The organism is Pyxidicoccus sp. MSG2 (assembly GCF_026626705.1).
Taxonomy (GTDB): domain Bacteria; phylum Myxococcota; class Myxococcia; order Myxococcales; family Myxococcaceae; genus Myxococcus.
Window position 1 is genome coordinate 8,636,938 of the sequence record NZ_JAPNKC010000001.1, and the last position, 56,857, is coordinate 8,693,794.

51 protein-coding genes (1 of these 51 cut by a window edge) are annotated in these 56,857 nt (G+C 71.2%); 28 read left to right on the forward strand and 23 right to left on the reverse strand.

Going from position 1 to position 56,857, the window contains the following annotated elements; translation table 11 throughout:
- Positions 1-145 precede the first annotated feature (145 nt).
- The 4 genes from OV427_RS33760 to OV427_RS33775 all read right to left on the reverse strand — a co-directional run bounded on the left by OV427_RS33760 (position 146) and on the right by OV427_RS33775 (position 5,153).
- Entirely contained in the window at positions 146-1,075 is a 930-nt protein-coding gene (locus tag OV427_RS33760; RefSeq protein WP_267860326.1) for an ABC transporter permease, read from the reverse strand.
- Entirely contained in the window at positions 1,068-2,195 is a 1,128-nt protein-coding gene (locus OV427_RS33765; RefSeq protein ID WP_267860327.1) for an ABC transporter permease, read from the reverse strand. The genes OV427_RS33760 and OV427_RS33765 overlap by 8 nt, the downstream gene beginning before the upstream one ends.
- Complete coding sequence (locus OV427_RS33770) at positions 2,188-3,897, reverse strand: ATP-binding cassette domain-containing protein (protein ID WP_420718376.1); 1,710 nt, start codon at positions 3,895-3,897, stop codon at positions 2,188-2,190. Before OV427_RS33770 ends, OV427_RS33765 begins: the two co-directional genes overlap by 8 nt.
- Positions 3,898-3,962: 65 nt before the next feature.
- Positions 3,963-5,153: a BMP family lipoprotein gene (locus OV427_RS33775; protein ID WP_267860329.1), complete on the reverse strand. Its 1,191-nt coding sequence runs from the start codon at positions 5,151-5,153 to the stop codon at positions 3,963-3,965.
- Positions 5,154-5,231: 78 nt separating this feature from the next.
- On the opposite strand from OV427_RS33775, the gene OV427_RS33780 reads away from it, so the two are divergent.
- The 6 genes from OV427_RS33780 (at position 5,232) to OV427_RS33805 (ending at position 10,085) form a co-directional block, all read left to right on the forward strand.
- Complete coding sequence (locus tag OV427_RS33780) at positions 5,232-6,536, forward strand: thymidine phosphorylase (RefSeq protein WP_267860330.1); 1,305 nt, start codon at positions 5,232-5,234, stop codon at positions 6,534-6,536.
- A gap of 36 nt (positions 6,537-6,572) precedes the next feature.
- Positions 6,573-6,932 (forward strand): VOC family protein, encoded by a 360-nt coding sequence (locus tag OV427_RS33785; RefSeq protein WP_267860331.1) that lies wholly within the window; start codon positions 6,573-6,575, stop codon positions 6,930-6,932.
- A 177-nt stretch (positions 6,933-7,109) separates the two neighbouring features.
- Positions 7,110-7,523: an SET domain-containing protein-lysine N-methyltransferase gene (locus OV427_RS33790; protein WP_267860332.1), complete on the forward strand. Its 414-nt coding sequence runs from the start codon at positions 7,110-7,112 to the stop codon at positions 7,521-7,523.
- A 391-nt stretch (positions 7,524-7,914) separates the two neighbouring features.
- Positions 7,915-8,283: a PilZ domain-containing protein gene (locus tag OV427_RS33795; protein WP_267860333.1), complete on the forward strand. Its 369-nt coding sequence runs from the start codon at positions 7,915-7,917 to the stop codon at positions 8,281-8,283.
- 36 nt (positions 8,284-8,319) lie between these two features.
- Positions 8,320-8,724, forward strand: a complete 405-nt coding sequence (locus tag OV427_RS33800; protein WP_267860334.1) for a cytidine deaminase — start codon at positions 8,320-8,322, stop codon at positions 8,722-8,724.
- Positions 8,725-8,744: 20 nt separating this feature from the next.
- A complete protein-coding gene (locus OV427_RS33805; protein ID WP_267860335.1) occupies positions 8,745-10,085 on the forward strand; it encodes a 5'-deoxyadenosine deaminase in 1,341 nt (446 codons plus the stop codon).
- A 4-nt stretch (positions 10,086-10,089) separates the two neighbouring features.
- On the opposite strand, the gene OV427_RS33810 is transcribed toward OV427_RS33805, so the two are convergent.
- On the reverse strand, positions 10,090-11,457 hold the full coding sequence (locus tag OV427_RS33810) for an ATP-binding protein (protein ID WP_267860336.1): 1,368 nt from the start codon (positions 11,455-11,457) through the stop codon (positions 10,090-10,092).
- A 253-nt stretch (positions 11,458-11,710) separates the two neighbouring features.
- Here OV427_RS33810 and OV427_RS33815 point away from each other — a divergent pair, with 253 nt between their 5' ends.
- Genes OV427_RS33815 through OV427_RS33825 form a run of 3 tightly spaced genes read left to right on the forward strand, consistent with a single transcriptional unit; the run spans position 11,711 to position 14,512 of the window.
- On the forward strand, positions 11,711-12,448 hold the full coding sequence (locus OV427_RS33815) for a PspA/IM30 family protein (protein WP_267860337.1): 738 nt from the start codon (positions 11,711-11,713) through the stop codon (positions 12,446-12,448).
- 36 nt (positions 12,449-12,484) lie between these two features.
- Positions 12,485-13,672 carry an ABC transporter substrate-binding protein gene (locus tag OV427_RS33820; protein WP_267860338.1) on the forward strand — a complete coding sequence of 396 codons (1,188 nt, stop codon included), beginning with the start codon at positions 12,485-12,487 and terminating at the stop codon, positions 13,670-13,672.
- 36 nt (positions 13,673-13,708) lie between these two features.
- Positions 13,709-14,512: a hypothetical protein gene (locus OV427_RS33825; RefSeq protein WP_267860339.1), complete on the forward strand. Its 804-nt coding sequence runs from the start codon at positions 13,709-13,711 to the stop codon at positions 14,510-14,512.
- Here OV427_RS33825 and OV427_RS33830 read toward each other — a convergent pair.
- On the reverse strand, positions 14,394-15,488 hold the full coding sequence (locus OV427_RS33830; protein ID WP_267860340.1) for an AraC family transcriptional regulator: 1,095 nt from the start codon (positions 15,486-15,488) through the stop codon (positions 14,394-14,396). The genes OV427_RS33825 and OV427_RS33830 overlap by 119 nt on opposite strands.
- 162 nt (positions 15,489-15,650) lie before the next feature.
- On the opposite strand from OV427_RS33830, the gene OV427_RS33835 reads away from it, so the two are divergent.
- A complete protein-coding gene (locus OV427_RS33835; RefSeq protein WP_267860341.1) occupies positions 15,651-16,559 on the forward strand; it encodes an NAD-dependent epimerase/dehydratase family protein in 909 nt (302 codons plus the stop codon).
- A gap of 7 nt (positions 16,560-16,566) precedes the next feature.
- On the opposite strand, the gene OV427_RS33840 is transcribed toward OV427_RS33835, so the two are convergent.
- Complete coding sequence (locus OV427_RS33840) at positions 16,567-17,670, reverse strand: alpha/beta hydrolase (protein WP_267860342.1); 1,104 nt, start codon at positions 17,668-17,670, stop codon at positions 16,567-16,569.
- A gap of 220 nt (positions 17,671-17,890) precedes the next feature.
- Between OV427_RS33840 and OV427_RS33845 the strand changes: the two genes are divergently transcribed.
- The 6 genes from OV427_RS33845 to OV427_RS33870 all read left to right on the forward strand — a co-directional run bounded on the left by OV427_RS33845 (position 17,891) and on the right by OV427_RS33870 (position 26,928).
- The gene (locus tag OV427_RS33845; protein WP_267860343.1) at positions 17,891-19,552 is read left to right on the forward strand and encodes a hypothetical protein; all 1,662 of its coding nucleotides are present in this window, start codon (positions 17,891-17,893) and stop codon (positions 19,550-19,552) included.
- Positions 19,549-20,250 (forward strand): ABC transporter ATP-binding protein, encoded by a 702-nt coding sequence (locus OV427_RS33850; RefSeq protein ID WP_267860344.1) that lies wholly within the window; start codon positions 19,549-19,551, stop codon positions 20,248-20,250. The genes OV427_RS33845 and OV427_RS33850 overlap by 4 nt, the downstream gene beginning before the upstream one ends.
- On the forward strand, positions 20,247-21,527 hold the full coding sequence (locus tag OV427_RS33855; RefSeq protein ID WP_267860345.1) for an ABC transporter permease: 1,281 nt from the start codon (positions 20,247-20,249) through the stop codon (positions 21,525-21,527). Before OV427_RS33850 ends, OV427_RS33855 begins: the two co-directional genes overlap by 4 nt.
- On the forward strand, positions 21,524-22,294 hold the full coding sequence (locus tag OV427_RS33860) for a hypothetical protein (RefSeq protein WP_267860346.1): 771 nt from the start codon (positions 21,524-21,526) through the stop codon (positions 22,292-22,294). Before OV427_RS33855 ends, OV427_RS33860 begins: the two co-directional genes overlap by 4 nt.
- Before the next feature lie 121 nt (positions 22,295-22,415).
- The gene (locus OV427_RS33865; protein WP_267860347.1) at positions 22,416-25,103 is read left to right on the forward strand and encodes a serine/threonine protein kinase; all 2,688 of its coding nucleotides are present in this window, start codon (positions 22,416-22,418) and stop codon (positions 25,101-25,103) included.
- A gap of 70 nt (positions 25,104-25,173) precedes the next feature.
- Entirely contained in the window at positions 25,174-26,928 is a 1,755-nt protein-coding gene (locus OV427_RS33870) for an ATP-binding protein (protein WP_267860348.1), read from the forward strand.
- Between the two features lie 12 nt (positions 26,929-26,940).
- Here OV427_RS33870 and OV427_RS33875 read toward each other — a convergent pair whose 3' ends face one another.
- The 4 genes from OV427_RS33875 to OV427_RS33890 form a co-directional block, all read right to left on the reverse strand.
- Entirely contained in the window at positions 26,941-27,930 is a 990-nt protein-coding gene (locus OV427_RS33875) for a L,D-transpeptidase family protein (RefSeq protein WP_267860349.1), read from the reverse strand.
- A gap of 32 nt (positions 27,931-27,962) precedes the next feature.
- Positions 27,963-29,912, reverse strand: a complete 1,950-nt coding sequence (locus tag OV427_RS33880) for a LysM peptidoglycan-binding domain-containing protein (RefSeq protein ID WP_267860350.1) — start codon at positions 29,910-29,912, stop codon at positions 27,963-27,965.
- Positions 29,913-30,051: 139 nt separating this feature from the next.
- On the reverse strand, positions 30,052-31,629 hold the full coding sequence (locus tag OV427_RS33885) for a cytochrome c family protein (protein WP_267860351.1): 1,578 nt from the start codon (positions 31,627-31,629) through the stop codon (positions 30,052-30,054).
- Between the two features lie 5 nt (positions 31,630-31,634).
- Positions 31,635-32,018 carry a response regulator gene (locus OV427_RS33890; RefSeq protein ID WP_120202605.1) on the reverse strand — a complete coding sequence of 128 codons (384 nt, stop codon included), beginning with the start codon at positions 32,016-32,018 and terminating at the stop codon, positions 31,635-31,637.
- A 181-nt stretch (positions 32,019-32,199) separates the two neighbouring features.
- On the opposite strand from OV427_RS33890, the gene OV427_RS33895 reads away from it, so the two are divergent.
- The 6 genes from OV427_RS33895 to OV427_RS33920 all read left to right on the forward strand — a co-directional run bounded on the left by OV427_RS33895 (position 32,200) and on the right by OV427_RS33920 (position 38,117).
- Positions 32,200-33,840: a mechanosensitive ion channel family protein gene (locus OV427_RS33895; RefSeq protein ID WP_267860352.1), complete on the forward strand. Its 1,641-nt coding sequence runs from the start codon at positions 32,200-32,202 to the stop codon at positions 33,838-33,840.
- A 125-nt stretch (positions 33,841-33,965) separates the two neighbouring features.
- A complete protein-coding gene (locus OV427_RS33900; protein ID WP_267860353.1) occupies positions 33,966-34,532 on the forward strand; it encodes a hypothetical protein in 567 nt (188 codons plus the stop codon).
- Positions 34,533-34,544: 12 nt separating this feature from the next.
- A complete protein-coding gene (locus OV427_RS33905) occupies positions 34,545-35,375 on the forward strand; it encodes a hypothetical protein (RefSeq protein WP_267860354.1) in 831 nt (276 codons plus the stop codon).
- A 13-nt stretch (positions 35,376-35,388) separates the two neighbouring features.
- A complete protein-coding gene (gene lpoB / locus OV427_RS33910) occupies positions 35,389-35,997 on the forward strand; it encodes a penicillin-binding protein activator LpoB (protein WP_267860355.1) in 609 nt (202 codons plus the stop codon).
- A 4-nt stretch (positions 35,998-36,001) separates the two neighbouring features.
- Positions 36,002-37,255 carry a COG3014 family protein gene (locus OV427_RS33915; protein WP_267860356.1) on the forward strand — a complete coding sequence of 418 codons (1,254 nt, stop codon included), beginning with the start codon at positions 36,002-36,004 and terminating at the stop codon, positions 37,253-37,255.
- Between the two features lie 82 nt (positions 37,256-37,337).
- A complete protein-coding gene (locus OV427_RS33920) occupies positions 37,338-38,117 on the forward strand; it encodes a ZIP family metal transporter (RefSeq protein WP_267860357.1) in 780 nt (259 codons plus the stop codon).
- Between the two features lie 97 nt (positions 38,118-38,214).
- On the opposite strand, the gene OV427_RS33925 is transcribed toward OV427_RS33920, so the two are convergent.
- Positions 38,215-38,598, reverse strand: coding sequence for a response regulator (locus OV427_RS33925; RefSeq protein WP_267860358.1), 384 nt, complete (start codon positions 38,596-38,598; stop codon positions 38,215-38,217).
- Positions 38,599-38,847: 249 nt separating this feature from the next.
- On the opposite strand from OV427_RS33925, the gene OV427_RS33930 reads away from it, so the two are divergent.
- Together OV427_RS33930 and OV427_RS33935 are read left to right on the forward strand one after the other, a co-directional pair.
- Positions 38,848-39,288 (forward strand): CBS domain-containing protein, encoded by a 441-nt coding sequence (locus OV427_RS33930; RefSeq protein ID WP_267860359.1) that lies wholly within the window; start codon positions 38,848-38,850, stop codon positions 39,286-39,288.
- Positions 39,289-39,344: 56 nt separating this feature from the next.
- Entirely contained in the window at positions 39,345-40,127 is a 783-nt protein-coding gene (locus OV427_RS33935; RefSeq protein WP_267860360.1) for a class I SAM-dependent methyltransferase, read from the forward strand.
- Positions 40,128-40,161: 34 nt separating this feature from the next.
- Here OV427_RS33935 and OV427_RS33940 read toward each other — a convergent pair whose 3' ends face one another.
- From OV427_RS33940 to OV427_RS33955, 4 genes are read right to left on the reverse strand one after another with little or no spacing between them, the layout of a single operon-like run.
- Complete coding sequence (locus OV427_RS33940; protein ID WP_267860361.1) at positions 40,162-41,517, reverse strand: TfuA-like protein; 1,356 nt, start codon at positions 41,515-41,517, stop codon at positions 40,162-40,164.
- The gene (locus tag OV427_RS33945) at positions 41,514-42,782 is read right to left on the reverse strand and encodes a YcaO-like family protein (RefSeq protein WP_267860362.1); all 1,269 of its coding nucleotides are present in this window, start codon (positions 42,780-42,782) and stop codon (positions 41,514-41,516) included. The genes OV427_RS33940 and OV427_RS33945 overlap by 4 nt, the downstream gene beginning before the upstream one ends.
- Entirely contained in the window at positions 42,782-43,480 is a 699-nt protein-coding gene (locus OV427_RS33950; RefSeq protein ID WP_267860363.1) for a hypothetical protein, read from the reverse strand. The genes OV427_RS33945 and OV427_RS33950 overlap by 1 nt, the downstream gene beginning before the upstream one ends.
- Positions 43,481-43,522: 42 nt before the next feature.
- Positions 43,523-46,993: a serine/threonine-protein kinase PknK gene (locus tag OV427_RS33955; RefSeq protein WP_267860364.1), complete on the reverse strand. Its 3,471-nt coding sequence runs from the start codon at positions 46,991-46,993 to the stop codon at positions 43,523-43,525.
- A gap of 336 nt (positions 46,994-47,329) precedes the next feature.
- Here OV427_RS33955 and OV427_RS33960 point away from each other — a divergent pair, with 336 nt between their 5' ends.
- Positions 47,330-49,054 (forward strand): sigma-54-dependent transcriptional regulator, encoded by a 1,725-nt coding sequence (locus OV427_RS33960; RefSeq protein ID WP_267860365.1) that lies wholly within the window; start codon positions 47,330-47,332, stop codon positions 49,052-49,054.
- A gap of 44 nt (positions 49,055-49,098) precedes the next feature.
- Here the strand turns inward: OV427_RS33960 and OV427_RS33965 are convergent, their stop codons facing one another.
- The 5 genes from OV427_RS33965 to OV427_RS33985 form a co-directional block, all read right to left on the reverse strand.
- On the reverse strand, positions 49,099-49,905 hold the full coding sequence (locus OV427_RS33965; RefSeq protein ID WP_267860366.1) for a heme oxygenase (biliverdin-producing): 807 nt from the start codon (positions 49,903-49,905) through the stop codon (positions 49,099-49,101).
- Positions 49,902-50,141 (reverse strand): hypothetical protein, encoded by a 240-nt coding sequence (locus OV427_RS33970; RefSeq protein WP_267860367.1) that lies wholly within the window; start codon positions 50,139-50,141, stop codon positions 49,902-49,904. The genes OV427_RS33965 and OV427_RS33970 overlap by 4 nt, the downstream gene beginning before the upstream one ends.
- Positions 50,142-50,244: 103 nt before the next feature.
- The gene (locus OV427_RS33975; RefSeq protein WP_267860368.1) at positions 50,245-50,742 is read right to left on the reverse strand and encodes a GDYXXLXY domain-containing protein; all 498 of its coding nucleotides are present in this window, start codon (positions 50,740-50,742) and stop codon (positions 50,245-50,247) included.
- The gene (locus OV427_RS33980; protein ID WP_267860369.1) at positions 50,739-51,836 is read right to left on the reverse strand and encodes a DUF4401 domain-containing protein; all 1,098 of its coding nucleotides are present in this window, start codon (positions 51,834-51,836) and stop codon (positions 50,739-50,741) included. The genes OV427_RS33975 and OV427_RS33980 overlap by 4 nt, the downstream gene beginning before the upstream one ends.
- 1 nt (position 51,837) lies before the next feature.
- The gene (locus tag OV427_RS33985; protein ID WP_267860370.1) at positions 51,838-52,848 is read right to left on the reverse strand and encodes a DUF2157 domain-containing protein; all 1,011 of its coding nucleotides are present in this window, start codon (positions 52,846-52,848) and stop codon (positions 51,838-51,840) included.
- Positions 52,849-52,916: 68 nt separating this feature from the next.
- On the opposite strand from OV427_RS33985, the gene OV427_RS33990 reads away from it, so the two are divergent.
- Together OV427_RS33990 and OV427_RS33995 are read left to right on the forward strand one after the other, a co-directional pair.
- Positions 52,917-53,600, forward strand: a complete 684-nt coding sequence (locus OV427_RS33990; protein WP_267860371.1) for a fimbrial protein — start codon at positions 52,917-52,919, stop codon at positions 53,598-53,600.
- Between the two features lie 14 nt (positions 53,601-53,614).
- On the forward strand, positions 53,615-54,298 hold the full coding sequence (locus tag OV427_RS33995; protein ID WP_267860372.1) for a Type 1 glutamine amidotransferase-like domain-containing protein: 684 nt from the start codon (positions 53,615-53,617) through the stop codon (positions 54,296-54,298).
- On the opposite strand, the gene OV427_RS34000 is transcribed toward OV427_RS33995, so the two are convergent.
- On the reverse strand, positions 54,277-54,783 hold the full coding sequence (locus OV427_RS34000) for an ureidoglycolate lyase (RefSeq protein ID WP_267860373.1): 507 nt from the start codon (positions 54,781-54,783) through the stop codon (positions 54,277-54,279). The genes OV427_RS33995 and OV427_RS34000 overlap by 22 nt on opposite strands.
- Before the next feature lie 15 nt (positions 54,784-54,798).
- Entirely contained in the window at positions 54,799-55,503 is a 705-nt protein-coding gene (locus tag OV427_RS34005) for a hypothetical protein (RefSeq protein ID WP_267860374.1), read from the reverse strand.
- Between the two features lie 159 nt (positions 55,504-55,662).
- On the opposite strand from OV427_RS34005, the gene OV427_RS34010 reads away from it, so the two are divergent.
- Positions 55,663-56,857 carry the 5' portion of a M14 family metallopeptidase gene (locus OV427_RS34010; RefSeq protein WP_267860375.1) on the forward strand. 113 nt of this gene lie beyond the right edge of the window, so only the first 1,195 of its 1,308 coding nucleotides appear in the window; its start codon is at positions 55,663-55,665; the stop codon falls past the right edge of the window.

The window sequence follows — 56,857 nt, forward strand, 5'->3', positions numbered from 1 at the left end:
ATCCCAGTAACGGCGGGGGGTTGGACTGTCTGCTCCCGGGCTGAACCCGCACCGGGGGTGTTGATCAAGTGACGGGTGGGGGTCACTCCTGACCAGGAATCAATATTGACCCGGGTGTTTTAGTACCCGGTGCCTGGGGAGGGCCTCAGCGCGACTCCTGCTCATAGGGCACGCCGAGTGCGGCGGGGGCGCTGCTGCGCTGCCCCTGGAGTGTGAGGAGGGCCAAGGTGAGCACGTAGGGGAGGGCCTGCAACATGCCCTGGGGTACGACCTCCAGCAAGCCGGGAGCGCTGGAGGCGAGGCCGATTCTCAGTGCGTCGCCGAAGGCGAAGAAGAGGGCGGCGAGGAAGGCGCCCACGGGCGTCCAGCGGCCGAACACCATGGCGGCCAGGGCGATGAAGCCCAGGCCCGCGGGGGTGTGCTGCTCGAAGCGGCGCAGCACGTACGTGGACAGCACGGCGCCGCCCAGGCCCGCCAGCAGGCCGCCGCCCAGCACCGCGCCCCAGCGCAGCCCGGCGACGCTCAGGCCCAGCGTGGCCACGGCGTGGGGCTTGTCGCCCACCGCGCGCAGGCGCAGGCCCAGCGGCGTGCGCGCCAGCAGGAAGTGGAGGGCGAAGGGCAGCACCAGCGCGAGGTAGGTGGGGGCGAAGTGGCCGGACAGCGCGCTCAGCACCGGCACGGACTCGAGGCCGGGGATGGACCAGCGCGTGGCGATTCCCAGGTCCGGCGTGCCGTTGGCTCCGTACTGGGACTCCACCAGGAAGGTGCCGCCGGCCAGGGCCACCAGGTTGAGGGCGATGCCGGACACCACCTGGTCCGAGCGCCAGCGGATGCTGAGGAAGCCGTGCACCGCGGCGAACGCCGCGCCCGCCAGCATGCCCACGCCGACGGCCAGGGGCACGGGCATCTTCAGCGCCGCCACCGCCGCGCAGAAGGCGCCCACGCGCATCATCCCCTCCACGCCCACGGACACCACGCCGGCGCGCTCGGAGAGCACCGCGCCCAGTGCCGCGAAGACGAGCGGAGGCATCGCGTCCAGCGTGGAGAAGAGCACTTCGCGGATGACGTCAAGCACGGGGCACCTCCGCGGTGGTGGAGGCGGCGGCCGGAGCAGCGGCCTCGCGGCGGCGCAGCATGGCGAGCCACACCATGCGGCCGGCGACGAAGAGCAGCGCGAGGCCCTGGATGAGCTCGGGGAAGCTCTTGTGCACGTCCAGCAACTGCATGCGGGTGCCGCCCGCGCGCAGCACGCCGAAGAAGAGCGCGGCCACCATGGCGCCCAGCGGGTGGTTGTTGCCGATGAGGGCGATGGCGATGCCGTCGAAGCCGTAGGGCGCGCCCAGCGAGCCGGGGTAGCGCCCCTCGGTGCCCAGCACCAGCACCGCGCCCGCCAGCCCCGCCATGGCCCCGGCCAGCGCCATGGCCAGGCCGGTGCGCCGCGCCACCGGGACTCCGGCGGCGCGCGCGGCCTCGGCGCCCAGGCCCACCGCGCGCGTTTCGAAGCCGGAGCGGGTGCGCGCAAGCCAGACCCACACGCCCACCGCCAGCAGCAGCGCCAGCGGGAAGCCCAGGTTGAGGCGGGAGAGCTCCCCCAGGAGCCGGGGCAGCGTCGCGGTGGCCTGGATTTCGGCGGTGCCGGTGATGGACTGGCCGCCCTCGGCCACGCCCCGCAGCGGGCCGATGACGAGCCAGTTGTCCACGAGGCGCAGCGCCACCCAGTTGAGCATGATGGTGGAGATGACCTCGTGCACGCCCCGGTAGAGCTTGAGGAGCGCGGCGAGGCCCGCCCACACGGCCCCCGCGAGCGCCGCGGCCACGAGCGCCGCGGGGATGTGCAGCACCGCGGGCAGGGACACGTGGGCGCCCACCACCGCGGCGGCCAGCGCGCCCAGAATCATCTGACCCTGCGCGCCGATGTTGAAGAGGCCCACCTTGAAGGCCACGGCCACGGACAGGCCGGTGAGGGTGAGCAGCGCGGCCTTCATCGCGGCCTCGCCCAGGGGCCGGGTGAGGACGGTGGTGGCGGCCCCGTCCAGCCAGGCCGGCCAGTTGCCGATGCCTCCCCACAACATCTCCACATAGGCGGCCGTGGCGGTGCCGGGCGTCATCGTCAGGGCGATGAGCCCCCAGCACACCGCGAGCGCCAGCAGCACGGAGAGCACCGACGGCAGGGCTTGTCTCAGGCGCTCAGGCATGGCCCACCCCCGCTCCCAGCATGCGCCGTCCCAATTCGCGCTCGTCGTAGTCGGGCCGGGTGAAGTGGCCCGTCACGCGCCCCTCGAAGAGGACGTAGACGCGGTCGGAGAGCGCGAGCACCTCCTCCAGGTCCAGGGAGACCAGCAGCACTCCAGCCCCATGGGCGCGCGCCTCGCGCAGCTTCGCCTGCACGTGGGCCACCGCGCCGATGTCCAGGCCGCGCGTGGGCTGCACCACGACGAGCAGGCGGGGCTTCGCGTCCAGCTCTCGCGCCACCACCACCTTCTGCTGGTTGCCGCCGGACAGCCTCGCCAGGGTCAGCGTCGGGTCCGGAGGGCGCACGTCGTACGCCTCGAGCAGGGCGAGTGTGCGCTCGCGGCGCCCGGCGAAGTCGAGCCATGGGCCCCTGGCGAAGGGCGGCCGCGTGTGCCGGCCGAGGGCCACGTTCTCCTCCACGCTGAGGGCCTTCACCACGGCGCGGCGCAGCCGGTCCTCGGGCACGTGGCCCACGCCGCGCTCGCGCGCCCGGGCAGGGGTGAGGCCCGCCAGCGGCCCTCCGAGCAGCGTGCCGCTTCCCGACGTGAGCGGGCGCAGGCCGGTGAGGACCTCGGCCAGTTCGCGCTGCCCGTTGCCGTCCACGCCCGCGATGCCGACGATTTCGCCCGCGCGCACGGTGAGGTCCACGCCGCGCAGCGCCGGGCGGCCGTTGTCTCCCACGGCCTGGAGCCCGCTCGCTTCCAGCAGCACCTCGCCCACGGACGTCGCCGGAGCCTGCTCGTGGGCTGCTTCCTCGGGGGCCGTGCTCGTGAGCGCGAGCGCCACCGTTCCCTGGCCCTCCCGGGAAGGGACGTGCCGCTCGGCGGCGAGTCCCGGCGGGACTCCTCCCATGAGCGCGAGCGCCGACATGGCGGGCGTGACCGGGTCCCCGGGTGGGGCGACGGCTGCCTCCGGCAACACGGCGCCCAGGGATTCGACCTGGCCTCGTGGGGGGACCCGTGCCGGCGACACCCCGGCCTGGGACGCCGGAGCCTGCGCCCGGGCATCCGCTCCGGGCCGTGGGCCTTCACCCACCATGAGGTTGGCCAGCTGCCCGACGGTGGTCTCCGCCGCGCGCACCTCGGCCACGACGCGTCCCCGGCGCATCACGGCGACGCGGTCCGCCACGCCCAGCACCTCCTTCAGCTTGTGGCTGATGAGCACCACGGTGCGCCCCTGCGCGACGAGGCCGCGCATCACCTGGGCCAGCTCGTCCGACTCCTGCGGCGTGAGCACGGCGGTGGGCTCGTCGAGCACCAGCACCTGGGCCCCCCGGTGCAGCGCCTTGACGATTTCCACCTTCTGCTGCGAGCCCACGGTGAGGGTGTCCACGCGTGCGCGCGGCTCCAACTGGAAGCCGAAGCGGGCGCAGGTGGCGGCCACCTCGCTGACGGCGCGCTCCAAATCGAAGAGGCCACGGCGCGTGGGCTCGCGGCCGAGCACCACGTTCTCCGCCACCGTCAGCGTGGGCACGAGCATGAAGTGCTGGTGCACCATGCCGATGCCCCGGGCAATCGCGTCACGGGGGCTCTTGAAGCGCACGGGCCGCCCGCCCACGGACAGCTCGCCCCCGTCCGGCTGGTAGAGGCCGTAGAGGACGTTCATCAGGCTCGTCTTGCCCGCGCCGTTCTCTCCCACCACGGCGAGCAGTTCGCCCTCGCGCACGTCGAGCGACGCGTCCTCCAGCGACACGCAGTTGCCGAAGGCCTTGCGGATGTGCCGGAGGGAAATCAGGGCGCGGCAGCCTGGAAGGTGGCGAGGTCACCCGGCACGGCCGGCACCTGGAGCTGCCCGGAGACGATGCGCTGGCGCAGGCCGTCCACCTTCTGCAGCGCCTCCGCCTTGTTGGGGAAGTCCACCCGCACCTCGGCCATGCCCACGCCGTTCTCCTTGAGGCCGAGCACCTGCTCGCCCGCGGAGAACTTCCCGTCCACCAGGTCCTTCGTCGCCTGGTAGATGGCCAGGTCGGTGTACTTCATCATCGACGTGAGGATGGCGTCCGGCGCCACGTGCGACTGGTCCGAGTCCACGCCAATCGCATACACGCTCTTGCCCGCGGCGCGCGCCTCCTTCACCGCCTGGATGACGCCGATGCCGTCCGCGCCCGCGGCGTGGAAGAGGATGTCCGCGCCCTTGGCGATGAGGTCCTGCGCCACCTGCTTGCCCGCGGCCATGTTGTTGAAGCTGCCCGTGTAGACGGCCATCAGCGCCTGGGCGGCCTGGGGGTTGGTCGTCTTCACGCCCGCGCGGTAGCCCACCTCGAAGCGCTGGATGAGGGGCACCTCGATGCCGCCCACGAAGCCCACCTTGTTCGTCTTCGTCACCAGGCCCGCCAGCGCGCCCACGAGGAAGCTGCCCTCCTGCTCCTTGAACAGGACGGTGCGCACGTTGGGCAGCTTCAGCACCTTGCCCTGCGCGTCCAGCACCTGGCTGTCGATGAGCAGGAACTGGGACTTGGGGTTCTCCTGCGCGGCGGTGCGCACGGCGTTGGCGAGCATGTAGCCATTGCCGATGGTGAGCTGGGCGCCCTGGTCCACGAGGAGCTGGAGGTTGGGGGCGTAGTCCTCCTGGGCCTTGCTCTGGAGCACCATGGGCTTCACGGGCAGGGGCTGAATCGTGGAGGCGATGGCCGTCAGGTGGGCCGGGAGGGACTGGCGGACCTCATCGGGGGTGGCGTCCACGTACTTGCCGCCCTCGTAGCGCTTGCCGGCGGCGTACAACTCCAGGCCGCGCAGGGCGGCGTCGTTGAAGGAGTGGTCGCCGCGCCCGCCCACGTCGATGACGAGCCCCACGGGGATGGGGGCCTTGGCCGGCTGCTGGGCGGTGGCGGTGCCCTGGGCACCGGCGGGGGGCGCTTCTTCCTTCTTGGAGCACGCACACAGGAGGGCGGCGAGGGCCAGGACGTGGAGGCGGAGCATCATGGCCCGCTTATCTACCAGATGAAGCCCGGCCTTTCCCGGAGTGCATGGGGGGCCGTGTTCCTGGTATGGGCTCACCCCGTGCAACCCTACGAGCTCATCAAGGCAAAGCGGGATGGTGGCCGGCTGGACCCGGCGGACATCCGCGCGTTCATCCAGGCGTATACGGCGGGGACGGTGGCGGACTACCAGATGGCGGCCATGTGCATGGCCATCTTCTTCAAGGGACTCGACTCCCGGGAGCTGGGGGCCTGGGCCCGCGCCATGCTCGAGTCCGGCGAGGTGCTGGACTTGTCGGACACGCCCGCCGTGAAGGTGGACAAACACTCGACGGGTGGGGTGGGGGACAAGGTGTCGCTCAGCCTGGCGCCCCTGGCCGCCGCCTGCGGGGTTCCGGTGCCGATGATTTCGGGCCGGGGTCTGGGCCACACGGGCGGGACGCTGGACAAGCTGGAGTCCATCCCCGGCTTCAACGTCAACCTGCCCACGTCCGAGTACCGGAGGCTGGTGCGCGAGGTGGGCTGCTGCCTGATTGGCCAGACGGCGCAGGTGGCCCCGGCGGACAAGAAGCTCTACGCGCTGCGCGACGTGACGGCGACGGTGGACTGCATCCCGCTGATTGCGTCGTCCATCATGAGCAAGAAGCTGGCGGAGGGCATCGACGCGCTGGTGCTGGACGTGAAGGTGGGCAGTGGCGCCTTCATGAAGCGCGACGAGGATGCTCGCACGCTGGCTCGGACGATGATCGGGCTGGGCGCGGAGATGGGGAAGAAGGTGGTGGCGCTCCTCACGGACATGGACCAGCCGCTGGGCCGCAAGGTGGGCAACGCGCTGGAGGTGATGGAAGCGGTGGACATGCTCCGCGGCGAGGCTCCGGACGACTACACGGAGATTACCTACGCGCTGACGGCGGAGATGCTGGTGCTGGGCAAGGCGGCGGCGACGGTGGACGAGGCGCGCGAGAAGCTGCGCAAGGTGGTGGAGGACGGCAGCGCGGTGCGCAAGCTGAAGGAAATCGTCCAGGTGCAGGGTGGGGACCCGCGCGCGATTGACGACTACTCGCTGCTGCCGCAGGCGAAGTCCACGGTGGACGTGGTGGCGCCGCGCGACGGGTGGGTGACGGCGATTGATACGGAGGGCGTGGGCCTGGCGGGCGTGGCGCTGGGAGCGGGGCGGCAGCGGGTGGACAGCAAGATCGACCCTGCCGTGGGCTTCACGCTGCTGAAGAAGACGGGTGAGTCCGTGACGAAGGGCGAGTCGGTGGTGCGCGTGCACTACAACGACGCGGGCCCGGTGGCGGACGTGAAGGCGCGCCTGCTGGCGGCGTACAGGTTTGGCGACGCGGCGCCCGTGGCCCGGCCGCTGGTGCGGGAGCGGGTGGAGTAGTTTCCGCCAGTCCGCCTCATGGTAGATGCGCGGGGCATGATCGACCACGTCATGCTCCGAGTGAGGGACTTCGCCGCGTCCAAGCGTTTCTACGACGCGGTGCTGGAGACGCTGGGCTACCGGATGTTGATGGACTTCGGTGACCGTGGTGGCTACGGCGACCGAAAGCCCTACTTCTGGATTGGCACGTCGCAGGAGCCGCACCCGCGCACGCATCTCGCCTTCATGGCGAAGGACCGCGCGGCAGTGGATGCGTTCCACGCGAAGGCGCTGGAGCTGGGTGCGAAGAGCGACGGCGCGCCGGGCCTGCGTCCGCACTACCACCCGAACTACTACGGGGCCTTCGTCATCGACCCCGATGGGCACAACATCGAGGCGGTGTGCCACACGGCATAGTCGGCCATCGCATGGTCGTCCGCCGCCTGTCCCCCGGCTGCGGCCGGCATCCCCGGCGCCTGCCTGCACGCGGACCAGGAGTCGGCGCGCGGCCTCGTGGGATTGCCAACGCATCCAGCGCTTCACCCCGCGCACCGAACGCGCCATCCTCCCAGTCCGGAGGAACAGGCAGGGGCCATGAACCAGGGCGCAGCGCTGTACATCCATCCGGGCGTGAAGGTCCGGCCGTGCGAGTGGGGCTACGGCGTCTTCACCGACGAGCCCATCCCCGCCGGAGAGCTCATCGAGGAGTGTCACTACCTTAAGGTGCTGCACAAGCACGCGCGGATGCCGCCGCTCGACGACTACGTCTTTCAAATCAAGTGGGGCGAGAACGAAGAGCGCCGCGAGGGAGACTGGGTCGCCCTCGTGATGGGCTACGGGATGATCTACAACCACTCCCAGGAGCCCAACGCCGCGTACTACCGCCTCGTGGACCGCGACCTCTTCTGCTTCCACGCGCTGCGCGACATCCACCCCGGCGAGCAGATCTGCATCAGCTACGGCGAGGAGTGGTGGAAGTCCCGGGGCCAGAACGTGCCGGAAACCTGAGCGGGGCCCTCGGGCCGAGGTTCATCCCGGCTGCATTGCACCGCTCCAACTGTGCCTTCGTCTCAGAAGACGGGTATTACGCGGGGCGTGGCCCCGTGGCACCGCCGGTGGAACGCCCTCGCCACCAGCTCCCCGTGCATTTCGGGGCCTCCTGTCGGGAAAGGTCCGCGTATGATGCCCCGACGATGCACTGTGACGAACGGGCGGAGGCCACGGCAGGGGCCTGCGCACACAACTTCCAGCACGAGGCCGGTCTCCCTGTCGGCGAGCAGCCGGTGTCCCCCGCGGACGTGGCCAGGACGGCCAGCCGCGTGGCGGCTGTGTTTCGCCAGCCCCCGGGGCACATTCTTCGGGCGGTGGCGCGAGCATGAGCGGCAGGGAGGCAACGGCGATGGCCGAGAGGAACGACTCGATGAGCGACAAGGCCGAGGACCGGCGCGACTCTCCCCGGGTGCCCATGCGCTTGAAGGTGCGCCGGGCGGGCAGCTCGGGTGACTTCGAAGCGCAGGACGGCGACCTGTCCCTGGGCGGCTGCGCCTGGCATGGCACCGGGCTGGAGGCGGGGGCGAAGGTGGAGGTGCGCTTCCTGCTCCCCATCCTCCCCGACGAGGTCGAGGCGACGGGCGAGGTGCTCCAGGTGACGAACGGCCCGCAGGGCCCGGCCGCGCACGTGCGCTTCGCGGACCTGCCGGTGGAGGCGGAGCTGGCCATTGCCCGCCACCTGGACGACGTGTTGGCGAAGGGCGGCGGTACCCGCTAGGTCCGCTGTCGGACCGGCGATTCACGAAAGGGCGTCATGGCGGACGACATTCCCTGGGAGCGCCTGTTCGAGGAGGCCGCGCGGGTGCGCTCGCGCGCGCACGTGCCGTACTCGCACTTCCCCGTGGGCGCCGCCGTCCTCTACGCCGACGGCGCGGTGGTGGCCGGCTGCAACGTGGAGAACGCCACCTACGGCCTCACCGTCTGCGCCGAGCGCAACGCCTTCGCCGCTGGCGTGGCCCAGGGCCACTCCAAGCCCGTGGCCGTCGCCATCGTCGTGGACACCCCCGAGCCGTGCCCGCCGTGTGGAATGTGCCGGCAGGTGATGGCCGAGTTCGGCCCGCCGGACATGCCCGTGCGCAGCCGCACCCCGAAGGGCGGCGAGGCGCGCTACACCCTGGGCGAGCTGCTGCCGCACGCCTTCACGAAGGACTTTTTCTAGAAAGCGACTCGAGCACCCCCGTGGACCTGCTCCTGACTGGCGGCACCGTGGTGACGATGAACCGCGAGCGAGAGGTGCTCGTGGCGGCGGACGTGCTCGTCCAGGACGGGCGCATCGCGAAGGTGGGCCGGGGCCTCAAGTCCCGGAGCACGCGGCGCGTGGTGGACGTGGCGGGGAAGGTGGTGCTGCCCGGCCTCATCCACGGCCACCTGCACGCCTGCCAGACGCTCTTCCGCGGCCGCGCGGACGGCCTGGAGCTGCTGGACTGGCTGCGCGAGCGCATCTGGCCCTTCGAGGCCTCGCACGACGCGGCGTCCATGCGCGCGTCTGCGGACCTCACCTTCGCCGAGCTCATCCGCTCGGGCGCCACGGCGGCGCTCGACATGGGCAGCGTGCACCACTACGACGCCGTCTTCGAGTCCGCGCGCGACTCCGGCTTCCGGCTGGTGGGCGGCAAGGCGATGATGGACGCGGGCGCCGCCGTGCCCGAAGGGCTGCGCGAGAGCACCACCGAGTCGCTCGCCCACAGCCTCGCGCTGATGGAGCGCTGGCACGGCACGCACGACGGGCGGCTGCGCTACGCCTTCGCCCCGCGCTTCGTCCTCTCCTGCACGCCGGAGCTCCTGCGCGAGGTGGCGAAGCTCGCCCGCGAACACGGCGTGCGCATCCACACCCATGCCAGCGAGAATGCGAAGGAGACGGAAGCGGTGCGCCAGTACACCGGCGGCCAGGACAACGTCGCCTTCTTCCACAAGGTGGGCCTGTCCGGACCGCACGTGACGCTGGCCCACTGCGTGTGGCTGTCCCAGGAGGAGCAGGACATCCTCCGCGAGACGCGCACCGTGGTGTGCCACTGCCCCGGCTCCAACCTCAAGCTCGCCTCCGGCATCGCCAAGGTGCCCGAGCTGCTGGAGGACGGCGTGGCGGTGGCGCTCGGCGCGGACGGCGCGCCCTGCAACAACACGCTCGACATCTTCCACGAGATGCGGCTCGCGTCCGTGCTGCACAACCCGCGCGTGGGGCCTCGCGCCATGACGCCCATGCGCGTGCTGGAGATGGCCACGCTGCACGGCGCTCGGGCGCTCGGGCTGGAGTCCGAGGTGGGCTCCATCGAGGTCGGCAAGCGCGCCGACCTCACCGTGGTGGACGTGAGCGGCCTGCACGCGGGCCCCACGGCCGAGGACGTGCTGGCCCCGCTGGTCCACTCCGCGCGCGGCAGCGACGTGGTGCACGTCTTCATCGACGGCAAGCCCGTGCTGAAGGACGGCGTGCTCACCACGCTGGACGCACCGGCGGTGCTCTCCAGCGCGAATGCCCACGTGGAGCGCATCCTCCGGCGCCGCAAGCGCGCCCGGGGCTGACGCTTCAGCCCGGCAGGCGCACCACGAAGGACGTGGACCAGCCGGGCGTGTCCTCCACCGCGAGCTGGCCGCCGTGTGCCTCGGCGGCCAGCCGGGAGAAGTAGAGCCCCAGCCCATAGCCCCGGCGGCTGTCCTTTTCCGCCTCGCCCTGCATGTACTTGTCGAAGATGCGGGCGCGCGTCTCCGGCGGAATCGGCGGGCCGTCGTTGCGCACGGCCAGCCAGCGGCAGTCCGGGGCGGTGCCCGCCTCCAGCCGCACCCGGCCTCCGGTGGGCGCGTACCGCAGCGCATTGCTGGCCAGGTTCTCCACCACGCGCACGAGCAGCTCCGAGTCGCCCAGCATCTCGAGCTCCGGGGGGGCCGCCACGTCCAGCGTCAGCCGCCGCGCGCGGGCCACGCCGTCGAGCGAGCGGCGTACCTCCTCCAACAGAATCGCCGCGGTGAAGGGCACCTTGCGCGGCTCCAGCCGGCCCTGCTCCAGGCGGGGCACGTCCATCAGGTCCGAAATCATCCGGTCCAGGCGCGCCGTGACGGCCAGGCCCGTGCGCACCGACTCCATCAGCACGCCCTTTCCGCCCGGCACCTCCTGCTCCATCCACGACAGCGTCATCGTCAGCGCGGACAGGGGCGAGCGCAGGTCGTGCACCAGGAACTGCGTGAGCTGCTCCTTGTCTCGCTGCAGGGCGTGGAGCTGGTCGTTGCGCGCCTGTGCGTCACCCAGCATCCGCTCGATGGTCTTCCGCGCCTCCTCCACCTCCTGGAAGCGCCGGGCCTCCAGCGCTCGTTCCACCTCCACGCGGGAGAAGGCCACCGCGAGCTGCCGCAGTCGGCCGGTGCCGTAGTGGCTCACCGCCGCCACCATGATGAGCGCCACCAGGGCAATCGCCACCGCGCCCCAGCCCACGCCCGCCTGCCGCATCAGCGCGGCCTGGGCCACCCAGGCCAGCAGCGCCGTGCCATAGACGACGCTGCGCCGCAGCGTCAGTCCGCTCAGCGCCACCACCAGCGCGAACAGCCCCAGGCTGAAGCCCGCCACCCCGGACGGGAAGGGCGAGCGGGGCAGGGCCATGTGTTGGAGCCAGTACACGAGCCCCACGTCCACCGGCGCCTGCACCACGCCCAGCCATCGCGCCACGGGCCGCCGCCGCATCACGAACAGCGCCCCCGCGATGAGCAGGTACGCCGCCAGCACGGGCGGGTACGTCGCCCAGTCCTCGCCGCCCGAAAGCCACAGGCCGGTGCTGAGGGCCAGGAAGACGGCCGTGCCCACCAGGCGCACCGCCGCGCCCGCGCCGAGCACGCTGCGCCGCTGGGAGTCCACCGCCCGCGTCAGCGCGTCATCGAAGAAACTGGGGGCCAGGGAGGTCGACACGCGAGCCTGGGTTTTCCCCGACTCCTCTCCGACGGGCAAGCTTCATGCTCTCGCGCCGGGCAGCCGGGCGGCGCTGCGCCCGGGCGCCGGGGGCCTCCGCGCCGTCCGTCCAGGTGTGACTTTCACGCGTCAGGCAATGATTTTAGGTAGGAGCGCGTAGCAGTTGTCAGAGTGTTGGGACTGTGGCTGCTTGCTCCCCAGGGAATCGTATAAGGTGGATGCAAGTAGGGCTGGATGGAGGTAGACCGCCGACATGTGGGAACGATTCAAGAGGGCAATGCGCAGCTTCGCCGGCTTCTTTGTCTCCTCCATCGAGGACCCGGAACTCATCCTCGAGCAGAACGTTCGAGACCTGAACGACCAGGTCCCGAAGATGAACGAGTCCATCGCCATGGTTCGGGCGAACGTGACGCTGCTCGAGAAGGAGAACGCCAAGTACGCCGAGGACGTGCGCTCGCTGACGGCCAAGGTGAAGGCCGCCATCCAGGCCGGGCGTGACGACCTGGCCGCGCAGTACGCCGGCAAGCTCCAGATTGAGAAGGACGCGCTGGGCCGCAACGAGCAGCAGCTCGCTACGGCCCGTTCGGCCTACGAGAAGGCGCTGACGGTGAAGAAGGCGTTCATGCGCGAGAAGGAGCGCAAGACGCAGGAGGCCATGAACGCCATCCGCGAGGCGCGCCGCGCCAAGTGGCAGGCCAAGGTGGCCGACACCATGGAGTCCTTCACCGTCGCGGGCATCGACTCGACGCACGACGAGATGCTGCGCAAGGTGCAGGAGAAGTCCGCCGTCAACGAGGCCCGGATGCAGATGGCCCTCGAGGGCGTGGACCACATGGCGGTCAACATCGAGGAAGAGGCCGAGAAGATTCAGGCCAACGAGCTCGTGAAGCAGATGAAGATGGAGATGGGTCTGCTCGAGAGCCCGGCGCCGGTGTCGGATGTCAGCGGCGGCGCCGAGAAGACCATCGGCAAGAAGGTCGGGGTGGAGTAGTCCTCCCCCCAGGGGAAGAGGTCGACGGAACTCGGGATGAAGCTCCACCGCGGGCCAGGCCTCTTCCTCTTCTTCATGCTCTGCGCGCTCGGCGCGGGCTACGTGCTCGCGTCGCGCCTGGGCTACCTGGACCGGCTCCAGGAGCGTTTCTTCCCCGCCGCGCGCGAAGCGGTGCGGCTGTCTCCGGGTGACTTCCCCGCCGGAGTGGCCGCCCCCGTGGCGGACGTCGCGTCGGTGCCGCTGCGGCCCGTGCTCATCGGCTTCACCCCGCGCGGCTCGGCCTCGGCGCTGCTGGTGGCCACCGGCGGCGCGACGACGCTGGACAACCCGGTGCCTCCGACGGGCGCCGCGCAGGGCTTCCTGAAGACGGCCTATGCGCTGGACGCGCGCGCGGTGCTCTTCGCGCGCGAGGAGGAACTGCGGCAGGCGCTGGCCATTGGCGCGGAGAACGGCGGCGTGGACATGGCCGCGCTGTCCGTGGACCGGCTGGCGGCGTGGGCTCCGGCGCTGCGGGACGCGGCGCCGCGCACGCTGCTGCTGGTGGGGCGCAGCCGGGGGCAGGAGGCGCTGGCGGCGGTGGGCGTGACGGACCTCGCCGCGCTGCGGGGCAAGCGGGTGGGCGTGTACCCGTACAGCTCCTCGCACTACTTCGCGCTGTGGGTGCTGGCGCGCGCGGGGCTGCGGACGACGGACGTGCGCTGGGTGGACCTGCCCTCCACGCTGGACGCGGGCCGCGCGCTGCGCGAGGGCCGGGCGGACGCGGTGGTGGGGCTGTGGGGTGACGTGGAATTGGCGGCGAGGGACAGGGGTGGGGCGGTGCTGGCCACGACTGCGGACGCGCCGCACCTGGTGGCGACGGTGCTGGTGGCGCGCGGAGACTTCGCGGCGCGCTACCCGGACGCGGTGCGCCGGGTGCTGCGTGGATTGTTGGATGCGGGGCAGAGCGTGCTGAAGGACCCCACGGCGGGGGCGCGGATGCTGGGCGAGGTGGCGCCGTACCTGGGAGACCCGATTGAGGCCATCCGCAGTGCGCCGCCGGCGACGCTGGCGGACAATCGGGCGTTCTTCGGCCTTTCCGGTGAGGCGCCGGTCACCTATGACGAGCTCTTCCAGAGCGCCGCGGCGCTCTTCCAGAAGCTGAAGCAGGGTCCGCGGGTGCCTCCCGCGGAGGACACGCGGGACCTGGGCGCGTTGAAGTATGTGTCGGAGGCGCGAGGCCCCTGAGTCGAACCCCGGGACACCGGGAAGGGATGGACGGACGTGGCGAAGTCGCCCAACTACATCAAGGCCGCATTCCTGATGCCCGCCAATCTGGTGGGGCTGGGCACGGCGGCGGCCTCGGCGGCGATGACTGGCGAGCCCCTGCCGATGCTGGTGGCCCTGGGCCTGGAGGGCCTCTACCTGGGCGTGCTCTCGTCGATGTCGCGCTTCCAGCGTGCGGTGCGAGCGAAGACGCCCGACGACCCGGAGGCCGCGCGCAAGGCGGTGGACGCGCTCCAGTCGGACCTGGCGCCGTCGCAGCGCGAGCACTACCAGCAGCTCCTGGGGCTGAAGGAGAAGATCCTCGCCAACTACCGGAAGCTGCCGGGCGGCAAGGTGCTGGAGGCGGACAGCGAGCCCCGGCTGGACGCGCTGCTCACGTCCTTCCTGCGGCTCATCTCCACGCTGAACCAGTATCGCGCGTACCTCAACAGCTCGGACCGCGAGCACCTGGAGCGCGACGTGCGCGAGCTGGAGGAGGACCTGGCCCGCGAGGCGAACCCGCGCCTGAAGGACGTGAAGGCGAACCGGGTGGAAATCCTCCGCAAGCGGCTGGCGCGCTTCGAGCAGGCCGGCGAGAGCCGCGAGGTGGTGAGCCACCAGCTTGCGGGCATCGAAGACCTGATGCGCCTGACGCACGAGCAGTCGATTGCCATTCGCGACCCGGAGAGCGTCAACCGTCAGCTCACCGTGCTGAGCGCGGAGGCCGAGGCGACCGAGGAGTCCGTGCGGCAGATGGAGCAGTTCCTGGAGTTCTCCGAGGAGACGCGCGGCCCGCTGCCGCACGGGACCCGGGTGCGCTGAGCGGCGCGCCATTGCCTCGGCGCCGGTATTGCCCGGGCGGGACACCCGCCCAGCGCCGGAAGGCCTTGCTGAAGGAAATCTCGGACTCGTAGCCCACGGCGTTGGCGATGGTCGCCAGCGTCTCCGTGGAGCCCGTCAGCATCCCCGCCGCCACGTGCATGCGCCGGGCGGTGACGTACTCCATGACGCCCGAGCCGACGAGCGCACGGAAGCGGGTTGCGAAGACGGTGCGTGACATGGCCGCGGCGCGAGCGAGCGAGGCCACCGTCCACGCGTCACCCGGCCTCCGGTGCACCCGCGCGAGCGCGTGCGCAATCTGCCGGTCCGTGAGTCCGCGCAGCCAGCCGGTGCCATTCGCCGGCAGGCTCGCGGCGTAATCACGAACGGCCTGCACGAAGACGATGTCCGCCACCCGCTCGGCGATGGTCTGGAAACCCGGCCGTCCGGAGAGGGCTTCGTCCATCAGGAGGCGGAGCGAGCCTTCGAGCCAGCTCGGGCGGCCCCGCACGTGAAGGACGGTGGGCAGCGCTTCGAGGAACGGATTGCGACGTCCGTCGCGGAAGCTGAAGACGCCATTGATGATTCGCGTGAGCGAGCCCTGGCCGCCAAGGCGAAGCCGGTTCAGTCCCTCGATGCGGCTGTCCGGCGTCCAGGCGCCGTCATGGCCGTTGGCCTCCAATACTTTCTGGAAGGGCGTGCGCTGAGCACGGCGGTCGGACATGAGGGCGTGGCGGGTTCCATGCGGGAGCACGACCAGGTCGCCCGGCGTGAGCTCGATGGGGGCGCTGTCCGCGACTTCCAGGAGGCAGCGTCCCTCGACGACGACGTGGAACGGTGCACCTCCGGCGGTGCCCTTGTCGAAGCCCCACGGTGCCCGGAACTCGCCCAGGCTCAGCACGGCGCTCTCGAGCCGCAGGTCGCGCAGGACGTCGCTCAGCAGGTCCATGTCCGGGACGATGGGGCAGGACCTCCACACCGGCAAGCACTCCCACCGCGGGGCGCGGTGCTCCATGTGCGGGAACGGGACGAACGGTTGGGAAATCCGTACCCGCGAGCATTCACGCGCCAGGGCGAACCGCCCACAGTGCTTCATGGGCGGCGAGCTCGCCGCGAAGCACAGCGTGGAGGCGCAAGAGGCATGCGAGTGTTGATGACGGGAGCAACGGGCTTCATCGGCTCACGGGTGGCGGTCCGCTTGAGCGAACAAGGGCACACGGTGGTCGCCGCCGTGCGAGACGCGGCCGCGGCGGACCGGTTGAAGACACACCGGGTTCCGGCCTCGCCGCTCATCGCGTCCCTGGATGAGAGGGGCAGGCTCGCGGATGCAGCGAGGGACTGTGATGGCGTGGTGCACCTCGCATTCGAACTCGCGCCGGACATCGCGACGGCGGTGGCGCGTGACCAGGCGGTGGTCGCGGCGTTTGCCTCGGCGCTCCGGAACACGGGCAGGCCCCTGGTAGTGACGTCGGCCACCGGCCTGCTGGGAAATACGGGCTCGACGCCGGTGGATGAGGACCACCCGCCGCAGGAGGACTTCCGCCTGGCGATTCGTCACCGCGTCGAGGCGGATGTGCTCGCCGAGGCCGCGAAGGGCGTGCGCGCGAGCGTCATCCGTGTGCCCATCCTGGTGCACACGGCCGAGGGAGGCGGCCCCCTGGGGCGGCTCCTGGCCACGGCCCGCCGGACGGGCAGGTCCTGCTGGATTGGGGCGGGGGAGAACCGATTGCCGTGTGTCCACCTGGAAGACCTGGCGGACCTCTACGTGAGGGCCCTGGAAGCCGCGCCGCCGGGCCGCGTCTACAACGCCTGTGGCTCCGACATCTCCCTTCGAGACTTCGCGGAAGGAGTGGGGCGGGCCCTCGGAGTACCCGCGCAGGGCCTCATGCCCGAGCAGGCCGTCGACCAGTTCGGCCCGTTCTTCGCGACGCTCCTCGCGGTGGACAACCGCGTGTCGAATGCGCGAGCCCGCTCCGAGCTCGGCTGGGAGCCCTATCGCTCCCGGCCGTCGCTCGAAGCAGACCTCGCCGTGCTGGGGCGGGGAAGCTGAAGCCGGGTCAGTACACCGTGCTCTGCCAGGGGAACAGGTACGTGAGGGGCAGGTACACCCGGGCCGCCCAGGCGGACTCGGTGTGCCCCGCGCCATTGGCCACGTAGTAGTACAGGTCCGTGCCCTGCACGTGCCCGTCGGCCGCCAGCGCGTTGCGCATGCGCGTCGTCTCCGTCAGCCCGTCGTTGTTCGTGCCCGCGTCCAGGTAGAAGCGCAGCGGCAGCTTCACGGTGGACTGCTCCACCTGCACCGTCATCGCCTGGTTGTTCCACCAGAACGAGCTGGAGAGCCCGGCCACCTTCGAGAAGACCTCTGGGTGCCGGCGGCCGATGTAGAAGGACACGAGCCCGCCCAGCGACGAGCCCATCAGCGCGGTGTTCGCCTTGGCCGGCAGCGTGCGCAGGTTCGCGTCGACGAAGGGCTTCACGCTCTCCAGGATGAAGCGCTCGTACAGGTCCGCGCCGCCGCCGCCGTAGGTGGCGTCACAGCACGGCGTGTACTCGTAGATGCGGCTGGAGCCCGTGTGGTCGATGCCCACGACGATGACCTCGTCCATCTGCCCGGAGCCGATGAGGGAGTTGACCGTCTCGTCCACGCCCCACTCGACGCCGTAGGACGCGGTGGCCGCGTCGAAGAGGTTCTGCCCGTCGTGCATGTAGAGCACTGGGTAGCGCTTGAGCGGGTTCGCCGAATAGCTGGGCGGCAGGTAGAAGCGCAGCGTGCGCGTGTTGCCGAGCTGCGGCGACCAGAAGTTGTCGAACTGCTGCCGCGTGCCCACGGCGGAGCCGAAGAACGGGTACACGTCCACGGTGGTGCCCGAGCGCACGCGGTAGTTGGCGCCGGTGGACCATTGCGTGTCGTTGATGAGCGGCTTGAGGTCCACGTCCCCGGCGCTGTTGGGCCACGAGTACGTCCACACGTTGCCCGACGTCCAGGTCGCGTTCTGTCCAGCCGTCCAGGACAGCGGCGCCGCGCTGCCGCGAACGGTAATCCGGTTGCCATAGCCCACGTCGTAGTGGACGCGGAGGGTGGTGGCGCTGGCCGCGCTGCTCAGCAGGAGCGCCAGCAACAGGCCCGGCACGAGCGCCGGGCGGGGGGATGATGGCTGCATGGGGTGGGGTGTCCTTCCGTGGTGCGTGAGGCCGGGCAGGCTTCCAGCAGGGAAGGGGACCGCTCAAGAGAGTCCCCGGCCACCCTGGCAACCCACGCCGGGCGTGAAACCCCGACCCGGAAGTTGCCTGTCCGTCATCCGCCCCCCTGCGCAGGGGGCGGTCCTACACGCCACCCACGAATAAATTGACTCTCCGGCCCAGGCATCCTGTCCTGCCGGGATGTTCCGCCGAGCCTGGCTCCCGACCCTCCTCCTCGTGCTCGCCGTCGCGGGCTGCTCCCGCTGCGGCAAGGACGCCGGCCCCACCGGCTCGAGCGCCGCGGCGGGCCCCGCCCGCTACCTGCCGAGAGACGCCCAGGCTGCCGTGGTCATCAACGACCTGGGCGCGCTGGGCGAGAAGCTGGCCCGCTTCCAGAACCTCAAGGTCGCCTCCTTCGCCGCGCAGCTCCAGAACTTCTCCACTGCCGAGGGCTACGTCTCCGCGGTGATGCGGCAGGTGGGCGTGGATCTGCGCAGCCGCCAGGCGCTGGAGGCCGCGGGCATCGCCCCGGGTCGCGGCGCGGGCGCGGCGTTCCTCGGCGGCAACCGCGCCGTCTCCATCGTCGGCGTGAAGGACGCGGACGCGCTCCAGGCGACCTTCGCGAAGTTCGCTGGCAGCCGCCTGGGTGCGTCGGAGACGCAGAAGACCTCCGTGGACGGCGGCAACCTCGTCAGCTTCAGCCGCCCGGGCTCCACCGAGCCCGCCCTGGGCATCCTCTTCCTGAAGGGCACCGACTACGCGCTGCTGGGCGCGGGCCCCTCGGTGGCCACGCTGCGCACGCTGGCCACGATGCCCCCGGAACAGTCGCTCGCGACCGAGCCCGTGCTGGCCGCATCCCTCAAGCGGCTTCCCTCCGAGCGCGACTTCCACGTGTGGCTGCCCGGCGGCACCGGCCTGCTCGTGCCGGCCGGCACCGTCCAGGGCATCACCCTCACGGGCCGAATCGAAGAGCGCGCGGTGACGGTGCACGCGGACGCTCCGTGGCCGGACACGCAAGCGTCGCTCGCGGCGTTGGATCCGCTGAAGGACGCCTCCGACCTCACGGGCGCGCTGCCCGCGGACAGCTTCCTCGTGGCGCGCTTCCGCGGGGACCCGTCCCACCTCGACGGCGCGTGGCCGTACCTGCTGGGCGGCTACATCACCCGCGCGGTGGAGAAGAGCGGGCTCGACATGAAGGCGGAGGTGCTCGACAACCTCAAGCCCGGCCTGGTGTTGGGCATGTCGCTGTCGCCCACGGTGAATCTCGGCTCGGGCATGCCCGCGCTGGACTTCCGCCGCACCAATCCCTTCCGCTTCGTGCACCTCGTCGCGCTGGCGGACACCGAGGACGCCGCGAAGACGCAGGCCACGCTGGAAAAGCTGCCGGCCATGGCCGAGGACTTCGGCGCGAAGGTGGAGCCGGCCGACCTCAAGGGGCAGAAGGTCTACCTCACGTCGTACCGCGCGGGAGAGGGTGCCCACTTCGCGCTCGCACCCAACGGGCGACTGGTGGTCGCCGCCCCCAAGGCCCAGATGGAGTCCACGCTGGCCTCGCTCGCGAAGCCGTCCGGCGAGGGCCCGGTGGCGGCGGACCTGAAGGACGCCGGCAAGGACGCCGCCCTCACGCTGGTGCTGGATTTGCGCCGCCTGTCGGACGCGGTGAAGAACCTGCCGTCCGAGGCCTGGGGCATCGGCGGTTTCGCCATCAAGGCCACCACCGTGCGCTGGCTGGAGGCCACGGATGACCTGCGCGCGGTGACGCTGGCCGTGTCGCGCAAGGAGAAGGCGCTGCAGGCGGAGCTGTCCCTGCGCCTGACGCCGGCCGCGGCGGCCTCCACCACCACCCAGCCGGCCACGCCGTGATTCACGCTCGCGACATCGTGAAGGAGTACCTGGACGGGGACGGCACGAAGGTGCGCGTCCTCGACGGCATGTCCCTGGACGTGGAGGACGGGGACTTCGTCGCGGTGGTGGGCCCGTCCGGCAGCGGCAAGTCCACGCTGCTGCACCTCTTGGGTGGGCTGGACGTGCACTACCAGGGAGAGGTGGAGGTGGGTGGCGTGAAGCTGCGCGGGCTCGACGACAAGGCCCTGGCGCGCTTCCGCAACACCCACGTGGGCTTCGTCTTCCAGTCCTTCCACCTCATCCCCAACCTCTCCGCGCTGGAGAACGTGCTGCTTCCCTCGCACTTCGGCGCGCCGCAGGCGGACGGCCGCAAGCGCGCGGAGGCCATGCTGGAGCGCGTGGGCCTGGGCTCGAAGAAGGACCGCGCGCCGGTGCGCCTGTCCGGTGGCGAGCGCCAGCGCGTGGCCATCGCCCGGGCCCTCTACAGCGGGCCGAAGCTGCTCCTGTGCGACGAGCCCACGGGCAACCTGGACTCGGCCACCGGCGAGGGCGTCATCCAGTTGTTCAAGGAGCTGCACCGCGAGGGGCTCACCGTGCTGGCCGTCACCCACGAGGAGCGCATGAGCGCCGCGGCCCGCCGCGTGCTGCGGCTGAAGGAGGGACGGCTCGTGGAGGAGCGCGCCGACCTGCACCTGGCCACCCGAGGTGCCCCGTGAGGCTGGACGCGCTGTCCCGGCTGGTGCGGCTGAGCCTCGCCCGTGAGCGCAAGGGCGCCTTCTTCTCCGCCTTCGGCGTGGCCATGGGCGTGGGCGCGCTCGTCTTCTTCGTGGGCCTGGGCCTGGGCGTGGGCCGTGTCATCCGCGAGAAGATCTTCCCCACGGACGCGCGGTTGGTGGACGTGGTGCCCGCGGCGGTGTCGCTGGGCTCGCTGCTCGGCGGCGGCAAGCTGGACGCGGCCACCGTGGACCGCCTTCGCGCGCTGCCCGGCGTGGAGGACGCGTACCGGAAGATGAACGTCCGCGTGCCCGCGGTGACGCGCTACGACGGCGTCTTCTTCGGCACCAAACTGCGCATGGGCATGGAAGTCCTCGCCGTGGGCGTGGAGCCGGGCCTGGTGAAGGGCGACGTGCAGCTCGGCGAGTTCAAGGACCCGGGCGACGGCCAGCCGATTCCGGCGCTCGTGTCCACGCGGCTGCTGGAGCTGTACAACAAGACGTTCGCCCCGGCGCGCAAGCTGCCCCAGTTGTCCGCGAACATGCTCGTGGGCTTCGGCTTCCCGGTGGAGTTCAACCGTTCGTATGTCGCGGCCACCGGCGGAGGGCCCACGCGCACCGCGACGACGCAGGTGGTGGGCGCGTCCGACAGGGCCATGCTCGCCGGTATCACCATCCCCCTGGACACGGCGGTGCGCATCAACCGCGAGGCCGGCGTGGACTCGGAGAGCTTCACCGGCGTCACCCTGGTGGCGAAGGACCCCTCGCAGGTGCCCGGCATCGTGGACGCGGTGAAGGGCATGGGGCTGGAAATCGACGACCAGGAGCGCCGCATGGCGGAGAACACGGGCGCGGCGGTGGCGCTCGTCACCTCCGCGCTGGCGCTCCTGTCCATCCTCATCTGCCTGCTGGCGGCGGTGAACATCGCCCACGCGCTGTCGGCCTCCGTGCGGGCGCGCGCCAAGGAGATTGGCGTCATGCAGGCGGTGGGCGCGTCGCGCGCGGACGTGCGCGGCATCGTCCTGGCCGAGGCCGCCGTGGTGGGCCTCCTCGGAGGCGCCGCCGGTACCGCCATCGCCCTGTTGCTGGCCTTCGTGGTGAACCGGCTGGCCTCGGGTTACCTGCCCAACTTCCCCTTCAAGCCCGACAGCTTCTTCTCCTTCCCCTGGCCGGTGGTGGTGGGAGGCGTGCTGCTGGGCCTGCTCGCCGCGCTCGCCGGCGCCTACTTCCCCGCCCGCCGCGCGGCCGCCACCGACCCGGCACGTACGCTCGCCGGATGACGCTCCCCTCGCGCAAGACGCTGCTCGGCAACGCGCTGAGCCTGGCCGGACTCGCCTGGGTCTACGGCGGTGACCTCGCGGACGCCGTGCGCGCCCGGAGCTCGGAGGTGGCCGCCTTCAGCACGCTGCCCTCGCCCGTGGGGCCCGCGGTGGTGCTCGCACTGACGGTGCTGGCCACACTCGTCGTGGTGGTCGGCATCGTTGGAGGGAAGGCGGAGGGCTTCAAGGGCTACCGGCTGCTGCCCATCCTGCTGGTGGGCTCGCTCTTCGTGGACCTGGTGCTGGCGGAGAGCCGTGTGCCCCTGTCCTCGCTGGACGTGGCCTCCATGTCGCTCCAGCGTTTCCACCAGCTGGCCCAGGAAATGGCCACGGAGCAGGCCGTCCCGGACGACCCGCGCATCCTCCAGCCGCTGCTGGAGCAGCTCGGCAAGCCGCCGTACCTCGTCCGAGGCGAGCCGGTGGCGGCGTACACACTGCAGGTGCGCAAGGACTGCGAGGGCCCCGTGCGCGAGGCCCCGGGTGTTCTCCCGGGGACATTGCTGTATTGCGTTGCCCCGGAGAAGAAGGGTGCCTGGGTGACGCTGGTGGGGCTGCCGGCGGAGCAGCGCTTCGGCGCGCCCGCGGTGGTGTCCGCCCGGGGCGAGACGCGCTTCCTGCTGGTGCGGCCCACGCCTCCCGACGAGGAACAGCCCGGTGCCTTCCGCGACGGGGATGTAGCAGCGGAGCCGCCTGACGGCGACGCGGGGACCTCCAGCGTCTCACCCTGAGCCGCCGCGGCCGGCCGGAGGGGGGGCGGCCAGCCTGCCTGCCCGGGTGCGGGAGTCGCACCCGTGGTTGACCCTGTGGAGTGGCGATCGCTAGGCTCCCTGCGAACGGACCCTCCCCCACGTGACGACCACTCAACCGAAGCGGCAGCCCATCCCGTTTGGGAAGTACCTCCTTCTCGACCGCATCAACATCGGCGGCATGGCGGAGGTGTGGCGCGGGAAGCAGTTCGGCGCGAGCGGCTTCGAACGCCTCGTGGCCATCAAGCGCATCCTCCCGAACATCGCGGAGGACGAAGAGTTCATCTCGATGTTCATCGACGAGGCGAAGATCAGCGTCCAGCTGACCCACGCCAACATCGCGAGCATCTACGAGCTGGGCCACATCACCAGCAGCTACTTCATCTCGATGGAGTACATTCCCGGCAAGGACATGCGGGCGATTTTCGACCGCTGCCGGAAGAAGGGGGAGCCCGCGCCGGTGCCGCTGGTGGCCTTCTGCGTGTCCAAGATGTGCGAGGGCCTGGACTACGCCCACCGGAAGAAGGACGGGATGGGGCGGGACATGAACATCGTCCACCGCGACATCTCGCCGCAGAACATCCTCATCTCCTACGAGGGGGAGGTGAAGGTCATCGACTTCGGCATCGCCAAGGCGGCGGGCAAGGCCACCAAGACGCAGGCGGGCATCCTCAAGGGCAAGTTTGGCTACATGAGCCCGGAGCAGATCCGCGGCCTGCCGTTGGACCGGCGCTCGGACGTGTTCGCCATCGGCGTGTGCCTCTACGAGATGCTGACCGGTGAGCGCCTCTTCGTGGGCGACAGCGACTTCAGCGTCCTGGAGAAGGTGCGCAAGGCCGAGGTGCCGCCGCCCTCCACGTACAACCGGCGCATCCCGGAGGCCCTGGAGAAGATCGTCCTCAGGGCGCTCGCGAAGGACGTGGACGAGCGCTACCAGTACGCCAGCGAGCTGGGCGACGACCTGCAGCGCTTCCTCATCACCAGCGAGACCATCTTCAGCCGCAAGGACCTCATGCAGTACATGAAGTCCACCTTCGCGGAAGAGGTGGAGCGCGAGAAGCAGCGCCTCATCGAGTACGCCGACATCAAGCCGCCCGACGGGATGCTGGCCGCCCTGGAGGCCGCGTCCTTCAACAGCACGCCGGGCCAGTCCGCCGCCGCCGCTGCCGCCAATTCCGCCGCCGCTGCCGCCGCTGCCGCGGCAGCAGCAGCACCGCCTCCCGCGGCGCTTCCGGTGGTACCGCAGGTGGCCCCGCAGCCGCCGCGCGCGACGGCCGCCATGGGCGCGGTGACGCCTGGCGGGAACAACGCGAACAACGGCGTGCGCCGCTCGCCCACGCTGGCCGCGCTGCCCAAGCTGACGGCCGCCACCGCCGCGCCCGCGCCCAAGGAGGACGAGCACCTGGCCACGCAGTTGGTGTCCAGCGACCACGTCTTCGACGACAGCCCCGAGCCCACCACGCAGCCGGGCGCCAACGTCGGCCGTGCCGTCACCCCGCTGGAGACGCGGGCCGTGCCCCCCGGGGGCGAGGACGAGGAGTCCGCCACCGGCAGGACGGCCGTGTTGTCGCCGCCGCCCACGCTGGCACCCTCGGCGCCGCGCCTGTCCCAGGCGAACATGCCGGTCACGGTGTCGCCGCCGCCCTCGCCCGCCATGCCGCCGCGCGCGTCCATGAGCGTGCCCACGCTGGCGCCGGTGGACGGGCCGCCACCCACGCTGCGGCCCGGCCGGGCCCCCGAGAGCCAGGGGCTGCCGCGCATCGTCCGGGACGTGCCGCCGCCGGACATGTCGCAGGGCATGGTGCGCACGTCGCTGCCGCCGGATGTGTCTCAAGGGATTCCGCGCTCGGCGCTGCCGCCGGACCTGGGCCAGGGCACGTCGCGTCCGCCGCCGCCGCCCAGCATGGGGCCGGGCGCCCGGGGTGCCCGGCACGAGGACGAGGACGACGACCAGGAGCGGCCGACGGCCGCGGTGCCCGCGCTGGCGGGCCGGGGTCTGGACAAGCGCGTGGCGCTGTTCGGCGCGCTGGGCGTGCTGGCGCTGCTCTTGCTGGTCGGGGTCGGCTGGGCCGTCTCGCGGCCGGGCACCGGCTACATCCTGGTGGACCTGCAGGGCGTCCCGGCGGACGCCCGGGGCTCGGTGAAGGTGCTGCTGGACACGCAGCAGGTGGCCGTGGGCAAGGACACGGCGCTGCTGCGCGAGGTCCCCGCCGGCCAGGTGATGGTCGTGGTGAGCGCGGAGAACTTCAAGCCCTTCACGAAGACGGTGGACGTCGCCAAGGGCAAGGACGTCACCCCCGTCCAGGTGGTGCTGGAGAGCCTGTCGCGCACCGGCTCACTCATGCTCGACACCGAGCCCGAGGACGCCGAGGTGAAGGTGAACGGCACCGTGGTGCGCCCGCAGGGCCGCAAGGACCGCTACATCAAGAGCGTGCCCATCACCGGCCAGGAGTGGACGGTGGAGGTCAACGCTCCGGAGTACAAGCCGGCGTCGCAGAAGGTCGCCGTGTCCGACGATGGCCCGGCCGAGGTGAGCCTCAAGCTGAAGCCCACCGTGGTGAAGGTGTCCGTCAAGGTCGACTCCAAGCCGGCTGGCGCCACCATCTTCGTGGATGGCAAGGACCTGGGGGCCGTCACCCCGGCGGACATCCAGGTGCCCGCCGGCGCCCGGCTGATCCAGCTGAAGCTGAAGTGCCACGACGAGGCCGAGGTGGACGTGCCAGAGTCGCAGTCGGGGCAGGGAGCGGCGACCGCGCGGGTTTCCCTCAAGCGGCAGCGCGGCTGCCGTTAGCCCCACGCCCGCTCCCCTCGGGAGCGGGCGGGCCGGCTCCCCGCAAACGGTGGAGCCAGAGGAGGCGTGTGTGAGCAAGGTGCGCAAGGTCAACAAGGCGGATCCGCTGGCGGATCTTCCCCGCTGGGCGCAGCAGCTGGCCCGGAAGTACTACACGAAGACGGTCAGCACCTTCCTGCTGTACGGGGCCGTGCGCGACTTGCAGCCCCTGCAGATGGAGGACGGCAGCCGCGGCTTCGGCACCCTGAAGACGTTCCTCTCCGAGGAGCTCTTCGGCGGCCGGGACCACGTCCTCTTCTACGACCGCTCGTCCGGCGTCCGCTCCGCCACCCCGGAGACGCAGAAGGACCTGATGCGGACGATGTCCGGCTACGACGCCATGTACGGCACGGACTACGCCAAGGTCATGCCGAGAGATCCGGGCCGGGCGCTCCAGATCCTGGAGAACTTCCTCCGCATGCGCGTGAGCGAGGGCAAGTCCCTGGCGCTCATCATCGACTTCGCGGAGACGCTGGTGCCGGGCGGGGAGATTTCCCACCTGTCCACCGAGGACCGCTTCGTGCTGGCCACGCTGGACAAGTGGGCGCATGACCCGCAGTTCCTCGCGGGCGACGTCTCCGTCGTCCTGCTCGCGGAGAACCTGGCGGACATCTCCCCGCGCATCAGCCGCAACCCCTACGCGGCGCCGATTGAATTGCCCCTCCCCAACGAGGAGGAGCGGCTGGAGTACGTGCGCTACAAGCTGGAGGGCAAGCGGCTGCAGTCGCTGTCGGACGTGCCGCTGGCGGGCCTGGCGAAGATGACGGCGGGCCTGTCCCGCATCAACCTGGACCGCGTCCTCACCGAAGCGCTGGAGCGCGAGGTGCGGATTACTCCGGAGCTCCTCAAGGAGAAGAAGAAGGAAATCATCCAGGCGGAGTGCCACGGCCTGCTGGAGTTCATCGAGCCGTCGCACTCGCTGGACTCGGTGGCCGGGCACACCAAGGCCAAGGAGATGCTGCGGCAGGCCGCCAGTGCCCTGAAGAAGGGACGGATGGAGGTGATGCCCATGGGCTACCTGCTCACCGGACCGGTGGGCACGGGCAAGACGTTCATGGTGAGCTGCTTCGCCGGGGAGATTGGCATCCCCGTGGTGAAGTTCCTCAACTTCCGCAGCCAGTGGCAGGGCGTCACCGAGTCCAACCTGGAGAAGATCTTCAACCTGCTCAAGGCCCTGTGGCCGGTGGCGGTGATGATCGACGAGGCGGACACCTTCCTGGGCAACCGCGACTCCGGCGGTGACTCGGGGACGAGCAGCCGCGTGTTCGGCTCCATCGCCTCCTTCATGGGCAACACGCAGTACCGCGGGAAGATTGTCTGGTTCCTGATGACGGCCCGCCCGGACCTGCTGCCCATCGACCTCAAGCGCCAGGGCCGCGCCGAGGAGCATATTGCCCTCTTCTACCCGCAGTCGGACGCGGAGCGGGACGAGCTCTTCAAGGTCATGTCCAAGAAGACGGGCGTGTCGGTGGAGGGCGTGGACTCGTTCGCCGCGCTGATTCCGGAGGGCATCCGCGCCTTCAGCGGCGCGGACATCGAGGCCGTCATGGTGCGCTCGAAGTTCCGCGCGCTGGCGGCGGGCCGCGAGTCGGTGGGCAAGGATGACGTGGCCGCGGTGCTGGCGGACTTCGTGCCCCCCAGCTACCCGCTCGAAATCGAGCTGCAGAACCTGGTGGCGGTGCAGGAGTGCACCAGCCGCGAGCTGCTGCCCGAGGGCTTCCGCAAGCTGGACCGCGACTTCATCACCCGCCGCGTGCGCGAGCTGAAGGCGCTGCTCGAGGGGTAGCCGGAGCGAGCCTCAGGACACCGGCACCGGGACACCCAGGTGCGGGTCGTCCACGTGCTCCACGATGGCCACGCGGTCCCCCGCGGAGAGCGCGTCGTGGAGCACGAGCACCGCCTCGTTCGAGTGACGGATGCAGCCGTGGGACACGTCCGCGCCCAGTAGGACGGGGGCGTTGGTTCCATGCAGCTCCTCTCCCGAGTGGCGCCCGTCCGCCCAGGACAAATCGAGGATGCGCGCGCCGAAGACGTGCCTGTCGTTCCAGAGCCGTGCGCCCGCGGCCTCGGCGGCGGCCTGGTCCAGCTTCGCGCGCACCACCTTGAGCCCCGTGCGCGTCGGCGTGGCGGCGGTGCCGGTGGCGTTGGGGAAGATGTCCACGAGGCGCCCCTCCGAGTCGAAGAGGAAGGTCCGGTGCTCGCGCAGGGCCACCACCACGCGGACGGGCTGGCCGTCGTAGAAGGCGGAGGGCAGGCCCCGGGACTGGCCTCGTGCGCCTGGAGCCGGGGCCAGGGCGTCCAGTGCGCGCAGGGTGGCGGCGTCCAGCGTGCCCGTGGGCCGCACGGTGGGGAAGGTGCGCGCGGCGTGGACCTGGAAGTTGCGGAGCGCCCGCTCCGTCTGCTGGCCATGGCGGCCATCCGGGCCGCCGTGGAGCGAGAAGCCCAGGTCGAGCAGTGCCGACTGCACGGCGCGCAGGCCGTCTCCCTTCGTGCCCGGCCCCAATACCTGTTGCCCCGAGGCCACGTCCGCGAGCTGCGGCAGGCCGGTGAAGCGGGCGTTGGACGGCGGCTCCGGCAGGCGGGGCAGGGAGGACGAGACGCGCGTGTCGGCAAGCGTCCCGTAGAGCGGACGGCCATCCAGCGGTTGGCTGGCATTCACCTGAAGCGGAAGCGGCCTCGGTGCGGCGTGCCGGGCCTCGGGCGTGCCGCCTTCCGTCGGCGGCACGTCCTGCGAGGCGGGAAGGGGGAGCAGCGAGCGGGAGTCTTGCGGCGGAAGGGTGGTGGTCATCCCCCGCCGCAGTGCAAATCACCCGCCCGACGTCACGGCGCGCTCAGGTTGAGCAGCTTGCCCGTGGGGATGGTGCGGTGGTCCTTGATGTTGTTCCACCGCATGATGTCCTCGACGGAGACGCCGTAGCGCTGCGCCACGGACCAGAGCGTCTCGCCCTCGGCCAGCGCGTGCGTCCGGCCGGCCGCCTTCGCCGCCACCGTCTTCGCCACCACCGTGCCCGAGCGCTCCTGCACCTGCGCCGTGGCCGCAGTGCCCTCCGGCCACACGTACAGCAGCGAGCCCACCTGCAGCGTCGGGTTGCGCCGCGTCAGGTTGTTCCACTTCTTCAGGTCGTCCACCGACACGTTGAACTTCGTCGCCACCACCCAGAGGCTGTCGCCGGACTGCACGCCGTACGTCACCCGCGTGCGGCCGTTGAGCTTCTCCGTCTTCACCGGCCCCGCGGCCACGGGCCCCTTGGGCGCACCCGCCGGGACCTCGTCCTCGGGCCGCACCACCACGCCGCTGCGCCGCGCCTGCGCCACCTTGTTCGCCAGCGCGCCGCCCGTCGTGCCGCCACCGCCGCCCTTGCCCGTGGGCACCGGAATCACCAACTCCTGGCCCAGCTTCAGCGTGCGCGCCGACTTGAGCTGGTTCATCTGGAGGATGGCCTCGGACGCGGTGCCGTACTTCTCGGCAATCTGCGACAGCGTGTCCCCGCGCTTCACCTTGTGGACGCGGAAGGCCAGCCGCTCGGCGGGGGCCATCTTCTTGTAGTTCTCCGCGAAGGTCGTCCCCGCGCCCCGGGGCACCCGCAGCTGGTACGGGTTCTTCGTGCTCGCCGGCGGCGTGCACCAGCGGCGCAGCTCCGGGTTCAGGTCCTGCACCAGCTTGACGTTCACCCCCGCCGCCCGCGCCACCACGTCCAGGTCCGCCGCGTCCGTCAGCTCCACCTCGTCGAACTCGAGCACCGGCTCGGGCTCGAACTCCTCCTCCGCGAAGCCGAAGGCGCTCGGGTTCTTCGCCACCAGCGCCGCGGCGATGAGCTTGGGCACGTAGTGCTTCGTCTCCTTCGCCAGCCCGCGCTCCTCGGAGAGCACCCAGAAGTCGCTCGTGCCGTGCCGCTCCACCATCCGCCGCACGCGCCCGGAGCCCGTGTTGTACCCGGCCCACGCCAGGTACCAGTGCCCCAGCTCCCGCTTGAGGTCCTTCAGGTACGACGCCGCGGCGCGCGTGGCCTTGATGGGGTCTCTGCGCTCGTCCACCCAGAAGTCCTGCTTCAGCCCGTACTGCTTGCCCGTGCTGGAGATGAACTGCCACGGCCCCGCCGCGTGCGCCCACGAGTACGCGTTGGCCGAGAAGCCGCTCTCAATCATCGCCAGGTACACCGTGTCCTTCGGCAGCCCGTACTGCTCGAGAATCGGCTGCATCACCGGCATGTACCGCGCGCCGCGCGACATCCACTTGCGGAACCAGCGCCGGCCCGGGCCCTGGAAGAACTGGATGTACTGGGCCACCAGCGGCTGCATCTCCACCGGGATGTCGTAGCGGTCCTGAATCTGCGCCACGTCGAAGTTGGCCAGGTCGGTGATGAGCGGCAGCTCCGCGGGCGTGTCGTCCTCGCGGAACGTCGGCTCGTCGAGCGCGTCCAGCATCCGCATCCGCAGCGGGTTGGCCAACCCCAGCCGCCGCAGCGACTGCATGACCTCCGCGTTGGGGCGCGCCTGCGGGTCCAGCGCGGCGCCCTCCAGCGCGCGCATCTCCTCCAGCTCCGCGGATTCGGCTTCCACCTCCTCGCTGGTGGCCTCCTCCTCTTCGGGAGCGGGCTCCTCGGCGGCGGTGGGCTCAGAGCCCGCGGGAGGGGCCTCGCCCGTCAGGAGGCGCTTCTCGTCCGCGGCCAGCACCCGCATGCCTGGAGGAGGCGGAGGCATGGGAGGCGGGGCGCCCTCCGAGGCTGGGAGCGAGGCCAGGGCGAGCAGCAGGAGGGGAAGAGGCGGCATGGAGTCGCGAACCCAGAAGCGCCCAGAAGCAGGCGGAGGGCGAAGTATTCGCGCTTTTTCTTGACAGTCAAACAACGAGTCGCGCTGTGCGGCCTTTCAGCGGACGCCGTGTGGGAGCAGGCGTCCAGGCGAGCCCGCGCTACGGCGTCGACTTCCGGGTATCCACCGGCTTTCCGTGCCCCGGCCCCAGGATTCGCGGCAGGTAGGTCGCGAAGTCGAAGTGGGGCGAGTTCTCCGGGTTGTGGCAGGTGATGCACACCGACTCGCCCGGGGAGGCGACGATGGTGTCCTTGGAGGGCGCGTCCGCGTGCTCCGAGCCCGGGCCGTGGCAGCTCTCGCAGCCCACGTCCTCGCGGCCCGCCACCTTGTCCAGGCGGCACACGCCGCCGGGCTGCTCATAGCCCGTCACGTGGCAGCTCACGCAGTTGAGGTGGAACTGCTTGCCCTGGGCCTCCAGCGTCTCCCACGCGTGGGAGTGCTTGGTCTTCTCCCAGACGGGGAAGGCGTCCTCGTGGCAGGTGCGGCACGTGTCGCTGCCCACGAAGGCCGCCTGGCCCTTCTTCGGCGCGGGGCAGTCCTGGCCGTGCTCCTTCGCCCACGCGAGGTTCATCTTCCCCACGTCCGCGTCGTACGCCGCCACCAGCGTCAGCGCGTCCGGATTCGAGGGCAGGCCGGACTCCAGCGGGACGAAGCGCAGCGTGAAGCCGTTGGTGTCGCCGGGGGGCGCGGAGGGCGCCGTCAGCAGCGCCTGCTTGCGCGCCACCAACTCATCCCGCTTGCCCTGCTTCAGCGCCTTCAGCTTCGGGTCCACGCCGGGGAGGTTGATGTCCTTGTCCAGCAGCGCGAGCCGCTGGTCCAGTGCCGCCACCTCGCGCTCGGTGTCGCCCTGGCCCTTCAGCAGGGTGAAGGCGCCCGGCTGGGGCGCGTAGCCCAGGTCCACGCGCAGCAGTGAGCGCCCCTTGCTCTGCAAGGCGACCACCGGCACCGCGGCGCGCACCAGCTTGTTCTGCTCGCCGCTGAACTCCGAGGCGGTGCGGGTGGCCACCACCACGTCCGCCTTCAGCCCCGGCCGGTCCACCGCGGCCTGGGCCGCGTCCAGCGTGGTGTCCAGCAGGGCGAGCACGAAGTCCGCCCCTTCCGCGCGGGCCCGGGCGCTGGCCTCCACCAGTTGCTCCGGCGTCTGGGCCGCCACCACGCCCACCTTGCGCGCGCCCGCGGGCAGCACCTTCACCGTACCGGGCGCCAGTTCCGGCAGCCCCAGGCCCTGGCGGAACCGCGCGCCGCGCGTCTCGTCCAGCGGGCCGGTGGCGCGCACGGCCAGGCCCATCAGCCGCATGGCGTCCGACAGGGCCCTGGCTTTTCGCTCCTCCTGGGGCACCTGGCCGGCTTTCAGTTCGGTCTCGCCGAAGAGGCTGTTGCCGCCGTCGATGTAGAGGACGGGCAGGGGACCCTTGCGCGCCTCCAGCACCTGCGAGGCCGCGCGGGCGATGCCGCCGCGCATGTTCTCACTGCAGCCGCACGGGCCCAGGTAGCCGCGCGTGTCCGCGGAGACGAAGAGGACGGCGCCCGGGGCGTTGTTGGACGCCGCGGTCGGGGGCGCGGCGGCCGCAGTGGCCGTGGTCGTGCCGGCTTCCGGGGGGGTGGGCGGCGCCGACTCCTTGCGCATGCACCCGGCGAGCGACGCGCCCAGCAGCGCGGCGACGAGGACGCGGCGCATGGGGTTCACCAGAGGATGCTCTGCACCAGTTCGTCGATCTTCTCGCCCATCGCCTCCAGCCCGTTCACCTTGGACAGGGAGCCGTCGGCGCCGACCTGCTCGGCCAGCTTGGACAGCTCGTCGTCCGGGAGGCTGGAGAACAGGACGATGGGGATGTCCTGTGTGCCGTACTCGTTCTTGAGCGTGCGGCAGATGTCCGTGCCCTTGGCCTCGGGCATGTGGATGTCGGTGAGGATGAGGTCCGGCCGCCAGCTCTGGAGCGTCTTCTCGAACTCCATCAGGGTCGACGTGGCGACGACCTCGTAGCCCCGCGCCTCGAGCACCGCCTTCTCCATGGCGAGCGTGATTTCGCTGTCGTCAATCAGGAGGATTCTTCGCTTCTCGGACACGGCGACCTTCCTTGGGGCCGTTTCTATCCTACCCCCATCTGGCGCACCAACGGTTTCCCAAGCCCTGAGATGAGGCCGCATGCTCCCATGTTGGCCTGTCCACCGTCGCACGCTCGGCCGCCCGAGGGCCAGGACCCGGTTCTTCCGGCGTGACGCCCGAAAAGGAGTATGGAAGGACCCCATGATGCACCGTGACAGTTGGGGCCTGAGAGCCCTCGTCCTCGCCTGCGTCTTGTGGAGCCTGCCCGCCGCCGCGCTCAACAACGGCCTGGGGCAGCCTCCGCCCTCCGTGGACCGGCAGACGCCCTACTCGACGGTCCAGGGCTTCCTGTCCGCCGCCCACCGGGGTGACTACGCCCTGGCCGCCCACTACCTGGACCTGGACTTCATCCCCCGCGCCGAGCAGGCGGAGCGCGGCTTCCAGCTCGCCCGCCGGCTGAAGTTCGTGATGGACCGGAAGCTGGCGGTGGACCTGTCCTCCCTGAGCAAGGCGCCGGAAGGGGACGCGGAGAACGCGCGGACGGACCTGCTCGGCACCATCCCCCTGGAGGGCGCCAACGTGCCCATCCGTGTCCAGCGGGTGACGGCGGAGGGCGCGCTGGTGTGGGTGTTCAGCGAGTCCACGGTGAAGCAGGTGGACCCGCTCTTCGCGGAGTACGGCCCCACCGTCGCCGAGTTCCTGCCGCCCGTCTTCTTCTCCGACACGGTGCTGGGGCTGGAGCCGTGGCAGTGGCTGGGCCTGCTGGTGACGCTGCTGGGCAGCCTGGTGGTGGCGGTGGTGTCGGAGCGGTTGCTGCTGGCGTTCGCCCTGAGGCTGGCGCGCTGGACGCGCATCACCTGGGACGACGACCTGGTGGCCGCGGGCAAGGGGCCCCTCAAGCTGGTCGTCTTCGCGGCGCTGCTTGTCGCCGGCACCTCGTTCCTGCGCCTGCCGGCCCCGGTGCAGGGGTTCTTCAACCGGGTGGGCTACTCGCTGGGTGTCATCTCCCTGGCGTGGTTCATCCTGCGCTTCCTCCGGGTGTCCGCCGCCTTCGTGCAGAAGCGGGTGTCGGTGGAGATGAAGGACGCCTCGCGCGCGCGCAGCGTCAGCACCCAGCTGGTGGTGCTGCGCTCCATCTTCGAGGTGGCCACCTACGTCATCGCCGCCGCGCTGCTGCTCATCCAGTTCGAGGTGGTGCGCAGCGTGGGCGTGTCGCTGCTGGCCTCCGCCGGCATCGCCGGCCTGGTGCTCGGCCTCGCGGCGCAGAAGTCCATCTCCACGCTGCTGGCCGGCATCCAGCTCTCCATCACCCAGCCCATCCGCATCGGCGACACCGTCATCGTGGAGAACGAGTTCGGCACCGTGGAGGAAATCACCCTCACCTACGTGGTGCTGCGCGTGTGGGACCAGCGCCGCCTGGTCATCCCCATCACCCAGTTCCTGGACAAGCCCTTCCAGAACTGGAGCAAGGGGAGCCCGGAGATGCTCGGCGCCATCACCCTCCAGGTGGACTACTTCACCGACATCGACGCCCTGCGCGCGGAGCTGACGCGCATCCTGCAGACCGAGGGGAAGCAGATGTGGGATGGCCGGGTGGGCAACGTGGTGGTGCTGGACGTGCTGGACCGCACGCTCACCATCCGGGCCCTGGTGAGCGTGGCCAACTCGGACCTGCTCTTCGATTTGCGCGCCCTGGTGCGGGAGCGGATGGTGGAGTTCCTGCGCGTCAACCCGCAGTGGCTGCCGATTACCCGCACCGAGGCCCGCCAGGTGCCCCCGCCGCAGCCGCCGTCGTCCGACACCAAGGAGCCGCCCGCCCCCCCGACGCCTCCCCGGGCCTGAGGGGGGACTTGGGGAACGGGGTGCAGGGAGTCCTTGCCTGCCGGGCAGGGGCCCTTGAATATTCGGTGCACCGCGCCGTCAAAGCGCACGAATTCACGCACCTACTGCTCGGGGGAGTCTTCGAGATGAAGCGTCATGCCAGGTTGTGCGGGGCCCTCGCGTTGCTGGCCGCCGCCGCGCCACTCACCGCCGGCGCGCAGGAGCGCGGCCGCACGGATGGACCCGAGGAGTCGGAGTACGGCAAGGGCGGGTACGACGACCCGGGTGGCCGGGGCGTCTCGCTCCAGCTCGACTGGGGCGCCGCCGTCAACTCCGAGCAGCCGCCCCGGGGCGCCCCCGAGGGGCCGCCGCTGTACGTGGGCGCCACCCTGTCCTTGTGGGGCGATGACTGGTTCCAGCTCGACATGAGCGGCGCCTACGTCTTCGACGGCGGCCGCTTCATCGGCATGGTGGGCCCGCGCTTCCGCACCTGGGGCTGGCCCGTCGTCTTCACCGCGGGCCTGAAGGCGGGCGCCATCGTGATTCCCGAGGGCGAGGGCCTGCGCTTCGGCATCGAGCCGAACGTGGGCGCCGAGTTCATCCTGGGCAACAAGGAGGACATCATCCTCGGCCTCAACTACATGCCGGACATCCCCATTGGCGGCGGTGGCGTCACGCATCGCATGGGCATGTCCGTCGGCTACAAGTTCTAGAGGGGGTCCACCATGCTTGCCCACATCCTCGCCGCCACGCTGGCCGTGGCCGCCAGCCAGGCGCCCGTCGTGGCGCCGCCCGTCCGCGGAAGTCCGCAAATCTCCCTGCCGTTCCCCTCGGGCGACGTGCAGACCTACAACATCATCCAGTGGGACCCGAACCAGCTCCCCCGCATCTACGAGCGCTCGGACCAGCTCCCGCTCACCGATGAGGAGCTGACCAAGCTGTCGCAGGCCGGCTTCGAGCCCGCGCAGCTGGTGAAGATGATTGAAGAGCGCCGCTGCGCCTGCGACGCCAGCGCCGACGGCCTCATCCGCCTGAAGAAGGCGGGTGTGGACAAGAACGTGCTGGCGGCGGTGTCCCGGCACGGGCTGGCGCCCAACCGGGCGCTCGACTTGCTGGTGACGCTCGACTTCACGGGCGAGAGCCGCGTCGCGCGCGAGGCGTTCCTCTACTTCTTCGTGGACGACGGCGACGTCACCCGCGTCTTCACCGCCAACATCCCGGAGCTGCTGCAGCGCCGCAACAGCCACGAGACGATGGTGGACCGCAGCGACATCCTCATCGCCCGCACCGTGCGCCGCGTGCAGCTGGCGGGCAAGGTTGCGCTCAAGACGTACGGCCCGCACAAGGTGCTGGTGGCCGCCAGCGGCAGCCCCACGCTCACGCACCCCTCGCAGCTCAATGACCAGGAGCGGGCCAAGTCGCAGACCTACACCTTCGACTACCCGCGCGCCTCGCTGCAGAGCCTCTGCCGCCTGACGGCCGGCTACCGCCGCGACGCGGTGCTCAACTACAAGTGGAACTTCGAAGGCAGCCGCTTCGAATGCGAATGGAACTAGGAGTCACCGCACCATGAACCCCCACCGCCTGCTTCTGTCCGCCTGCCTCGCCCTCACGCTCTCCGCGTGCTACGGCCCGCGCGCCTATACGCGTGGCACGTACGAGGACCCGAACACCATCGAGATGCTGTCGGACCGCTTCAACGAGAACGACCTGCAGCTCATCGCCAAGAAGATGGCCAACTCGCTGGCCGAGTCCGCGCGCTTCCAGCAGCCCCGGCAGGACGGCTCGCTGCCCATCGTCCTCGTGGGCAAGCTGAAGAACAGCACCTCCGAGCACATCGACATGCGCTCGCTGGGTGACAAGATTCAGACGGCCCTCGCGCAGACGGGCCGCTTCGCGCTGGTGGACCAGGCGGCACGCCAGGACATCGCCGAGGAGTACGAGTACCAGCAGTCCGGCTACGTGGACCCGAACTCCGCCAAGGGCCCGGGGCAGCAGACGTCGGTGGACTTCCTGATGACGGGCGACCTCGCCTCCATCATCCAGGAGGTCGGCAACGACAAGCTCGTCTATTACAAGATGACGGCGAAGCTGAGCAACGTGCGCACCGGCCTCATCGAGTGGACGGACGAGAAGCAGATCCGCAAGAAGTTCGAGAAGCAAGGCGTCAGCTGGTAACTCCATGAGCCTCTTCACTCCTGGCCCGTCCCGCCTGTCCCGGTGGGGCGGGCTGGCGCTGTTGAGCCTGGTGCTGCTGTCCGGCTGCGCGGGTGACTACGTCGCGCGCACGCGCGGCGTCCGCGCGGCGTACCAGTCCGAGGACTACGCGCGCGCGCTGTCCACGCTGGAGTCCACCGCGCGCTCCCTCGTCGACAAGGACCGGCTGCTGGTGCTGATGGACAAGGGCATGGTGCTGCACGCCGCCGGGCAGTGGGCGGAGAGCAACGCCGTGCTGGAGCAGGCCGAGCGGCTCAGCGAGCAGCTCGACGCCGTCTCCGTCAGTGAGGAGGCCGGGGCGCTCGTCACCAACGAGCGCCAGCGCACCTATCGCGGGGAGGACTTCGAGAAGCTGATGATTTCCGTCCTCCAGGCGCTCAACTACGCCGAGCTGGGTGAGGACGAGAGCGCGATGGTGGAGGTCCGCCAGGTCAACGACCGCCTGGAGAAGATGGTCTCCGACGAGAAGAAGCCGTACGAGCAGCTCGCGATTGCGCGCTACCTCGGCGGCGTGCTCCGCGAGGACGAGCGCGACTGGGACGGGGCGTACATCGACTACGCGAAGGCGTACGCACTGGAGTCCAGGCCGGGCGCGCTGGTGGAGCCGCTCTTGCGGGTGGCGAAGCTGGCGGGCCGGGACGACGCGTACGCGGAGCTGCGGGAGAAGTACCCGGACGTGCCGCACGCGCCGCTGGCACCCGACGAGTCTCAAGTCGTGGTGGTGGTGGAGGCGGGCCTGTCGCCGGAGAAGGAGCGCGCCTCGCGTGACGCCGACGGCGGAGGCAACCTCATCGAGGTGCCCGAGTACAGGGACCGCGGCAGCGCTCCGGCGGTGCGGGTGACGCTGGGCGAGGAGTCGCAGCGGGCCGTGACGGTGACGTCGATTGCGGACGTGGCGCGCGTGCACCTCAACGAGCGCATCGGCCGGATGCTGGCGAAGCAGCTCGCGGGCGTGGCGGTGAAGGCCGGCCTGGCGGCGGGCGTGGGCGCGCTGACCAAGAGCGACGAGGTGGGCGTGCTCACCTTCCTGTTGCTCAACGCGATGAACGCGCCAGACCTGCGTTCCTGGTTGTCCCTGCCAGCGGAGTTCCAGGTGGCGCGCTTCCGGGTGAAGTCGGGCAGCCACACCGTGCGGGTGGAGGCGAAGGGCCGGACGACGGAGCACGCGGTGGACGTGAAGCCCGGCCGGGTGGGGCTCATCGTCGTCCGGCGCTACTGAGCGGCGCTTCACGAAGCGCGGCCCGGCGGTCGGATTCCAGATTCGCGAATCTGGAATCCGATTGAGGTAGGGTGCGCGCCCCATGTCGCCAGTCCTGGCCACGGTGGCCCTCTACTCGCTCATCATCGTCCTCGGCGCCCTGCTGGGCGCGGTGGGGGTGGTGTGGACCGAGCGGCCCACGCACCTGGTGCGCTTCCTGGCCTTCGCGGCGGGGGTGATGCTGGGCGCGGCCTTCTTCCACATGCTGCCGGAGGCGTATACCGGCGGCGGGTGGTGGGCCTTCGCGCTGGTGCCGGCGGGCTTCGCCTTCCTCCTCGTGCTGGAGCGCTACCTGGTGGCGCACGCGGGCGAGGACCTGCCGGGAGACCACATGTCCGGCACCGGGGAGCCGGCGGCGCCCGGACAGTTGCTGGGCTTCACGGCGTTCCTCGGGCTGTCCACGCACACGCTGTTCGACGGGATTGCCCTGGGCTCGGCGGTGGAGGAGGGCGTGGGCTTCATGGCGATGCTGGCCATCGTCGCGCACAAGGTGCCCTCCGCGCTTTCGCTCGCGTCCATCCTCAAGACGGAGGGGCGCTCGCGGGGCTCCATCCTGCTCCTGTCCACGCTCTACGGGGCGATGGTGCCGGCGGGCGCGGCGCTCTACTTCGTCTTCGACGCGGTGCTGAACTTCGAGAGCCTCGCCTCCAAGGCGCTGGCCTTCTCCGCGGGGACGTTCCTCTACATCGCCGTGAGTGACTTGCTGCCGCACGTGCACCGGCACGGCAAGGACCAACCCGGGCGCAACGTGGTGGCGCTCTTCGCGGGGCTGGCCCTGATGTTCGTCCTCGCGCGGCTGATGGGGCACCCGGCCGGACACTGAGCCGGAGCCCGAGGGCTCCCACGTCCGCCGTCCCGGCGCATGCGCCGGGACCGGTGGGCCGCTCCTTGGGGAGGGGGGCGTGGAGCGGCCCACCGGCTCAGGCGGCTGGGGTGAGCCGTCGCGCCGGCGGCGCTTCCGAGAGGCTGCGGATGACCTGGGCGCCGAACTCCGCCAGGTCGCCCGTCTTGCGCAGGTAGACGACGCCCGGCGGGGGCACCAGCAGGTCCATCCCGCTGTGGAGGATGACGGGGACGTCGCGCAGCCAAGGGTCCTCGCGCAGGGCCTGACACAACTCGAGCCCGTTCATCCGCGGCATCGTCAGGTCGGTGATGATGAGGTGGGGGCGCAGGTGGGGCGCCATGGTCAGCGCCTCCTGTCCATCCGGGGCGGTCGCGACGGCGCAGCCCATGTTCTCCAGGACCCGCGTGTAGAGACGGCGCAGGGTGGGGTCATCGTCAACCAGCAGGACGCTATGCAGCATGTCGCTCCTCGAAGCGGGTGGTGGCGGGGATGCCGCCGTGCTGGTGGATGGGGGGACGCCGTGGCGGATGTGAATCGGCGCGGGGGCGGCGCCTGCCTGGCGTGAGTCCAGGAGGGTCCGCGCCCGGCGGCCCGCCCGCTCCCGGCTGCACGGTGTGGGGGACGGGTGCACCCTCCCTGGGAGGTCCGCATCTTCCGGCCCGTGCGAACCCCGACTCACCCCACGGGCCGACACCGAGGAGGCCGCGCCATGCTCACCGTGGGCGACTTGATGACCCGCGACGTCGTCACGCTGCAGGAGACGGATGGCCTGCTGAACGGGGATGACCTGCTGAAGCTCCACCACGTCCGGCACCTGCCCGTGGTGCGGGCGGGGAAACTGGTGGGCCTGGTGAGCCACCGCGACCTCATCCGCGCGTTGGGCCGGCACGCCGCGTCCGCGCCGCAGCCGGTGGCCATCTCCGACATCATGACGCGCGGGCTGGAGACGGTGACGCCGGAGGTGCCGGCGCGCGACGCCATCCACAAGTTGCTCGACGGCCGCTTCGGCTGCCTGCCCGTGGTGGGCCGCGACGACACGCTGGTGGGCATCATCACCGAGGCCGACTTCATGCGGCTGGCCTCGCGGCTGCTCGACGCCGCGGAGTCGGAGGGCCGCGCGGCGCCGGAGGCGGGTGTCACCGTGTCCTGAGGCGCCGGGCTTCTTCTTGCTTTCTGCGCAGGCGCCTGGAGGATGCGCGCGCCCTCATGGAAAAGCGCACCGACTGGTACGAGCACCCCGAGTATTACGAGGCCATCTTCGGCACCGACACGGTGCGCGAGGCGGACTTCCTCCAGGCGCTCAGCGAGCGCCATGGCACCGGCGGCAAGCTGTGGATGGAGCCTGCCTGCGGTGCCGGGCGACTGGTGGCCGAGGCCGCGGGTCGGGGCAAACAGGTGGTGGGCTACGACATCTCCGAAGCGATGCTCGCCCATGCGCGCAAGCGCCTCACGCCCGCGCAGCGCCGCCGCGTGCGGCTCTCGCAGTCGCGCATGGAGGACTTCGCCGAGCCGTCGTTGCAGGGACGCGTGGACCTGGCGCACTGCCTCGTCTCCACCTTCCGCTACCTGGACAGCGAGGCCGCGGCGCGCGAGCACCTCATCGGCACGCGGCGGCTGTTGAAGCCGGAGGGCATCTACGTGCTCGGCTTCCACCTCACGGACTACGCGCGCACCACTCCGGAGCACGAGCGCTGGGTGGGCCAGGTGGGGAAGGACAAGGTCGTCTGCAACACGCACGAAGGCCTGCCCGAGCGCCGCGCGCGCCGCTCCGCCATGCGCAACCGGTTGCGCGTCACCGGGCCGGGGAAGGACTGGCTCATCGAGACGACGTGGTTCTTCCGCACGTACAGCGCGGCCCAGGCCAGCAAGCTCTTCCGGGACGCAGGCCTGCGCGTGGTGGCCGCGTACGACTTCGACTACGACCTGGCCTCGCCCGTGTCCCGGGGCAGCCGCCGGCTGGACCGCGTCTTCGTCCTCAAGCCGGCCTGAGTCGCACCGGGCGCCGGGCCCTGGCGCTGGGCCTTCACTCTGGCGCCTCGGCCTTGGCCAGCACGTAGCACAGCTCGCGCAGCGCGGCCCGGCGCATGGAGTCCACGTCCGAGAAGCCGCCGTCGCGCGCGGCCCGGCCGAGGGACTCCGGCATCATCCGGCCCTGGCGCTCCTCGAAGTACCAGCGCCACAGCATGTCCTCGGTGATGCCCGCGTCCTCCGGCCGGGGCGTCGCCAGCCCCGCCGCCGTGAGCACCCGCTCCTTGTCCCGGGCCCGCTCCAGCAGGTCGGCGTACTCGCCCGTCAGCCGCAGGTGGTCCGCGAGGTGTCGCAGCACGTCCGGCTCGAAGAGCGTCTCCACCCAGCGCACGTGGGACTCGTCGCGCAAGAGCCGTCCCAGGTCATCCACCTGCTGCTCCTCCTGCCAGCGCTCGAAGGACTCGGGGGCCAGGCCCCGCTCCTGTCGCAGCGCCTCGGCCGTGGAGCGCAGCTCGTCCTCGCCGGGCTCACGTCCCAGCCGGCGGGCCTGCTCCACCGCCAGGGCGCGCGCCATGCTCGAACGCCGCGCCGCGCCCAGCGCGCCGCGCAGCCGCAACTCATCGAGGAGCGACTCGGGCGCCACGCCCTCCAGGGGCCGCGCGTCCTTGCGCAGGGGAAGCCGGCTCGCGCGCCGCCGCGCCTCCTCCCACGCATCCGTGTGCTGGAAGGGGTAGCTCACCATCTTGGGCGACAGGCCGACTTCCAGCCGCTCCCGCATCGTGCGCAGCAGGGCCAGCGCGTCCGCCTTCTTCTGGTCCACGCGGCCCGTCGGCAGCCACGCCTCGAACGCCTTCATCTGCGAGGGCAGCACGCCCTCCCGGGCGCTCCTCGCGAGCACCACCGGCCAGACCCGTTCCACGTAGAAGAGTCCCTTGGCCACCCGCTCCAGGATTCGGGTGGTGTCCTGGCTCATGACGCGGTTGACCCAGGCCGCCGACAGCGTGGCGCTGATGTTCACCATTGCCTCGGACAGCGGGCGCCAGCCGTCCTCCGCGCCCGCGTGGGCCACCGCGACGTCATCGTCGTCCTCCAGCTCGCCCTGCTGGTAGGCGTCGAAGATGGCGCCCACGCCCTCCATGCCGAAGGCGGACAGCTCCGCCGCGCGGAGCGCGCCCATGCTGGCGGCGCCGAAGACGTGGATGCCCTCCGACATCGCCCAGAGGATTTCCTTGTGCCACACCGCCGGCACGTGCTCGAAGAAGCCGTCGATGATGCCGATGGCCACCGGCCCTTCGCGCGCGGCCCGGTACACGTCGCCCTGCTGCACCGGCGGAAGGTAGGTGGCGTCCAGCTCCGCGCGCGCCTCCTCGGGCCGCAGAGTGGGGCCGGTGAAGATGAACACCTTCTTCATTCCTCGCGCTCCCGCATCGCCCGCTGCGCGCGCGCGCCGGGCACATAGCCCGGTGCCTCGTGCGTGGGCTCCAGCCCCGGCACCACCACCCGCACCACGGGCACTCCCAATTCCGGCTTCGTCAGGTCCACCGCCACCACCTGGCTCAACCCCACTGCGCCCAGCTTCCCCAGCACCCACGCCAGGTCGTCCTCCAGCGTCGCCCCGTCATACGTGGGGGCATCATTGAAGCGGCGCACGGCGGGCTCCTCGCGCAGCCGCGTCCGCAGCCGGTCCGCCGCGACTCCGTCCCGAGCCGACTCGTAGGCCTTGCGGTGCAGGTCGTCCCGCGCGCCGCTGATGCGCGTGAGCCGGCTCTGCGCCGCCTCCGTCAGCGCGCGCAGCAGGGCCACCTCGCGCGACGGGTGGCAGCCCATGCCGCTGGCCACCGCGACGGGCCGGAAGGCCTCCGCCTCGCGGTCGATGATGGAGCAGGTGAAGGCGGGGACGCCCACGTCACTCGTCGTCTCCCACGCGCCCACGGCCACGCCCGCGCGCGCGTACTTCTCCAGCGCCTCCCGGCACCCGGCGTCGTCCACCGAGTCCAGGTCCAGCCGCGTGCGCGCCTGGGCGCGGTCGCCCCGCGCGTGCCAGAGCGTGGTGGCGTCGCGCTCCACCACCTCGCACAGCCCGTGGAGCGTGGCCTCCACCACGTGGTTGCCGGAGGCCAGCCCGTTGCTGCTCATCAGGAACGCGCCGCTGCCGGTGGGCAGCGGCAGCGTGTAGTCCGTGTGCACCAGGTCGAAGGGCAGCCACAGGGTGCTGCCCTGCATGAGATTCACGCCCTCCACCCAGAGCATCCGCCAGTTCTCGTGGAACAGACTCACCGACAGCCGGGGCAGGCCGGCCACGTCCACCACGGCCTCGCGGTAGCGCACCTCGTTGTACGTGGCCAGCTTCAGCGGCAGGGAGACGTGCTCGGCGTGGTAGCCCTCCACGGACTCCATGAGGCCGGACGCCTTCGCCGCGTCCAGCGTCAGCCCCTTGCCCTGCGACACCGCCAGCGAGCGCGCGTTGGGCCGCGCCACCATGACGACGGGGATGCCAATCGTGTCCAGCCCGGTGACGTTGGCTATGCGGGTGATGCCCAGCACCGGCATGAGCCGCCGCACGCGCTCCAGCGTCTCCGTGGGAGTCACCACCCGGTGCGTGCCGTGGCGGAAGTGCTTGAGGGTTCCGGAAGGAAGGGCCGCTTCCGGGGTGTGACGGGCGGGACGAAGGGGCATCAGTACTTCCGTGACTCGAAGGGAGAGGCGTCCTGCTCTTTGGGCTCCAGCTCCTTGCTGGGCGTGTAGCTCAACAGGATGCTGTTGAGATTCAGCAGGAAGCAGGTGACGGGCTCGGCCGGTACGGCGGCGGATGCGGAGATGTTATCGCCCGCGGCGCCCGCGCGCTCGTGCTCGACATGGTGCGGGATGTTGGCCACCACCGCCTCGTTCCTGAGCAGCGGGACGAGGGCCTTCGCGAGTTTCTTCATGTCCTGGGGATGCTTGGGATCAAAGGACTTCGCCTTCATCCACGCCTCGGTGGGCAGCCAGTAGACCTTCCCGTCCGGCGCGTAGACGAGCAGGTCCGACTCGTCCACCCACAGTCGGGCCCGCGCCTCCAGGCCGCGGGGCAGGGGCGAGCCCTTCTTGGGAGTGGCCAGGAAGTCGGCGGGCTCACCGCTCGGCTTGACGCCCTTCACGGTGACGGCCTCGTCCGTCCGGCTGACGACCTTCACCTGGGCGCGCGCTTCCTTCTCTTCCGGGGACTTCTTGGGATTGACCTTGAAATCCACGAACTGCGTCACGTTCTCCGGGACATTCGGGTTGTCCTTCGGCACGCCCATCACCTTCAGCTCGGTGGTGAAGCCCTCGAGGATGTTGACCTCGTTGGGCTGGAAGAAGAGATAGACGTACTCCTTGGGGCTCTTGGCGGCCATGCGCTCCTCGGTGGCTATGGGTGAACGGGGGAAGTCGAACCGTCACAGGTAGCCGAGACGCCGAGCGGCGTCGCTCGCTACCTGGAGGTGCTCGCGAGCGGAAGCGGTGTCCGCCTCCACCGCTAGCGCCGCGGCCAGGGACGCGGAGAGCGTGTCCGGCAGCCGCTGCTGGCTCGACGCCAGCATGGCGCGTGCGTGGCCCAGCGCCTCGGGCACGCGGCCGTCCGCGAGCGCCACGGACAGCAGCGGCCAGTGCGCCAGCCATTGGAAGGGGTAGACGAGCGACAGGGGCTGCCACAGTCGCAGGGCCTCCGAGCCGGCCTCGCGCGCGGCCGCGCCGTCCGCCGCGCGCAGGGCCACCCACGCCCGGTTGGCGTGCGCCGCCCCCACGTAGTCCGCCATGCGCGCGGTGGAGGCCACCTCCAGGCTGCGCCCGGCCGCCTCTCGCGCCGCGTCCACCTGCCCGCGCAGCCGGAGGATGACGGTGAGGTACGTGAGGCAGCGCGTCTGCAGCGTCACGTCGCCCAGCCGCTCCGCCTCGCGCAGCGACAGCTCCATGCCCGCCTGGGCTTCTTCGAGCGCGCCGTGGAAGAGCAGCACCGAGGCCAGCACGCACCGGGCGCCCGCGCGCTCCAGGTCGCCGCCCGCCTCCAGCGCCGCGTCCGTGTAGGCCCGCGCGTGTGCCACCGTCTCCGCGGAGGCCTGGTAGCGCTCGCTACGCAGTTGCATCTGCACCAGGGAGTTGAAGAAGCGCGCGCGCTGGAGCGGTGAGCCGTGCTCCTGCACCACGGGCCGCACGCCGTCCACCAGTGCCTTCATCGCGTCGAGCTGCGCCAGCCAGTAGTGCACGGTGATTCGCTCGCCCTGGAGCTGCACCCACTCGTGCCACCAGGCCTCGGACTCACCCGTCACCGGGGAGGCCGCGTCCGGCGCGGGGCCGAGCTCGGCCTCCGCGCGCGCATAGACGCGCAGCGCCTCCTCGTTCTGATGGTGCGTCTGCAAAGCCTTGCCCACCTTCCGCAGGACGTTGGCGCGACGGACGCGCGCACTTTGCGGAATGCGTGCCAGGGCCTCCATGAAGGCCGTGCGCGCCTCGGCCTGCCGGCCGGTGAGGGCCAGCACCTCGCCCAGTCCCTCCCAGACGCGCTCCAGCGCCAGGCCCTCCCTACCCGCCGCGTTCCCCGGGGACGCGCTCGCGTCCTGCTCGGACGCCGCCGACGCCTCGCGCAGCGCGGCCTCGTAGAACGCAATGGCCTCGCCGTTGGCATACGCGGCGCGGGCCCTGTCCCCCGCGCGGGTGAACCACCCGCTGGCGAGGCCAGGCTTCCCCGCGCGGGACCAGTGGTGGCCCAGCGCGGCGGCGTGTCGCTCCACCTCCGGCGTGCCCGCGTACCGATGCTCCAGCCACTCCGCCGAGCGCCGGTGCAGTGCCTGGCGGGGCGCGGCGGGGATGCGCGCGTAGGCCACCTCGCGGAGCTTGTCGTGCACGAAGCGCAGGCGCCCGCTGCCGGACTCCTCCAGCACCTGCCGGCGGCGCAGTTCCTCCACCGCCTCCAGCCCCGCGCTCTCCGTCAGCGCGGCGATGGTCAGCAGCAGCTCGGCGTCCTGCTCGCGTCCCAGCACCGAGGCGGCCTCCGCCAGCGCGCGTCCCTCCGCGCCCAGGTCGGCCAGCCGCCGCTCGATGAGCTCGACGATGCTGCCCGGCAGGGGGAGCGGACGGTGCGCGGTGTTGCCCCCCGCCTCGAAGAGCCACTCGCCGGACGGTGCGCGGAAGAGCAGGCCCGCGTCGATGGCGGCGCGAAGGTACTCGGCGATGAAGAAGGGGTTGCCGCTCGTCTCCTGCACCAGCGAGTCCACGAAGCGCGCGGGCACCTCGCGCAGCGCCAGCATGCCGCGCACCATCTCCCCCGCGCTCGCCGCGTCCAGCCGCCCCACCTCCACCCGCACCGCGTCCGGCGCACCCACGAGCGTGCGCAGGGCCGCGCCCATCTCATCCATCCGGTACGTGCCCACCAGCAGCACCGGCCGCGACGCGAGGTGCTCGGCGCCCAGCTCCTGCAGGAAGCTCAGCGTCAGGTCGTCCGCCCACTGCAAGTCGTCCAGCACCAGCAGCAGCGGCTGTGCCTCCGCGAAGGCCCGCAGCGTCTCGCGCAGCGCCGCGAGCACGCGTGCGCGGGCCTCGGGGGCCGGAAGGGGCGGGGGCTCGGGCTGCTCCTGCTGGCCGGGAAGCTGTGTCAGGGACGGCTCGTATGCGGCGAGCACGCGCCCGCGCGGCCCCAGCAGCCGGTCCGCCTCCGCCGCGCCGCGCTCGTTGCACCGGTCCGCCACCGCCAGCAGCAGCGGGCGCAGCGGCTGCAGCGGCGCCGCGTGGACGTCCGCGCCCCCGGCGTCCAGCGGCACGCACTCGCCCGTCACCACCGCCATGCGCCGCCACGTGGCCTCCGACGCCAGCTCCAGCGCCAGCCGCGTCTTGCCCGCACCGCTCTCGCCGCCGAGGAACACGCGTCCGCCCTGGCCTCGCGACGCCGCGTCCAGCGCGTCCATGAGGCGCCCCAGTTCGCCGCCGCGTCCGGCCAGGTCTGGCCGGTAGAGGTAGGCCGGCGTCCGGGGCACCGCGCCGCCGTCGCCACCGCCTTCCGCGCCGAGCGCGTCCAGCGCCGCCGCCACGTCCTCCGCGTAGCCCGGCCGCTCCTGGGGCTTCTTCGCCAGGAGCCGCAGTGCCAGCGCGTCCACGCCGTCCGGCAGTCCCTCCACCCGCCGCGACGGAGGCACCGGCGCCACGTGCAGGTGCTGGTGCGGCACCGGCCCCTCGCGGCCCGGGAGGAAGGGCGGCCGGCCGGTGAGCAACTCATAGAAGATGCAACCCAGCGCGTAGAGGTCCGCGCGCGCGTCCACGAAGCCGCCGCGCAGTTGCTCCGGGGCCATGTACGCGTCGCTGCCCACCACCGCGCCGCCCACGTCCAGCGTCTCGCGGCCCCGCGAGCCGCCGAAGCGCGCGGCGATGCCGAAGTCCACCAGCACCGGCGTGCCGTCCGGGCGGAGGAAGACATTCTCCGGCTTGAGGTCCCGGTGGACGAGGCCGTTGGCGTGCAGGAAGGCCAGCGGCGCGCACATCCGCCGCACCAGGGTGAGCACGAAGCGCAGCCGCTCGGGCGCCACCGGCCCCGGCTCCTGCCCCGCGCTGGCGCCGCGCAGCGTCTGCCCGCGCAGCAACTCCATGGCGTACCAGGGCAGCCCGTCCGCCACGCCCTCCGCCACGATTCGCACCACGCCCGGGTGCCGCAGCCGACGCAGTGCGTGAATCTCCCGGCGGATGCTGGCCAGCGGCACCTCGGAGGCGGCTCGGACCGTCTTGACGGCCACTGCCTCGCCCGTCTCGGGGTGCTCCCCCCGGTAGACGACGCCCATGCCGCCCTGACCCAGCACCTCCTGGAGCCGGTAGGGACCGATGGTCGCCCCCACCCCAGGCAGGGAGTGGAGCCACGCTGGAGCCGTCATAGGGGGGCGCAGCATACCGGGCGCTACCCGCTGCGTCCGCCTGGAACGCACGTGCGTCCTGCCAGAACGCGCTCGCGTCCCGCCTGGACGCGTCCTGGGGCCGTTTCGGGGCCTCTGCCAGGGTATCTCCCTGAAAACACTGAAAACTGGGTAGTTGGCACGAAGTCCGCAAGAGGATCTGGCGTGGCGTCACGGGAAACCGGGGCGCCCCGCCGTCATGGAGGTCCGAGAGCGCGGAAGGAGGGGCCGCTCCTTCCGCGTTCTTCATCTCCATCTCCGCTACACTTCTGTCCTTCTTCCGATGCGGCCCTGTGAGGGGTGGCTCGGATGGCTCCGGACGGAGGCGTGTGGATGCATGACGAGATGGCGCAGCTCCTGACCGCATTGCGGGGGGCGAAGGACTTCGAGACCGCCGCGGCGGCCACGCTTCGCCGGATGCTGGCCCTGGCTCAGGAAGCCGTTGCGTCCAGTCGGTACGCAGCCCGGGCCCGCGTGCTCCGTGGGATCGTCCACCTCCGCCCCGGCGAGGCCTACCGTCGCCTGGCCGCGCTGGATGTGGGGGCCTCGGAGATTACGGACGCGAGTGTAGGGACTCCCTTCTTCACCTCCGCCACGGCGTGGCGCGCGGTGGTGGAGCACCGGTGCGCGGTGTCCATCGACGTCAACGTGGGCACGGTGCAGCCGCATGCGCCCAATGCCCCGGTGACGGGGGACCCGGGTCTGGCGGGCTTCCACAGCAACGAGAGCCGGCAGCGCTTCCTCGGGCGCCACGCCACGCACGTGTGCGTGCTTCCGCTGCGCACGCCGGGCGGCAGCATCGAGGGGATGATTTCCCTGGAGGCGGACTGCCTCGCCGCCATGGGCCAGGAGTTCGTCTGGTTGTCGGCGGGGGACAAGCTCCAGTTGCTCGCGGACGTCGCCGCGCCGTACCTCGCCGGGCTGCCGCAGCGCCCGGTGGCCACGCCGGAGGTGGACGAGTTCCTCCCGGTGGTGGGCCGCTCCATGGCGGAATTGCTGCCCATCCTCCGCGTCTTCGCGCTGCAGGACGAAACCATCCTCATCAGCGGCGCCACCGGCGCGGGCAAGTCGCGGCTGGCGCGCTGGTGCCACGAGCGCTCCAACCGCCGGGGCAAGCCCTTCGAGACGCTGGACCTGGTGACGGTGCCCGAGGACCTCCAGATGGCGGAGCTCTTCGGTTGGAAGAAGGGTGCCTTCACCGGCGCGGTGCGTGACGCGCCGGGCAGCGTGGCCCGGGCCGAGGGTGGCACGCTGTTCATCGACGAAATCGACAAATTGTCACTCAAGGCGCAGGCGGGCCTGCTGCACCTCCTGGAGTCGCGCAGCTACCGGCCGCTGGGCGAGGGCACCGGTGAGCGCCAGGCGGATGTGCGCTTCATCATCGGCACCAACGCGGACCTGCACGCCGAGGTGCGCGCGGGCCGCTTCCGCGAGGACCTCTACTACCGCGTCAACGTGCTGCCGGTGCGCATGCCCGCGCTGCAGGAGCGCACGGACGAAATCCCCATGTGGGGGCGGTACATGGTCAACCGGCGGCACCGCGAGCGCTCTCCCGAGGGCAGCGCGCGGCTGACGCAGGAGGCGGAGCGACTGCTGGTGGGCGGCAACTGGCCGGGCAACCTGCGGCAGCTCGACAACATCGTCCGCCGTGCCTACACGCTGGCCATGGTGGAGCAGACCACGCCCACCGGGGAGCTGGTCCTTCAAGAAAAGCACGTGGCCCGCGCGCTCGACTACGAGCAGGCCCCGGGCGGCAAGCCGTTGCCGGAGGCACTGCGCGCGGCCGCACAGGCCTTCGTCGCCGAGGCGCGCAAGCGCAATGCCCCGTTGGACCTGGACCTCGCGGACGCCTTCCGCGGGCTGGTGCTGGGCATGGCCATCCGTCAGGTGGGCCGCGACGAGGGCTTCCGCCTGCTGGGTCGCGAGAGCCTGGTGAAGAACCGCAACCACCACAAGGCGCTCAAGCGCGAGCTGGAGAAGGTGGAGTCGCTCTACAAGGCCCTGGGCGAGGACGCGTCTCCGTTCGCCGACCTGCTGACGGAGGCCGAGGCCGACTGAAGAGGCGGTGCCCGCTCATGGGGGCACCGCCGCCGTGACGCTACTCAGCGGGGAGGGCAGGGCGCCGCTCCGCCACCCCGCGCCATGATTCCAGGTGCGCCCCGGGCCAGCTCGTCGCAGACGAGCGCGTGGAGGCGGAAGGCCATGCGGGCCTCCTGCACCACTTCCTGGACCTCGTCCGCGTCCAGCTCCAGCCCGTCGATGCGCGAGTGGAGGCGGACGCGGAAGGCCGCCAGCTCCGGCGCGGTGGACGCGTCGTAGAAGCGGATGCCCCGGTCGTCCTCCAGCTCGAAGGCCTCCGAGATGCTCCGGGCCCGCGGCGCCGCCGTGAAGACGTCCAGCATGCACCGCGCATACGCATGGGCCACGAGCAGGTGCGGCGCGTCGGCGGCGATTTCCCGCAGCCGCTGCGCGTGCAGGCGGGCCTCCAGGCAGGCGAAGGCGTCCGAGCGCGTCTCGCCACAGAAGTAGACGAGGTCCGCCTCCAGCGCGTCCGCGCGGCGCAATTCCGGCAGCAGCAGCACCGGCGTCAGCGGCGTGTCCACCACGCGCGGCAGCAGGGCCTCGAAGGCGGAGTAGAGGTAGTGGAGCTGGCGCAGGTAGCTGACATAGTGCTGGGCCCGGACGAACTGGCCGTAGACGCCGCCCTCCCAGTCATCCGCGAAGAGCGTCTGGAGGAACAGCGAGCGCTCCGCCTGCTGGCGCGCCTGCGCCGTCCCTTCCTCCAGCAGCACGGACAGCGGTGCCGCGCCGGGCTCGCGCACGGGCGCGGCGGCCTCCACGTCGGACAGGCGGCGCACGCGCGCGGACAACTCCGTCCGGGACAGGCGCAGGGAGCCGGTGGCGCTCACTGCTTCCACCCGCCGGAGGTGAGCGCGGGCTCCGCCGTCTCGACGGGGGCGCCTTCCTGCTCGCCGAGCTGCTGGAGCGCCTCGGCCACCGTCAAGCCGATGGCCCGGAGCACGTCCTCCTCGACACGGATGGTCACCGGCCCCATCGCCAGATGGATGTGCCCACAGGAGCACCGCGTCACTTCCGCGCACGGCCCTCGCGCCAGCACCGTTCTGCAGCATCCCTGTCCGAGCATCGTGCCTCCTTGATTTTGATTTTGATTATCGAAATCAATGAGATGATGCACGAAGTGCGCGCCGAGGGCAAGCGCCATCGCGTTGCGTCTCTGGAAGGGTGGGCTACTGCGCGTCCTGGCCCATGGGCGCGCGCTGCGCGTCGCGCAGGCCCACGAGCACGCTGGCGCCGCTGTCCGCCACGCGCAGTTCGCCATAGCGCGCCGGTGCGTACCGGTCCGCGTGGCCCTCCTGGAAGAAGAAGGACTCCGCGCCCAGGCGCACGCGCTCCTGCCGGACGCGGTAGCGCAGCTTGAACTCTCCCGGCGCCAGCGGCGTCTCCGGCGCGTCGAAGCGGACGAAGCGCCCCACGCCCTGCTCATCCAGGCGCAGCACCAGGTTCCCATCGTGCGGGCGCTGCTCCAGGTCCTCGCGCCGCTCGCGGCTGATGGCGTAGTCCAGCACCATGTAGTCGCCCTGCATCAGCGAGCGTGGATCTCGTGGCGCCAGCTCCAGCAGCACGGTGCGGCCGGTGGACAGCACGTATTCCTTCTGGATGACGAGCCCCGCGGGGGCTCCCAGGGCGAGCACCAGCCCGCCGAAGATGACCGCCGCGCGCATCACCGCACCTCCGTCGCCGCGACGGGGAAGCGCCGCAGGAGGAACAATCGCAACCCCAGGAACACCAGCCCACTGCCCGTCAGCGCGAGCGCCTTGGCCAGCAGCGTGAGCCCCAGGTCGTAGTAGTACCAGCCACCCGCCGCGAGCAGGAAGGCCACCGCCAGCCCCAGCAGCACCGCCGAGCGCCGGTGGAAGCCGAGCACCATCATCCCCACCGCGGTGATGACGGCGGGCGTGTGGAGCGTCATCAGCGCCGTCACGCCCAGCGCGACGAACACCGCCGCGCCCGCCACTCCCGACGCCTCCAACCCCAGCTCCCGCATCACCCGCCACGCCGTGTACAGCGTCAGCGCCGCCATCCCCAGCGTGAGCACCGCATCCGGTGTGGAGATGCCGTGCATGCGCAGCTCCTGGATGAAGGCGCCGGCGAAGTTGAGCGTGAGCAGCGCGCCCATGACGCCGCAGGCCAGCGCGAAGGCCACCGGGCCCACCAGCTCGCCCCAGCGCCCGCGCCGCAGCCGGGCCTGCTCCAGGAGGAGCCAGTGGACGAGCACGGCGCAGCCGAGCAGCCCCAACTGCATGCCCAGCTCACCCAGTCCCTTCCAGAGCAGGTACACCGCGGCCCCCGCCATGCCCAGGGCCATCAGGAAGCGGAGGATGGCATCCGGGAAGAGGAAGAGCAGCACCGCGCCGAGCACGAGCTGGATGACTGCGAACGCGATTTCGCTCTCCATCATCATCGCGATGCCGGTCTGCACCATGGCGACCCCGGCGAGGCACAGCGCCAGGGCGAGCTGCTCCATGAAGGCCCCCCGGGTGCTCCGCCGCAGCACCGTGGCACCGCCGCCGATGATGAGCCCGAGGAAGGCCAGCATCAGCTCCTCATCCCAGAGCCCGACGCAGCCGAAGAAGCTCAGGAGGAACGCGGCGGCCACCCACGCGCCGAAGCCGGCGAGCGCCTTCACGAACCAGGGCGTGGCCACGTCGGTGCGTCGGTACACCTCGATGGCGGTGCGGGCCCGGGCCTCGGCGTCGGGGGCCAGATGGCCCTCGGCCTGGAGGCCATTGAGGACGTCCTGCAGTGAGGGACGCGCCATGTCAGGCCTCCTCCGCGGCGCCCGTGGCCCGGGCTTCGTTGCGCAGCCACCACACCGCGAGCGCCACCTCGCCGATGACGACGAAGGGCAGGATGAACAGGCTGAACTCGTTCACGTTCGCATCCACGATGAGCAGGCGGCCCACCCACGTGGTGGCGAGCGTCATCGCGGACAGCACGCCCAGGGTGAGCAGGAACAACTCGCCGCGCAGGTGGCGGTGCAGCGCGTACTCCGCCGCCAGCGAGCCCAGCACGAGCAGCAGCGCCACGCCGGCTCCCGGGCCCACCTCGGACGGCGCGACGATGAAGGCCACCGCCGCCGCCAGGAGCGGGCCCACCGTCATCACCGCGAGCCCGCGGGGCACCCACCGTCCCTGGAGCCAGGCCAGGCCCGTGTTGGCGAAGTGCTCGTACGTGGCCCACGCGAAGCCGTTGAGCAGGCCCAGCACCACCGCGAGCCACGCGGCGGTGTCCTCGTCGCCGTCGAGCACCTGCCCCCAGAAGAGGACGATGCCGGTATTCAGCAGCAGGACCAGGAACATCCACAGCGGTGCGAAGCGGGCCAGGAGCACCCACGGGAGGATGAGCACCGCCCAGCCAACGAACAGCTCATACGGGTCCGCGCCCGTCTGGTAGGCCTGCCCGTACACCGCGAGCAGCGCCCCCACCAGCACCGCCGAGGCCAGCAGCGAGAGCTGGCCCGCGAGTCCCTCGCCCAGCCGCCAGGCGCCCACCGCGGTGCCGACCAGCGCCGCGGCGATGAGGCCCAGCTTCCCGAAGCGGTGCAGGGCCGCCCAGTTGTACGCGAAGAAGTAGATGACGCCGGAGAGCACCAGCAGCGTGCCGAGGGCCATCAGGGTGGTGGAGAGGAAGCTCCGCCACTCCGCGCGGGGCGGTGAGGCCACGGACAGGTGGAACGCGCGCTCCAGCGCGGTGGGCGGAAGGACTCCGGCGTCCGCGAGCGCGCGCAGGCGCTCGGGCGTCGCATCCAGGTCGAGCAGGTCTTTCGGCACGCGGGCAGTGTAGCCGTCCCGGGGGCCGGGGTAACCTTGGTCGACACGAAGGAAGGGGAGTGCGCCCGATGGCGACCGTGGAATGCCCGAAGTGCGGCCAGACTCTCAGCACAACGGGGCTTGCGCCGGGCACCCTCATCACCTGCGCGTGTGGCAACGTCACGACGGCTCCGTCCCGCCTCAATCGGACCTGGCTCGTCCTCGCGCTCGGGCTGCTGGCCTGTCCGTGCATCGGCTCCGTGGCGGCCATCGCGATTCCCAACTTCGTCCGGTTCGGCCAGCGCGCCAAAGCGGCGGAGTGCAAGTCGAACCTGAAGGCCTGGCACACGGCCCAGCGGTACCACTTCCAGGACCACCGGGCCTACGAGCCGGTCTTCGCGAAGGTGGGCTTCGCGCCCGAGCGGAGCAACCGCTACGCGTACTCCGTGGGACAGGGACCCATGGAGGTCCGCGGCACGGAGCGGAGCGAGTCGCCCGAGGGCGCGGTGTCGATTGGCGTGGACACCTTCCGGTTCACGGAGTCGCGTGCCATCGACCTGGAGGCGCTTCCCGCGCCGGTGAAGAAGCGGCTCGGCCTCTCCGGGACGTGCCCCGACTGCAACATCACGATGGTGTGCGCCGGGAACACGGACAACGACGAGACGCTGGATGTCTGGGTCATCTCCACCGGGCCGCTGGACCTCCAGGCCGAGGACGGCGAGGCCGCCGAGCCCGGCGAGCCCCTGCACTTCGTGGACGACACGCGCTCGTGAGGCGCTGACGCTCCATGACGCCCACGCTCAAGCCGCTCTTCCTGCTCGCGGACAGCTCGCTCCTGTACTGGCGCGATGGGGGCCGGCCGTACCTGGACTGTCTCACTTCGTTGATGCAAGCAGACGCTCCGCTCCGGGCCGCGTACCTGGGCGCATCCAACGGCGACGAGCCCGCCTTCTACGAGCTCTTCGTCGGCGCCATGGAGCTGGCGGGCATCTCCCGCTGCCGGATGATTCCCTCCCGGCCCTCGGACGAGGACCTCACGTGGCTCGCGCGTGCGCACGTCATCCTGCTGGCGGGAGGAGACCCGCTGCTGGGCTGGGAGACCTTCCAGCGCAACGGCGTGGAGCCGCTCCTTCGCGAGCGCTACCGCGAGGGCGCCATCCTCATGGGCATCTCCGCGGGCGCGATGCACCTCGGCACACGGGCCTGGCGCGAGGACCCGCCTCCCGGCGAGCTGTCCCTGGTCCCGGTCCTCGGCCTGGCGCCCTTCATCGTGGGCGTCCACGAGGCGCCGGAGTGGAAGGAGTTGAAGCGCGCCATGCAGGCCGCGGGCCCGGGGGCGCGTGGAATCGGCATCCCGCTGGGAGGCGGCGCCCTCGTCCATCCGGATGGGACGCTGGAGCCCGTGCGCCACCCGGTGGCCACCTTCCACAATGAAGGCGCGCTGCTCCGTCAGTCGCTGGTGACGAGGTAGGGCTCGGGGAGGGGGCGCTCTTCACAGTCGAGCGGAGTTCCGTCCTCCCACGCCAGCATCAGCAGGTCCGCAGGCCCATCGAGCGCGATGATGGGGTGGTGCCAGAGCCCCGGGCGGTAATTCACGCCCTGGCCCGGTCCACACACGAAGGCGCGAAGCTGCGACAGGTCCGGCTCGCCGCGCGCATCGTCCGGGCACACGACGACGAGGAATCGCTGGCACTTCAGCGCCACGAACATCTGCGACGAGCACGGGTGACGCTCCAGCAGTCGCACCTCGAAGGGCAGCGACTTCGCCACCGAGCGGAACACCGCGAGGTTGGGCTGTGCCTCAGCGCGGCTGCCGCCGAGCCGGGCCACCCTGTCGAACCGGGTGGCGGTGCCCTGGTTGGCGCTGGAGCCACCGGAGAGGTCCAGGCCGATGACGTCCCCGAAGGGGGCGAAGGCCTCGCGGGTGAGGGGTTGTGCTCGAAGTGGCGCTCGCATGGTCCGTCTCGCTCTCTAGGTGCCCAGTCCGGTGATGTGCTCGCAGAGGGTCCGCATCTGGTGCTCCCACCGGGCGCGCCGGTTGCGCGCGGCGCTGGTGAAGAGGACCCGGGCCAGCGCGTAGCCGCCCGCGGCGATACCGAGGAACACGCCGAGTCCCGTGAAGACCGAAGAGGTGAAGATGGCGGTGAGTGTCCCGACGGGAATGCCGAGGCCACCACCCACGCCTCCCCAGACGCCGCCATACAGCCCGCCCGCGAGAGCTCCCTGTGAGGCCCGCAGCTCCACGCGCAGGCGCCCGCCGTTGCTCCAGAGGGTGACCTTCTCCGGGAGCGAGCCGTCCTCTTCCTTCCGCGTCCAGGTCAGCCGCTGTTCATCATGGAAGACGGTGCCCTTTCCGCCCATCAGGTCATCCATCAGCGAGGCCAGCTTTTCGAGGCTCTTCGGCGTGAGCTGCACGGAGAGGGCGCGCTCCAGGGAGACCGAGAGGGACTCACCGAAGAAGAGGCTCTTCGTCGCGAGGGTGGCCGGGGCCTCCAGGGACTCGGCGGCGCGGCGGACGCTCTCCGGCGAGATGCCCGCGTCCGCGGCGATGCGCTCCAGTTCCTCCAGGCTCAGCTCGGCCCGGGCCTCGCGCGTGCCGAGGTGCGCCGCACGTCGCAGGATGAGCTCGGCCTCTTGTTGAGTGAAATGACGGGCGGGCTCTCGCGGCTTTTCCATGAGCGTGCATCTTGCCTCAACCCGGGGGCGCGGCTGGTAGCATCCTGGGGACACAAGGACACGGTGATGGACTCCGTCAGACAGAACTCCCGGCCACGACGCTTCCTGCTCCTGCTGTCCTCCCTCCTGCTACTGGGCGCCTCACCTTCCCGGACTCCCATGAGCCCTCATCCTGCCGTCCCCACCCAGGCGATTCCCCCTCCGAAGGCGCTCGCGGCGCTGTGGCCGGAGGTGCACTCGAAGGCGCTCCCCGTGGCCCCGCTGGTGCGGCACGGCGACGTGGAGAAGCACCTGAAGGCCCTGCGCGAGCAGGCCCCGGACCTCTTCCAACTGGAGGTGGTCGGGCACTCGGTGGAGGGACGCGCGCTGTACCACCTGTCGCTGGGCACGGGAGCGCGGCACGTCCTGCTCTGGTCTCAGATGCACGGCGACGAGCCCACCGCCACCACGGCCCTGCTGGACTTCTTCGAGTACGTCCGCACGCACCGCCAGGAGCCGTGGGTGGCGCGGATGCTCACCGAGCTCACCCTCCACGCCGTGCCCCTGCTCAACCCCGACGGCGCCGAGCGCTTCCAGCGGCGCAACGCGCAGGGCATCGACATCAACCGTGATGCGCTCGCGCTCCAGACGCCGGAGGCGCGGACGCTCAAGGGGTTGAGGGACAGGCTCAAGCCCTTCATCGGCTTCAACCTCCACAACCAGAGCTGGCGCCACGCGGTGGGCCGCACGGGGCGCCCGGCGTCCATCTCCCTGCTCGCGGCGGCCTTCGACGAGAAGCGCAGCGACAACCCGGGCCGGCTGCTGGCGAAGAAGGTGTGCGCGGTGATTCGCGACGCGGTGGAGCCGCTCGCGCCGGGGCAGGTGGGGCGCTATGACGACTCCTTCGAGGTGCGCGCCTTCGGCGACAACATGACGCGCTGGGGGACGCCCTCCGTGCTCATCGAGACGGGCGCCTGGACCTCGATGCCGCCGGACGAGCCGCTGGTGCGCCTCAACTTCGTCGCGCTGGCCACGGCGCTGGACGCGCTCGCCACAGGGAAGGCCGCGGAGGCGGACGTCACGCGCTACGACTCCATCCCGGAGAACCTCAGCTCGGGGCTCGTGCAGGTCCTGCTCAAGGATGTGGGTCTGTTCGGCGCGGACGGGAAGCCCTTCTCCGCGGACGTGGGCATCGCCGTCACGCGCGAGGTGCGCAAGCAAAGCGGCCAGCTCACGCTCGTGCACGTCGGCAAGGTGGAGGAGCTGGGTGACCTGCGCGTCCTGGGCGCCGTCGAGTCGGTGGACGGGCGCGGACTGTTCGCCGTGCCGCTGGCGGGGCACGCCGCGAAGGTGGGCGACACCCTGCGCCTGGAGA

Coding starts and splice junctions, on each gene's coding strand:
- OV427_RS33765 (WP_267860327.1), bottom strand. CDS start 2,195: ATGCCTGAGCGCCTGAGACAAGCCCTGCCGTCGGTGCTCTCCGTGCTG.
- OV427_RS33775 (WP_267860329.1), bottom strand. CDS start 5,153: ATGATGCTCCGCCTCCACGTCCTGGCCCTCGCCGCCCTCCTGTGTGCG.
- OV427_RS33785 (WP_267860331.1), top strand. CDS start 6,573: ATGATCGACCACGTCATGCTCCGAGTGAGGGACTTCGCCGCGTCCAAG.
- OV427_RS33790 (WP_267860332.1), top strand. CDS start 7,110: ATGAACCAGGGCGCAGCGCTGTACATCCATCCGGGCGTGAAGGTCCGG.
- OV427_RS33795 (WP_267860333.1), top strand. CDS start 7,915: ATGGCCGAGAGGAACGACTCGATGAGCGACAAGGCCGAGGACCGGCGC.
- OV427_RS33800 (WP_267860334.1), top strand. CDS start 8,320: ATGGCGGACGACATTCCCTGGGAGCGCCTGTTCGAGGAGGCCGCGCGG.
- OV427_RS33815 (WP_267860337.1), top strand. CDS start 11,711: ATGTGGGAACGATTCAAGAGGGCAATGCGCAGCTTCGCCGGCTTCTTT.
- OV427_RS33820 (WP_267860338.1), top strand. CDS start 12,485: ATGAAGCTCCACCGCGGGCCAGGCCTCTTCCTCTTCTTCATGCTCTGC.
- OV427_RS33835 (WP_267860341.1), top strand. CDS start 15,651: ATGCGAGTGTTGATGACGGGAGCAACGGGCTTCATCGGCTCACGGGTG.
- OV427_RS33840 (WP_267860342.1), bottom strand. CDS start 17,670: ATGCAGCCATCATCCCCCCGCCCGGCGCTCGTGCCGGGCCTGTTGCTG.
- OV427_RS33845 (WP_267860343.1), top strand. CDS start 17,891: ATGTTCCGCCGAGCCTGGCTCCCGACCCTCCTCCTCGTGCTCGCCGTC.
- OV427_RS33860 (WP_267860346.1), top strand. CDS start 21,524: ATGACGCTCCCCTCGCGCAAGACGCTGCTCGGCAACGCGCTGAGCCTG.
- OV427_RS33875 (WP_267860349.1), bottom strand. CDS start 27,930: ATGACCACCACCCTTCCGCCGCAAGACTCCCGCTCGCTGCTCCCCCTT.
- OV427_RS33880 (WP_267860350.1), bottom strand. CDS start 29,912: ATGCCGCCTCTTCCCCTCCTGCTGCTCGCCCTGGCCTCGCTCCCAGCC.
- OV427_RS33885 (WP_267860351.1), bottom strand. CDS start 31,629: ATGCGCCGCGTCCTCGTCGCCGCGCTGCTGGGCGCGTCGCTCGCCGGG.
- OV427_RS33895 (WP_267860352.1), top strand. CDS start 32,200: ATGATGCACCGTGACAGTTGGGGCCTGAGAGCCCTCGTCCTCGCCTGC.
- OV427_RS33900 (WP_267860353.1), top strand. CDS start 33,966: ATGAAGCGTCATGCCAGGTTGTGCGGGGCCCTCGCGTTGCTGGCCGCC.
- OV427_RS33905 (WP_267860354.1), top strand. CDS start 34,545: ATGCTTGCCCACATCCTCGCCGCCACGCTGGCCGTGGCCGCCAGCCAG.
- lpoB (WP_267860355.1), top strand. CDS start 35,389: ATGAACCCCCACCGCCTGCTTCTGTCCGCCTGCCTCGCCCTCACGCTC.
- OV427_RS33915 (WP_267860356.1), top strand. CDS start 36,002: ATGAGCCTCTTCACTCCTGGCCCGTCCCGCCTGTCCCGGTGGGGCGGG.
- OV427_RS33920 (WP_267860357.1), top strand. CDS start 37,338: ATGTCGCCAGTCCTGGCCACGGTGGCCCTCTACTCGCTCATCATCGTC.
- OV427_RS33925 (WP_267860358.1), bottom strand. CDS start 38,598: ATGCTGCATAGCGTCCTGCTGGTTGACGATGACCCCACCCTGCGCCGT.
- OV427_RS33930 (WP_267860359.1), top strand. CDS start 38,848: ATGCTCACCGTGGGCGACTTGATGACCCGCGACGTCGTCACGCTGCAG.
- OV427_RS33935 (WP_267860360.1), top strand. CDS start 39,345: ATGGAAAAGCGCACCGACTGGTACGAGCACCCCGAGTATTACGAGGCC.
- OV427_RS33940 (WP_267860361.1), bottom strand. CDS start 41,517: ATGAAGAAGGTGTTCATCTTCACCGGCCCCACTCTGCGGCCCGAGGAG.
- OV427_RS33945 (WP_267860362.1), bottom strand. CDS start 42,782: ATGCCCCTTCGTCCCGCCCGTCACACCCCGGAAGCGGCCCTTCCTTCC.
- OV427_RS33950 (WP_267860363.1), bottom strand. CDS start 43,480: ATGGCCGCCAAGAGCCCCAAGGAGTACGTCTATCTCTTCTTCCAGCCC.
- OV427_RS33955 (WP_267860364.1), bottom strand. CDS start 46,993: ATGCTGCGCCCCCCTATGACGGCTCCAGCGTGGCTCCACTCCCTGCCT.
- OV427_RS33960 (WP_267860365.1), top strand. CDS start 47,330: ATGCATGACGAGATGGCGCAGCTCCTGACCGCATTGCGGGGGGCGAAG.
- OV427_RS33970 (WP_267860367.1), bottom strand. CDS start 50,141: ATGCTCGGACAGGGATGCTGCAGAACGGTGCTGGCGCGAGGGCCGTGC.
- OV427_RS33980 (WP_267860369.1), bottom strand. CDS start 51,836: ATGGCGCGTCCCTCACTGCAGGACGTCCTCAATGGCCTCCAGGCCGAG.
- OV427_RS33990 (WP_267860371.1), top strand. CDS start 52,917: ATGGCGACCGTGGAATGCCCGAAGTGCGGCCAGACTCTCAGCACAACG.
- OV427_RS33995 (WP_267860372.1), top strand. CDS start 53,615: ATGACGCCCACGCTCAAGCCGCTCTTCCTGCTCGCGGACAGCTCGCTC.
- OV427_RS34000 (WP_267860373.1), bottom strand. CDS start 54,783: ATGCGAGCGCCACTTCGAGCACAACCCCTCACCCGCGAGGCCTTCGCC.
- OV427_RS34005 (WP_267860374.1), bottom strand. CDS start 55,503: ATGGAAAAGCCGCGAGAGCCCGCCCGTCATTTCACTCAACAAGAGGCC.